This window comes from Streptomyces sp. NPDC051320, from assembly GCF_040682175.1.
Classification (GTDB): Bacteria; Actinomycetota; Actinomycetes; order Streptomycetales; family Streptomycetaceae; genus Streptomyces.
This window is the reverse complement of sequence record NZ_JBFBAL010000017.1, coordinates 55,748-100,787: the sequence shown is the minus strand read 5'-3', so window position 1 is coordinate 100,787 and position 45,040 is coordinate 55,748. Positions and strand designations below refer to the sequence as shown.

General features: G+C 69.8%; 49 protein-coding genes and 2 pseudogenes (1 of these 51 only partly in view). 25 read left to right on the top strand and 26 right to left on the bottom strand.

Annotation, left to right across the window (positions count from 1 at the left end):
- Window positions 1-3,717, bottom strand: a 3,717-nt coding sequence (locus AB0M87_RS29480; RefSeq protein WP_365858284.1) for an amino acid adenylation domain-containing protein, incomplete at its 3' end; no start/stop codon positions are given.
- 252 nt (window positions 3,718-3,969) lie between these two features.
- Entirely contained in the window at window positions 3,970-4,188 is a 219-nt protein-coding gene (locus AB0M87_RS29475) for an MbtH family protein (RefSeq protein ID WP_365858282.1), read from the bottom strand.
- A 585-nt stretch (window positions 4,189-4,773) separates the two neighbouring features.
- Here AB0M87_RS29475 and AB0M87_RS29470 point away from each other — a divergent pair.
- Window positions 4,774-4,956 (top strand): hypothetical protein, encoded by a 183-nt coding sequence (locus tag AB0M87_RS29470; protein ID WP_365858280.1) that lies wholly within the window; start codon window positions 4,774-4,776, stop codon window positions 4,954-4,956.
- A 19-nt stretch (window positions 4,957-4,975) separates the two neighbouring features.
- Here AB0M87_RS29470 and AB0M87_RS29465 read toward each other — a convergent pair whose 3' ends face one another.
- From AB0M87_RS29465 to AB0M87_RS29435, 7 genes and pseudogenes are all read right to left on the bottom strand, one after another.
- Window positions 4,976-5,395, bottom strand: coding sequence for a hypothetical protein (locus tag AB0M87_RS29465; protein ID WP_365858278.1), 420 nt, complete (start codon window positions 5,393-5,395; stop codon window positions 4,976-4,978).
- A gap of 81 nt (window positions 5,396-5,476) precedes the next feature.
- Window positions 5,477-6,325, bottom strand: a complete 849-nt coding sequence (locus tag AB0M87_RS29460) for an RNA polymerase sigma factor SigF (protein WP_365858276.1) — start codon at window positions 6,323-6,325, stop codon at window positions 5,477-5,479.
- A 285-nt stretch (window positions 6,326-6,610) separates the two neighbouring features.
- Window positions 6,611-6,949, bottom strand: a complete 339-nt coding sequence (locus tag AB0M87_RS29455; protein WP_365858304.1) for an STAS domain-containing protein — start codon at window positions 6,947-6,949, stop codon at window positions 6,611-6,613.
- Window positions 6,949-8,265: a SpoIIE family protein phosphatase gene (locus tag AB0M87_RS29450; protein ID WP_365858274.1), complete on the bottom strand. Its 1,317-nt coding sequence runs from the start codon at window positions 8,263-8,265 to the stop codon at window positions 6,949-6,951. The genes AB0M87_RS29455 and AB0M87_RS29450 overlap by 1 nt, the downstream gene beginning before the upstream one ends.
- On the bottom strand, window positions 8,265-9,068 hold the full coding sequence (locus AB0M87_RS29445; RefSeq protein WP_365858272.1) for an alpha/beta hydrolase: 804 nt from the start codon (window positions 9,066-9,068) through the stop codon (window positions 8,265-8,267). The genes AB0M87_RS29450 and AB0M87_RS29445 overlap by 1 nt, the downstream gene beginning before the upstream one ends.
- Window positions 9,069-9,539: 471 nt before the next feature.
- A complete protein-coding gene (locus AB0M87_RS29440; protein WP_365858270.1) occupies window positions 9,540-9,671 on the bottom strand; it encodes a hypothetical protein in 132 nt (43 codons plus the stop codon).
- Window positions 9,672-10,013: 342 nt separating this feature from the next.
- Window positions 10,014-10,444, bottom strand: a pseudogene (locus AB0M87_RS29435) (dienelactone hydrolase family protein); the annotation flags it as partial.
- A 269-nt stretch (window positions 10,445-10,713) separates the two neighbouring features.
- Between AB0M87_RS29435 and AB0M87_RS29430 the strand changes: the two are divergent.
- The 7 genes and pseudogenes from AB0M87_RS29430 to AB0M87_RS29400 form a co-directional block, all read left to right on the top strand.
- Window positions 10,714-10,938 (top strand): annotated as a pseudogene (locus AB0M87_RS29430) (amidase family protein); the annotation flags it as partial.
- A 221-nt stretch (window positions 10,939-11,159) separates the two neighbouring features.
- Window positions 11,160-12,038, top strand: coding sequence for a HipA family kinase (locus AB0M87_RS29425; RefSeq protein WP_365858268.1), 879 nt, complete (start codon window positions 11,160-11,162; stop codon window positions 12,036-12,038).
- Entirely contained in the window at window positions 12,035-12,418 is a 384-nt protein-coding gene (locus tag AB0M87_RS29420) for a DUF3037 domain-containing protein (protein ID WP_365858266.1), read from the top strand. Before AB0M87_RS29425 ends, AB0M87_RS29420 begins: the two co-directional genes overlap by 4 nt.
- Before the next feature lie 148 nt (window positions 12,419-12,566).
- The gene (fabG, locus tag AB0M87_RS29415) at window positions 12,567-13,328 is read left to right on the top strand and encodes a 3-oxoacyl-ACP reductase FabG (RefSeq protein ID WP_365858264.1); all 762 of its coding nucleotides are present in this window, start codon (window positions 12,567-12,569) and stop codon (window positions 13,326-13,328) included.
- A gap of 17 nt (window positions 13,329-13,345) precedes the next feature.
- On the top strand, window positions 13,346-14,101 hold the full coding sequence (locus AB0M87_RS29410; protein WP_365858262.1) for an SDR family oxidoreductase: 756 nt from the start codon (window positions 13,346-13,348) through the stop codon (window positions 14,099-14,101).
- Between the two features lie 137 nt (window positions 14,102-14,238).
- Complete coding sequence (locus tag AB0M87_RS29405; RefSeq protein ID WP_365858260.1) at window positions 14,239-14,922, top strand: uracil-DNA glycosylase; 684 nt, start codon at window positions 14,239-14,241, stop codon at window positions 14,920-14,922.
- Between the two features lie 106 nt (window positions 14,923-15,028).
- Entirely contained in the window at window positions 15,029-15,463 is a 435-nt protein-coding gene (locus AB0M87_RS29400) for a hypothetical protein (RefSeq protein WP_365858302.1), read from the top strand.
- 39 nt (window positions 15,464-15,502) lie between these two features.
- Here the strand turns inward: AB0M87_RS29400 and AB0M87_RS29395 are convergent, their stop codons facing one another.
- From AB0M87_RS29395 to AB0M87_RS29385, 3 genes are all read right to left on the bottom strand, one after another.
- A complete protein-coding gene (locus AB0M87_RS29395) occupies window positions 15,503-15,952 on the bottom strand; it encodes a hypothetical protein (RefSeq protein WP_365858258.1) in 450 nt (149 codons plus the stop codon).
- Window positions 15,953-16,026: 74 nt separating this feature from the next.
- A complete protein-coding gene (locus AB0M87_RS29390) occupies window positions 16,027-16,539 on the bottom strand; it encodes a DinB family protein (RefSeq protein ID WP_365858256.1) in 513 nt (170 codons plus the stop codon).
- Between the two features lie 67 nt (window positions 16,540-16,606).
- On the bottom strand, window positions 16,607-17,209 hold the full coding sequence (locus AB0M87_RS29385) for a TetR/AcrR family transcriptional regulator (protein WP_365858300.1): 603 nt from the start codon (window positions 17,207-17,209) through the stop codon (window positions 16,607-16,609).
- 102 nt (window positions 17,210-17,311) lie between these two features.
- On the opposite strand from AB0M87_RS29385, the gene AB0M87_RS29380 reads away from it, so the two are divergent.
- Both AB0M87_RS29380 and AB0M87_RS29375 read left to right on the top strand, forming a co-directional pair.
- The gene (locus AB0M87_RS29380) at window positions 17,312-18,532 is read left to right on the top strand and encodes an FAD-dependent monooxygenase (protein WP_365858254.1); all 1,221 of its coding nucleotides are present in this window, start codon (window positions 17,312-17,314) and stop codon (window positions 18,530-18,532) included.
- 11 nt (window positions 18,533-18,543) lie between these two features.
- Entirely contained in the window at window positions 18,544-19,449 is a 906-nt protein-coding gene (locus tag AB0M87_RS29375; protein WP_365858252.1) for a Gfo/Idh/MocA family oxidoreductase, read from the top strand.
- On the opposite strand, the gene lnt is transcribed toward AB0M87_RS29375, so the two are convergent.
- The 3 genes from lnt to AB0M87_RS29360 all read right to left on the bottom strand — a co-directional run bounded on the left by lnt (window position 19,373) and on the right by AB0M87_RS29360 (window position 22,982).
- Window positions 19,373-20,962 (bottom strand): apolipoprotein N-acyltransferase, encoded by a 1,590-nt coding sequence (lnt, locus tag AB0M87_RS29370; RefSeq protein ID WP_365858250.1) that lies wholly within the window; start codon window positions 20,960-20,962, stop codon window positions 19,373-19,375. The two genes, AB0M87_RS29375 and lnt, sit on opposite strands and share 77 nt — an antisense overlap.
- Window positions 20,963-21,056: 94 nt before the next feature.
- Window positions 21,057-21,527, bottom strand: a complete 471-nt coding sequence (locus AB0M87_RS29365; protein WP_365858248.1) for a nuclear transport factor 2 family protein — start codon at window positions 21,525-21,527, stop codon at window positions 21,057-21,059.
- Window positions 21,528-21,626: 99 nt separating this feature from the next.
- Window positions 21,627-22,982, bottom strand: a complete 1,356-nt coding sequence (locus tag AB0M87_RS29360) for a hypothetical protein (protein ID WP_365858298.1) — start codon at window positions 22,980-22,982, stop codon at window positions 21,627-21,629.
- Window positions 22,983-23,238: 256 nt separating this feature from the next.
- On the opposite strand from AB0M87_RS29360, the gene AB0M87_RS29355 reads away from it, so the two are divergent.
- Genes AB0M87_RS29355 through AB0M87_RS29345 form a run of 3 tightly spaced genes read left to right on the top strand, consistent with a single transcriptional unit; the run spans window position 23,239 to window position 26,035 of the window.
- The gene (locus tag AB0M87_RS29355) at window positions 23,239-24,570 is read left to right on the top strand and encodes a molybdopterin-dependent oxidoreductase (protein ID WP_365858246.1); all 1,332 of its coding nucleotides are present in this window, start codon (window positions 23,239-23,241) and stop codon (window positions 24,568-24,570) included.
- A 5-nt stretch (window positions 24,571-24,575) separates the two neighbouring features.
- Window positions 24,576-25,049, top strand: a complete 474-nt coding sequence (locus AB0M87_RS29350) for a hypothetical protein (RefSeq protein ID WP_365858296.1) — start codon at window positions 24,576-24,578, stop codon at window positions 25,047-25,049.
- Window positions 25,050-25,099: 50 nt separating this feature from the next.
- On the top strand, window positions 25,100-26,035 hold the full coding sequence (locus AB0M87_RS29345; protein ID WP_365858243.1) for a slipin family protein: 936 nt from the start codon (window positions 25,100-25,102) through the stop codon (window positions 26,033-26,035).
- Between the two features lie 196 nt (window positions 26,036-26,231).
- On the opposite strand, the gene AB0M87_RS29340 is transcribed toward AB0M87_RS29345, so the two are convergent.
- The 5 genes from AB0M87_RS29340 to AB0M87_RS29320 form a co-directional block, all read right to left on the bottom strand.
- Window positions 26,232-27,890, bottom strand: a complete 1,659-nt coding sequence (locus AB0M87_RS29340; RefSeq protein ID WP_365858241.1) for an acyl-CoA dehydrogenase family protein — start codon at window positions 27,888-27,890, stop codon at window positions 26,232-26,234.
- 34 nt (window positions 27,891-27,924) lie between these two features.
- The gene (locus tag AB0M87_RS29335; protein WP_365858239.1) at window positions 27,925-28,545 is read right to left on the bottom strand and encodes a TetR/AcrR family transcriptional regulator; all 621 of its coding nucleotides are present in this window, start codon (window positions 28,543-28,545) and stop codon (window positions 27,925-27,927) included.
- A gap of 473 nt (window positions 28,546-29,018) precedes the next feature.
- Window positions 29,019-29,240, bottom strand: a complete 222-nt coding sequence (locus AB0M87_RS29330) for a hypothetical protein (RefSeq protein ID WP_365858237.1) — start codon at window positions 29,238-29,240, stop codon at window positions 29,019-29,021.
- 22 nt (window positions 29,241-29,262) lie between these two features.
- Complete coding sequence (locus AB0M87_RS29325; protein ID WP_365858235.1) at window positions 29,263-30,138, bottom strand: undecaprenyl-diphosphate phosphatase; 876 nt, start codon at window positions 30,136-30,138, stop codon at window positions 29,263-29,265.
- A gap of 137 nt (window positions 30,139-30,275) precedes the next feature.
- Window positions 30,276-30,980 carry a TVP38/TMEM64 family protein gene (locus tag AB0M87_RS29320; protein WP_365858233.1) on the bottom strand — a complete coding sequence of 235 codons (705 nt, stop codon included), beginning with the start codon at window positions 30,978-30,980 and terminating at the stop codon, window positions 30,276-30,278.
- Between the two features lie 110 nt (window positions 30,981-31,090).
- On the opposite strand from AB0M87_RS29320, the gene AB0M87_RS29315 reads away from it, so the two are divergent.
- The 4 genes from AB0M87_RS29315 (at window position 31,091) to AB0M87_RS29300 (ending at window position 33,889) form a co-directional block, all read left to right on the top strand.
- The gene (locus tag AB0M87_RS29315) at window positions 31,091-31,237 is read left to right on the top strand and encodes a hypothetical protein (RefSeq protein ID WP_365858231.1); all 147 of its coding nucleotides are present in this window, start codon (window positions 31,091-31,093) and stop codon (window positions 31,235-31,237) included.
- Between the two features lie 92 nt (window positions 31,238-31,329).
- Window positions 31,330-32,526: an elongation factor Tu gene (gene tuf, locus AB0M87_RS29310; protein WP_365858229.1), complete on the top strand. Its 1,197-nt coding sequence runs from the start codon at window positions 31,330-31,332 to the stop codon at window positions 32,524-32,526.
- A gap of 105 nt (window positions 32,527-32,631) precedes the next feature.
- A complete protein-coding gene (locus AB0M87_RS29305; protein WP_365858227.1) occupies window positions 32,632-33,003 on the top strand; it encodes a DUF4440 domain-containing protein in 372 nt (123 codons plus the stop codon).
- 40 nt (window positions 33,004-33,043) lie between these two features.
- Entirely contained in the window at window positions 33,044-33,889 is an 846-nt protein-coding gene (locus AB0M87_RS29300) for a fused MFS/spermidine synthase (RefSeq protein ID WP_365858225.1), read from the top strand.
- A 111-nt stretch (window positions 33,890-34,000) separates the two neighbouring features.
- On the opposite strand, the gene AB0M87_RS29295 is transcribed toward AB0M87_RS29300, so the two are convergent.
- Entirely contained in the window at window positions 34,001-35,071 is a 1,071-nt protein-coding gene (locus AB0M87_RS29295; RefSeq protein ID WP_365858223.1) for a hypothetical protein, read from the bottom strand.
- 108 nt (window positions 35,072-35,179) lie between these two features.
- On the opposite strand from AB0M87_RS29295, the gene AB0M87_RS29290 reads away from it, so the two are divergent.
- Window positions 35,180-35,617, top strand: coding sequence for a DUF4442 domain-containing protein (locus AB0M87_RS29290; RefSeq protein ID WP_365858294.1), 438 nt, complete (start codon window positions 35,180-35,182; stop codon window positions 35,615-35,617).
- 168 nt (window positions 35,618-35,785) lie between these two features.
- Window positions 35,786-36,442 carry a DedA family protein gene (locus AB0M87_RS29285; RefSeq protein WP_365858221.1) on the top strand — a complete coding sequence of 219 codons (657 nt, stop codon included), beginning with the start codon at window positions 35,786-35,788 and terminating at the stop codon, window positions 36,440-36,442.
- Window positions 36,443-36,496: 54 nt separating this feature from the next.
- Here AB0M87_RS29285 and AB0M87_RS29280 read toward each other — a convergent pair whose 3' ends face one another.
- The gene (locus AB0M87_RS29280) at window positions 36,497-36,793 is read right to left on the bottom strand and encodes a YciI family protein (protein WP_365858219.1); all 297 of its coding nucleotides are present in this window, start codon (window positions 36,791-36,793) and stop codon (window positions 36,497-36,499) included.
- Window positions 36,794-36,851: 58 nt separating this feature from the next.
- The gene (locus AB0M87_RS29275; RefSeq protein WP_365858217.1) at window positions 36,852-37,382 is read right to left on the bottom strand and encodes a gamma carbonic anhydrase family protein; all 531 of its coding nucleotides are present in this window, start codon (window positions 37,380-37,382) and stop codon (window positions 36,852-36,854) included.
- Window positions 37,383-37,525: 143 nt separating this feature from the next.
- On the opposite strand from AB0M87_RS29275, the gene AB0M87_RS29270 reads away from it, so the two are divergent.
- Window positions 37,526-38,278, top strand: a complete 753-nt coding sequence (locus AB0M87_RS29270; RefSeq protein ID WP_365858215.1) for a DapH/DapD/GlmU-related protein — start codon at window positions 37,526-37,528, stop codon at window positions 38,276-38,278.
- Window positions 38,279-38,311: 33 nt separating this feature from the next.
- Here AB0M87_RS29270 and AB0M87_RS29265 read toward each other — a convergent pair whose 3' ends face one another.
- Window positions 38,312-39,178, bottom strand: a complete 867-nt coding sequence (locus AB0M87_RS29265) for an EamA family transporter (RefSeq protein WP_365858292.1) — start codon at window positions 39,176-39,178, stop codon at window positions 38,312-38,314.
- 92 nt (window positions 39,179-39,270) lie between these two features.
- Between AB0M87_RS29265 and AB0M87_RS29260 the strand changes: the two genes are divergently transcribed.
- Together AB0M87_RS29260 and AB0M87_RS29255 are read left to right on the top strand one after the other, a co-directional pair.
- Entirely contained in the window at window positions 39,271-39,843 is a 573-nt protein-coding gene (locus AB0M87_RS29260) for an XRE family transcriptional regulator (protein ID WP_365858213.1), read from the top strand.
- A gap of 54 nt (window positions 39,844-39,897) precedes the next feature.
- Window positions 39,898-40,452: a YbaK/EbsC family protein gene (locus AB0M87_RS29255; protein WP_365858211.1), complete on the top strand. Its 555-nt coding sequence runs from the start codon at window positions 39,898-39,900 to the stop codon at window positions 40,450-40,452.
- Between the two features lie 40 nt (window positions 40,453-40,492).
- On the opposite strand, the gene AB0M87_RS29250 is transcribed toward AB0M87_RS29255, so the two are convergent.
- Together AB0M87_RS29250 and AB0M87_RS29245 are read right to left on the bottom strand one after the other, a co-directional pair.
- Window positions 40,493-41,011: a hypothetical protein gene (locus AB0M87_RS29250; RefSeq protein ID WP_365858209.1), complete on the bottom strand. Its 519-nt coding sequence runs from the start codon at window positions 41,009-41,011 to the stop codon at window positions 40,493-40,495.
- 141 nt (window positions 41,012-41,152) lie between these two features.
- A complete protein-coding gene (locus AB0M87_RS29245; RefSeq protein WP_365858207.1) occupies window positions 41,153-41,560 on the bottom strand; it encodes a CoA-binding protein in 408 nt (135 codons plus the stop codon).
- A 58-nt stretch (window positions 41,561-41,618) separates the two neighbouring features.
- On the opposite strand from AB0M87_RS29245, the gene AB0M87_RS29240 reads away from it, so the two are divergent.
- From AB0M87_RS29240 to AB0M87_RS29230, 3 genes are all read left to right on the top strand, one after another.
- A complete protein-coding gene (locus AB0M87_RS29240; protein WP_365858205.1) occupies window positions 41,619-42,245 on the top strand; it encodes a YigZ family protein in 627 nt (208 codons plus the stop codon).
- A 61-nt stretch (window positions 42,246-42,306) separates the two neighbouring features.
- Window positions 42,307-43,473, top strand: coding sequence for an exonuclease SbcCD subunit D (locus tag AB0M87_RS29235; protein ID WP_365858203.1), 1,167 nt, complete (start codon window positions 42,307-42,309; stop codon window positions 43,471-43,473).
- A protein-coding gene (locus AB0M87_RS29230; protein ID WP_365858201.1) for an SMC family ATPase crosses the window boundary here: on the top strand, window positions 43,470-45,040 show its 5' portion. It continues 1,441 nt past the right edge of the window; only the first 1,571 of its 3,012 coding nucleotides appear in the window; the start codon lies at window positions 43,470-43,472; its stop codon lies off the right edge, out of view. Before AB0M87_RS29235 ends, AB0M87_RS29230 begins: the two co-directional genes overlap by 4 nt.

The window sequence follows — 45,040 nt, the reverse complement described above, 5'->3', positions numbered from 1 at the left end:
CCCCAGATCCCGGGCGAGCGGTGCCAGCGACCAGCCGTCGGCCGCGATGTGGTGCAGCACCAGCACCAGCACATGCCGCCGGGCGCTCAGTCGCAGCAGCCGCACCCGGACGGCGGCATCCCGCGATAAGTCGAAGACCTCACCCGTTGCACGTCGAATCGTTTCTTCCGACCAGCGCTCGATGTGGTCGAGGTCCGAGCCGGCCGGCGGCGCCTCGATGCTCAGGCCGATCGGACCACGCGACTCCGGCGCGCTGTGTACGTGCTGCAGCGGTACCCCGTCCTCCTCCACGAAGACGGTACGCAGGGTTTCGTGGCGTTCGACGACGTCGGCGAACGCCGCTCGCAGTGCTCGGACATCGAGTGGTCCGTCGAAGTCCAGCACGAGGGGAATGTTGTATGTCGCACTGGGCCCTTCGAGCCGACTGAGGAACCACAGGCGTTGCTGGGCGAAGGACAGCGGAAGGAGCGCCGGGCGCGTCTCCTGAACGAGGCGGGCCCGTGCCTGGTCGGCGACGTGGAGCCGCGCTGCCAGCTCTGCTGGGGTGGGGTGCTCGAAGAGCGTGCGGATCTCCAGTTCGACGCCCAGGGCTGAGCGGACGCGGCTGACCAACCGGGTAGCGAGCAAGGAATGCCCACCGAGAGCGAAGAAGTTGTCATGGACCGAGACCCGGTCCCGACCGAGGACATCGGCGAAGAGTCCGCAGAGGATTTCCTCCTCCGCGCTTCGTGGACCCCGCCCGCCATCACCACCAGCGATGTCCGGAGCAGGTAGCGCGCGGCGGTCCACCTTCCCGTTCGGGGTCAACGGCAGCGCTTCCAGTACGACGAACGCCGACGGAACCATGTACTCCGGAAGTACCCGGGCGATTCCTGTGGCCAGTTCCGTCTGCTCCAGAACCTTGTTGGCCGCCGGCACCACATACGCCACCAGCCGACGGTCACCCGCCAGGTCCTCCCGGACCACCACGCAGGCCGAAGCCACGGAGGGCGCAGCCATGAGTACGCCTTCGACTTCGCCGGGCTCGATGCGATAGCCGCGGAGCTTCACCTGGCCGTCGGCGCGGGCAATATATTCGAGTTCCCCCTGAGTGTTCCACCGGACGAGGTCCCCGGTGCGGTACATGCGCCCACCGGACACGTCGAAAGGATCAGCGAGGAAACGGGTGGACGTCAGGCCCGGCCGCCCCACGTACCCGCGCGCCACACGGCCGGCCACATAGAGCTCACCCACTACGCCCTGAGGCACCAGTCCCAGGCCCGCATCGAGCACATAGACGTGCATGCCATCCAAGGCGCGACCGATAGCAGGCGACCCTGCCGGTCCGTCCGCGGTCACGGTGAACCGGGTGGCGAAAGTTGTCGTTTCGGTCGGTCCGTACACGTGCAGCACATGGGTGTCGGGCAGGAGAGCGGCGACCTGCTGCATTCCCCCGGGCGTCGCCAACTCGCCGCCTGCACAGACCACGCGCACGCCGGTCAGGGCATCGGACCCCGTCTCGGCGATGACGTTGAACAGCGCGGTGGTCATGAACAGCGCGGTAACGCCCTCCGCGGTGACGACCTCCCGCAGCACGTGGGGTTCCAGCTGGCCCCGAGGTGCGACGACGATCCGTCCACCGCCGAGCAGCGGGACCCAGATCTCGAAGGTGGAGGCGTCAAATACGTAGGCCGAGTGCATCAGTACCGCGTCGGCCGTGTCTCGCCAAGCGGAATCGGCGGCCAATGCGACGACGTCGGCATGCGAGACTCCAACGCCCTTGGGCACACCCGTCGACCCCGACGTGAACATCACATACGCCAACCGATCACCGCCCATCGGCGACGGTAGGACGCCCTGCTTCTCCGGGGCACCCGCGATGACCCGGCCCACGGCATCAACGACAACCACGGGGACCCGTCCCCGCATCTCCTCCACCCACGCGTGCCCTGCTCCGCCCTCATCCACCACGAGCGCGCGAAGATCCGTAACAGCCGCCGCCTGTCGCAGTCTTTCGTCCGGCCAACGCCCGTCCAGCGGCACATAAACGCCTCCGGACCGGACGACGGCCAGCGAGGCCGTCACCACACCCGCCGACCGATCCATCAGCACACCGACGCAGCCTTCGCCGCGAACGCCCAAGCCCACCAGACACCGGCCCAGATCAGCCGAGACTTCGTCCAGCGCGCTGTAGGTCAGCCCGGCGCCGCTACCGGATACGGCCACCGCCTCCGGCGTCGCAGCCGCCCACACAGCGAACACATCCTGCAGGCAGGCGGCGTCAGACGATTCAGTGCGAGGCGCAGCCAGGACGGCGCCCCGGCCCCGGTCGAGAATGGACGTAGCGGCCGAATCGTCGAACGCCCGCACAAGTGACAGGGGAGAGTCGAGGTCAGATCGGGCGAACTCCTTGATGAGAGCGGTCATACTCTGCTGGTACGGAAGGGCATCGTCGGAGTGGTAGAGGTCCCGGTTCACGTCGAAACCGATCAGCGGCCCTGTCTGCTCCGAGCGTTCGGAGATGAACACCGAGACGTCGTCGACCGGCCCGATCGACAGGGCTCGTGACATGCCGGAGCTCCCGGCGAAGTCGAGATCGTACTCATAGGGCATGACGTTCACGACAACGTCGGAGAACACCCCGTTCTCACCGGTGATCCTGAGGTCACGGGCGAGTTGTTCTCTGGAATAACGGCGGTGCCGGAGCGCCAGTCGCATCTCCGTCGAGACGGCCCGGAGCAGGTTTTCGACGGTCATGCCCGGAGTGAGCCGGATGCGCAAGAGGAGGATGTTGGCCGTCATGCCGACGGTCCGAAGCAGGCTGCCGCGGCGGCCGTTCGAAGCCAGTCCGATGGTGACGTCGCGAGAGCCGGTGACGCGACCCAGAAAGGCCGCGACCGCGCTGACGAAGACGACCGGCCAGGTGGTCCGTGCCTCGGAGGCCAGCCTGCGGAGGCCGCCCATGACGTGCGGCGGAAGGACCTCGCCACCATGCAGATGGGCGCCGGGAGGCGAAGCCTGCTCACCCGCGCCGGCGATTCGATGCGAAGAACGCCGAGGAATGAAGCCGTCCCCCGGAGTACGCCACGGTGTCGGGTGATCGTCCAGGCCCTGCGTGGCAGGCGAGATGTCGGCGAACTTCTGCATCCAGTACGCCCGGTCGTTCTCGAAGTCCGGCGACTGCCGGTACGCCAGCTCGTCTTCCACCAGCGCACTCAGCGGAGCCGCAGCGGCCGGTACGTGCTCACCACGAACGGCGGCGGTATACATCTGAGCTACCCGGCGGGCGAAGACGGCACCTCCTAGCCCGTCCATGGCTATATGGTGATAGCGAATGTACCAGTAATGCAGGTCAGGGCTTATTTTGAGCAGAGCAAGAGTGTGGCTGGGGGACGTCAGATTATCGACCATGGCCATGTCGCCGGCCATGTAACGCTCCGCAGCGGCGACCGCGTCAGGAGTTCCCGAGAGATCCACAAGACGGCAACGTTCTGCGGATTTACGCACGACTCGTTGGTAGACCACGTCGTCCAGCGTCACGAACTCAGTGTTGAGGCTCTCGCACTCGTTGCTGGCTCGCCGGAGGGCTGCCTCAAAGGCATTTTCGTCCAGCGGCCCATGGATTTCTATGCATTCGCCGATGTTGTACTGAGGATTCTGCTGGTCCAGTGTTTGCCCATACCACACGCCTTGTTGCGCGGCCGTTAACGGGAGAAGGCGGGCGTCATTTTTCGGCATGGCAATTCCACTCTTCCAGGAGAATGTCAGTTAAAAGTTCAAGGGTCTGTGGATGCGTACGGCGACGCTCGTGGAAAGTCGTGCCGAAAGGATCTCGCCGAACGGGCTGCCCTCAGAAAGCCCTGCTGGCCATGCACTCGTCGGCCGCGGTGATGCCGCGCCCGGAGTGAGTGTCGACGGCGCGACAACTACAGCGATGCAGTCCCGGGCGGGGGTTTCCTTGTCGTGCCCCGCCCCTGCCGGTGGGTGGTCCTACTTACCTTCCGCCTCCATGGCCGCGGCAAGGCTGGCCGGCCGCATGTCGACCCAGGAGCTCTCGATGAAATCCAGGCACTCCTGTCGGGAACCTTCCGGTCGGGCCGTCTGCCAACCACCCGGCACCTCCGAGGTGGCAGGCCAGAGCGAGTACTGACGCTCCTCGTTGACCAGAACCACAAATCGAGCGGAATCATCATCGAAAGGATTAGCCACGATTTCCCCCTGCTCTCCACTTGATTACCTGTGAGTCGGCAGGCAATGAGGCTCCCCCCGCCCCCTTTGCCCGCGTCGGATCTTCGTCGGAACTACGTCAAGTAGTCAACCGAACACGAGTACGTTACACCGTTGGCTCTGCGCGTCAAACCATCAGCCGCACTCGCGTACCCGGCGACTGGATTCCCACACGCGGGAACCATGTACCCCTTCAGCGGCGCTCGCTCAGCTGAATGTGCGGCCTACTGGCTGGTGCGCAGGCAGACCGACTCTGCGCTGCGGTTTCTGAACCTGGAAGAGCAAACCAGACACCGAGAACAGGCCAATAGTTGTCTGATACCTGATGATTTCCTGGCGAAGTGCTATGAGCGTTTCCTGGCGCCGGGGGGCGCATTCAGGGACCGCCTGCCTGCCTTTCCGCTGGGCTCTACTCCCACGCGCCCCCTTTGCGCCCCCCGGCTTTAGTCAGTGCAGTTCGGCCACCGCGGACCGGCCCTTCTTCTGTGCGGCCGGCCCTTGTCACGTTCGACTGGACGGCCTGGAGACCCGTCTCTGCGGCGGCAGCGGTCGTTCAACCGCCGCACCATGGCGCACGATGAGGAAGTCATGCTCGGCGTCCTGGACGAGACCGCCACCGCCACGCTCGACCGGGGCCATGACACCGGTTTCGAACGCAGCATGACCAGCGACGGGGACCGTCGGGTGCGGCGGGCGGCCGTACAGCGTCCACGGGAGGCGGCGGGCGCCCCCGTCACAGGCTTCCCGTAAGACACTGGTGCTGAAGGGGTCAGGACGGGGAACCCAGGGACCAGCCGGAAATGTCGCTGACCCGGCCGCGCCACACCGGAGCGGTGGGGGCCGCCGGGGCGGACATGAAGGTGACATCCACCAGATGGATGAAGGACTGCCGACCATCCGGTTCGCCCCCCAACTGCCGCAAGGCGTCCTGGACCGTGTGAGGCAACTGGGCCATCAGCTCGGACCGTTGCTGCCGGGCCGTTGCCTCGGTCACCACCTCCTCCCAACGGTCTGCCCAGGTCAAGGGGCTGACCAGCTGACCGCCGATGATGCCGCCGGGTGTCGTCAGGCAGATCGCCATCCTGGCGTCCGGCTGCGACGCCACCAGCTGGAGGAGGACCTCGAGGTGGGCGTCGACCGCCGGGCTGCCGGAGGTGCCGGCGGTCTGGGCCTCGGGGTGTGCGCTCATACAGCGGTGTCCTTTCGTGCCGTGCACGGCAGCAGGCGGTTCGGGCCCGATGCCCGAACCGCCCGCGAGCTGTTCTGTGATTCAGCGAGTGGTGAGCATGCTTTCACGCAGATGCTTCAGGGTGCGCGAGAGCAGACGGGACACATGCATCTGGGAGCAGCCCAGATGTTCAGCGATCTGGGACTGGGTGAGTTCTTCGACGAACCGCATGTGGATGATCTGCCGGTCGCGTGCGTCCAGGCCGGCGATGAGCGGGGCCAGGGCGTGGAAGTCCTCCACGAGTTCCATGGCGGGGTCCTCACTGCCGACGAAGTCGGCCAGGGCCGCCTCGCCGTTCTCGTCGCCGTTCAGAGCGGCGTCCAGGGAGGAGGAGTTGTAGCCGTTGGCGGCCAGGCGTGCCTCGATGACCTCTTCCTCGGTGAGGTTCATCAGTTCGGCCAGTTCCTTGACCGTGGGGCTACGGCCCAGGCGGCTGCCCAGTTCTTCGCTCGCCTTGGCGAGTTCCACCCGTGCCTCCTGCAGTCGGCGAGGCACGTGGACCGCCCAAGAGGTGTCCCGGAAGAAGCGTTTGATCTCACCGACGATGTAGGGGATGGCGAAGCTGCTGAACTCGACCTCGCGTGACAGCTCGAAGCGGTCGATCGCCTTGATCAAGCCGATCACGCCGACCTGGACGATGTCCTCCATGTCGTCGCCGCGCCCCCGGAAACGCCCCGCTGCATAGCGGACCAGGGAGATGTTCATCTCGATGAGAGTGTTGCGCGCGTACTGGTACTCGGGCGTGCCCTCCTCCAGCACCGTCAGCTGCTCGAAGAACAGCTTGGACAGTGCCCGCGCGTCTTTCGGCGCGACGTGCCGGGGATCGGTCACCTCCGGTAGTTCAACGACTCGTGTGTCAGTACCCGCCTGCGATATCGCTGCTACCGTCATCCCTCTCCCCTTCATCACTGCTGGCCCCGGCCTCTGCCTTTGATGGGCCGACGACTCGTCGTTTACCCCCATACTCGGGGAGCATGCCGACGCGGTGGTCTCTTGACCATGGAAGAGCAGCGAGCATGAGATGCCGGTAGCGGCGTCTGCCGTGCGCAGGCCCTCTCGAAGGGGAGCATCGGCCCAGCTACATCCCCGAGTTGGCTGCGGCGCAGGATGAGAACCGTCCAAGCCGTGTGCTGTGTCCATCCGTGTGCTGGGTGCCGAGGTAGCCGCGCTTCGGGGTCAGACGCCGGTCGCTGTGGCGGTATCCGGATGGAAGGTGAAGACCTGGTCGAGGCCGACGATGGCCATGACGCGCAGGGTGTTGGCGGGGACAGCGACCAGGGCGAGGTCGGCTTCGGCGGCGACGGCGTGCCGGCGGGCGGCGATAAGGACGGCGATGCCGCTGGAGTCGCAGAACTCCATACCGGACAGGTCGATGACAAGGCGCTGACCCCGGCGCAGGGTGAGGCGCTCGATCTGCTGGTGCAGGGCGTTGGCGTGCTCGAAGTCGAGGTTGCCGGTCACTTCCAGTACCGGACCGGTGGCGGCGTCTTTGGCCGTGATATTCAGCGGGATCATCATGGGTTCTTCGTAGCCGGGCGGGGGTGCGGGCGGGTGGCGGGAGCGCCGAGGACGAGCAGTGCGGTGTCGTCGTCCAGTCCGTCGCCGAAGCTGTCGAGCAAGCCGCTCAACGCGGTGATCACCTGATGGCACGAGGCGCCGGCGTGGGATGCGGCGAAGGTGCGCAGTGCCTCGTCGCCGTACAGGGCGGTGCGGTCGGGTCCGGTGCGCGCTTCGGTGAGGCCGTCGGTGTAGAGCAGGAGGTTGTCGCCCGGGGTGAGGGTGGCGGTGACGGTGGTGAAGGAAGCGTCGGGCAGTGCTCCGACGAGCATGCCGCCGGGAGTGGGCAGGAAGTCGGTGTGCCCGTCGGCGCGCAGGACCAGGGCCGAGGGATGGCCGCCGGAGGCGAGGCGGACGGTCGTGCGGCCGCTTTCGGTATCGATGTCGAGGATGCCGAAGACGGCGGTGCAGTAGCGGGGATCGCCGCTGTGGGTGTAGCGCTCATGGAGGACGGCGTTCAGCGTGGCCAGCGCCGTGGCGGGCTCGGGGTCGTGGAGAGCGGCGGCGCGCAGGGTGTAGCGGGTCAGCGAGGTGACGGCTGCGGCGCGGGGGCCCTTGCCCGAGACGTCGCCGAGGAAGAACGCGCACCGTGTGCCGCTGAGGGGGAACAGGTCGTAGAAGTCGCCGCCGAGCTGATCGACGGAGGCGGTGTGGTAATAGGAGGCCGCCTCAAGACCCGGCACCGTGGGCAGAGAAGGGGGCAGCAGTGCCTGCTGGAGGACGGTGAGCGCATCGGTCAGGCGGGCCCGGTCGGCCTCCGCCTGCCGACGCGCCTCCTCTGCCTCCTCACGGGCCTGCTCGGCATCCTGGCGGCGGCGCAGGAGCTCTTCTTCGTAGGCACGCCGGTCTGAGGCGTCGAAGACGGTGGTGCGGATCAGCAGTGGCTCGCCCCCGTCACTGTGTTTGACGACGGAGGAGACCAGTACCGGAATACGGGCGCCGGCAGCGGTCTTCATCTCCAGGGCGATGCCGCTGATGTCACCCTGCATGCGCAGCAGCGGGGCGAAGTGGGTCTCGTGGTAGAGCTTGCCGCCGACGGTGAGCAGATCCGCGAAGCGCATACGGCCCACCACGGCCGCGCTCGTCAGGCCCAGCCAACCCAGCAGGGTCGAGTTGATCCTGGCAATGGTGCCGTCCATCAGCGTCGACAGATATCCGCACGGAGCGGATTCGTACAGCTCCTCGGCGCTGTCCTCCAGTAGCGCGGTGAACGCTGCGTCCGTGCCGGCACCGTCACCGGTCTCCGAGTCCCGGCCCTGCCCAGCACGGCACATCACTCCAAGCTCCCCAGGAACTCGGTGATCGCCTGGGCGGTGGCTTCGGGAGCGCTCAGTTGCGGGCAGTGGCCGGTCGCGTCCAAGGTGACCAGGCGGGAAGAGGGAATCGCGGCGTGGACATAGGCGCCGACCTCGCGGGGGGCGATGACATCCTGTGTACACTCCAGCACCAGCGTCGGGACGCTCACGCTCTTCAGATCCTGGCGGGTGTCGGACAGGAACGTGGTACGGGCGAAGACCCGCGCGATGTCGGGATCGGTGGCGCAGAAGCTTTGCGTCAACTCCTGTCCCAGCTCGGGCCGCTCCGGATTGCCCATGATCACCGGAGCCATCGCGGAGGACCAGCCCAGGTAGTTCGACTCCAGCGAGGCCAGCAGCTCGTCAATGTCCTGCGCGCTGAAACCACCCCGATAGTCTCCGTTATCGATGTAGCACGGCGAGGGGCCGACCATCACCAGCGACCCGATCCGCTCCGGCTCGGCCTGCGCGGCCAAAACGCCCACCATGGCGCTGACCGAATGCCCCACGAACGCCACCCGCTCAAGGCTCAGCTCCTGGCAGACCTCGATGACATCGAGGGCGTACCCATCCAACGACGCGTAACGCTCCTGGCTCCACGCTGACAGGTCCGAACCGCCGGAGCCGACGTAGTCGAACAACACCACCTGGTAGTGCTCGGCCAGGGCCGGCACGACAAGGCGCCACATGTTCTGATCACAACCGAACCCGTGCGCCAACACCACCGTCGGCCCGTCCTGGCGGCCCACGATCCGTACGTTGTTCCTGTCTCGGATGTCCATGCCCGTCATCCTCTCACCAGCCAGGACACCGCCCGATGGGCGACCCCCCGCCCCGACCAGTGGTTCCTTCGACGTCGTGAAGGCGGGGTACCGACACCGGAGCAACCGGAAGTCGAGCCCGTCATCGACGGTATCGGGGCGCCCCATTTCCTCTCGAAACGTCTGCGGTACGGCTGCTGGGTGGCTGCAGCGCAGGCCATGTCCGGACTTCATCCCCGCCCCCAGGAACTGCTTGCTCTCACTGTCCTTCTCGCCTACCCGCTGTACGTTTTGGTCGATGCGGTCGTGGAGGGCCTCCCGTTGCGCCCAGCTGAGGTGGTCCCGACCGAGGCCGGCCTGCAGAGCGTCCCGCTGGTCCTGCGCAGCCTTGTAGGAGTGGTTCTGACTGTTCTCGTTGGCTGCAAGAGTGGACCTGTGGGCCTCTGTGACCGCATCGATGTCGGCCTTGCCCAGGTCCTTGAAGGAGGGGAACTACTCGATGAGCTTGAGCCGCACCTCGGTGGCCATCTGGGGCATCGCTGCCGCGAACTTGAGCACCTTCTCCTTGGAGAGGTTCCGCGAGTCCGGGATACCCAACTTCCGCTTGACCGCTGCTTCGTTCACGTAGCCTATTCCCTGACTCCGTTCGTCGTCCCGTGAGGCACCCTGGACAGTAGCGGTGCCCACCGACAAGCCCCTCGTCCTCGGCCTGCTCGCCATATGACTCTGTGAGCCGTATTCGGGGGTCAGGTCTACCCACTGCGCGTCAGTCAACGGCACGACCCCGACCAAAGCCGGGATGGAGATCTGCGGGTTCGACCTGCGGCCGGCCCCGGTACTCGGCCTTGACCGGCCTTCGAAGATCGCCCGTTGCACGGCCAGCTCCGCCATGCCCGTCCGCCCGCAGTGGCAGTGGAGCCCAGGCATCGCGGCGGTCAGCGGGCGCCCGAGCTTGGACTGATCAGATCACTCCGTCACGGGCAGGTACTCGGCGAGCAGGTCGACGACATCGCGCCAGGCTCGCTGTGCGTGCCGTGGGTGGTAGCCGACGCCGGGGACCACGGGGTGGTCGACCGACGGGTGGTGGAAGGCGTGCCAGGCGCCGCCATGACCACGAGGCGCCAGTCGACGTCCGCGGCCTGCATCTCGGCGGTGAACGCGTCCCGCTGCGCGGGCGGCATGATCGGGTCTTCCGATCCGACCCCGGCCCAGACCGGGCAGCGAATGCGCGCCGCCTTGCCGGGTCCGCCCGTGATAATCGCGTTGACTGTCCCGATCGCGCGCAGGTTGACGCCGTCGCGCCCGGGTTCCAGCCCGATGGCGCCCCCGGTTCCGTAGCCGACGGCGGCGATCCGGTCGGGGTCGGTCCGCAGTTCGGCGCGCAACACGTCGAGCGCCGGAGGCCACCGGCTCGAACACGGCCGGCTCGGCCCGCAGCATGGCGACATCCGCCAGGCAGTCCCCGCCCAGCGCGACCGCCAGGGCCACATCCAGCAGGACCTTGCCCAGCTTCGCCTATTACCGGTGGGCTCGTCTCCAGGTGAGCGGGCGCGCCAGGTCACACTCGCATGCCCAGGTTGAGGGCGGTGGTCGGGCGGGCGGCGCGGGGCGGTCAGTTAGCCGCCCTGTATGCGCCGAGGTGGGAGCGGTGCCGGTCTACGATTCCCTCAACCTGTCGCCGTTCACCATGCCGTTCAACGTGGCGGGCACACCCGCCATGTCCGTACCCGTGACGGCTGACGCCGGGACGGGGATCCCGGTCGGTATGCAGTTCGCTGCTGGATATGGCCTTGAAAGCCGGCTCTTCCGCCTCGCCGGACAGCTCGAACAGGCAAGTCCGTGGTCAGGCCGAACCCCCGCGGTATGGGCTGGGGACCACCCGGGCCGCTGAAGAACGCTCCTGGCACGCTGCAGAGAGACATCGAAGGTTCATGCCGGAGGCCGGCAGCAGGGGGCGGGGTACCATCGACGGACTGCTTGGGGAGCGGGGAGAGCGGCACGCCAGTCGAAACTCTCCAGATTCTCCCAGCATCGTTGACCGCCGATTCTCGTCCCTACGCCTCGGGAGCCGTCCGTGGATTGCAAGGCTGTAGAGATAGGTGGCCTGGGAAAATGTTGGAAGAGGTCGTAGCGACCCGCTATGTCACGCCTTTGCGTGAGGGTGGCTCGCTCCCAGGGATCGTCGAGGCCGACAACCTGGGCACGTACGTCATGAAATTCACCGGCGCGGGGCAGGGCCGCAAAACACTCGTCGCCGAGGTGGTGTGCGGTCGGCTCGGCCAGCGGCTGGGTCTGCGCGTCCCCGAGCTGGTGCAGATGCAGCTCGATCCGGTCATCGGACTCTCCGAGCCGGACCAGGAGGTGCAGGAGCTGCTGAAGGCCAGCGGGGGGCTGAATCTGGGTATGGATTACCTGCCGGGATCGCTCGGTTTCGACCCGCTGGCCTATCAGGTGGACACCGTGGAGGCGGGGCGGATCGTGTGGTTCGACGCCGTGATCAACAACGTCGACCGTTCGTGGCGCAACCCCAACATGCTGGTGTGGCACGGAAATATCTGGCTCATCGACCACGGCGCCACCATGATCTGGCACCACAACTGGCCCTCGGCCATGAACTACGGCACCAAGCCGTACGACGCGTCCGACCACGTGCTGGCACCCTTCGAACCGGATGTGGCGGCGGCTGCCGCCGAGCTGGCCCCGCTGGTCACCGAGGAGTTGCTCACCGAGGTCGCGGCGGACGTCCCTGATGCCTGGCTGCGCGGCGAGGCGGGTTTCGACACCACCGACGCACTGCGCCGCGCCTACGTGGGGGTGTTGCTGGAGCGGGCCGCCACCGTCCACAGTGGAATCGTCTTCGGGCCGCAGAGTGCGACCAAACCCTCGCAGGCCCCCGGCTGGCTCACCGGCCAGGACACTCCCTGGCCGCACCCGGTCAAGCAGACCGCCGAGCAGACCGCCGAGACGTCGGACGGGGGTGGCGTCCGATGAATGACCGGGATGTCTTCGAGTACGCACTGGTGCGTGTGATGCCCCGGGTGGAGCGTGGCGAGGTGTTCAATGCGGGGGTGATGGTCTACTGCCGCGCCAAGTCGTTCGTTGCGGCCCGGACGCATCTCGACGAGGCGAAGCTGACGCTGCTGGATCCGCACGCCGATGTCGTTGGGGTACGGGCCGCGCTGCGTGCCGTCGAAGGGATCTGCCACGGCGGCAGCGCCGCGGGGCAGGCCGCTCCGGACGATGCCGGACGGCGCTTCCGGTGGCTCATCGCGCCGCGCTCCACGGTCGTTCAACCCGGGCCGGTGCATACCGGACTGACCGCGGATCCGGCGGCTGAGGTCGAGCGGCTGCTCGACCTGCTGGTGCGCTGATCGGGTCGGCGACCGGGGTGTGACGTTCACCGTTGACGCGGTGTGGCGTTGACACCGGGTGCCAGGCCTTCTAGCGTCTCGTCTGCTGAAGGTACTAAGCGGTCGCTCAGTGATCGAGCGCCGCGATCCGAGGGCGAGGAGATCCAGCATGTCCACCACCGAGCAGCGCGTTGCCATCGTGACCGGGGCAGCGCGCGGTATTGGCGCAGCCACCGCGGTACGTCTGGCGGCGGAAGGCCGCGCCGTCGCCGTACTCGACCTCGACGAGGCCGCCTGCAAGGACACCGTCGAGAAGATCACTTCCGCCGGTGGCAAGGCCATCGCGGTGAGCTGTGACGTCTCCGACAGCGCTCAGGTCGAAGCCGCGGTGGCGCGGGTCGCCGCCGAGCTCGGTGCTCCGACGATCCTCGTCAACAACGCCGGCGTGCTGCGCGACAACCTGCTTTTCAAGATGAGCGAGTCCGACTGGGACATGGTCATGAACGTGCACCTCAAGGGCGCGTTCCTGATGGCCAAGGCCGTGCAGAAGCACATGGTCGACGCCAAGTTCGGCCGGATCGTCAGCCTGTCGTCCAGCTCCGCCCTCGGCAACCGCGGCCAGGCGAACTACTCCGCCGTCAAGGCGGGTCTGCAGGGCTTCACGAAGACGCTCGCCAAGGAGCTCGGCAAGTTCGGTGTCACCGCCAACGCCGTCGCTCCGGGCTTCATCGTCACCGAGATGACCGCCCAGACCGCTGCTCGCGTCGGGATGGGCTTCGAGGAGTTCCAGGCGGCCGCGGCAACCCAGATCCCGGTGCAGCGCGTCGGCCGGCCCGAGGACATCGCCAACGCCATCGCCTTCTTCACCGGCGAGGACGCGGGGTTCGTCTCGGGCCAGGTCATGTATGTCGCCGGCGGCCCCCTCAACTGAACAGGTAAACAACAGACATGACTGCACAGGACAGTGGGAAGGCAGCACTCGTCACGGGTGCCAGCCGCGGGATCGGATACGGCATCGCCGAGGCGCTCGTCGCCCGCGGGGACCGGGTCTGTATCACCGGCCGCAACGAGGACGCGCTCAAGGCGGCGGTGGAGAAGCTCGGCTCCGACCGGGTGATCGGTGTCGCCGGAAAGGCGCACGACGAGGCGCACCAGGCGGTGGCGGTCGAATGCGCCATGGAGGCCTTCGGCCGCGTCGACTTCCTCGTCAACAACGCCGGTACCAACCCGGTGTTCGGCCCGATGGCGGAACTCGACCTGAGTGTCGCCCGCAAGGTCTACGAGACCAATGTCATCTCGGCGCTCGGCTTCGCCCAGCAGACCTGGAAGGCCTGGCAGCGGGAGAACGGCGGTGCGATCGTCAACATCGCCTCGGTCGCCGGTGTCTCCGCTTCACCGTTCATCGGTGCGTACGGCATGAGCAAGGCGGCGATGGTCAATCTGACCCTCCAGCTGGCCCATGAGTTCGCCCCGGTCGTCCGGGTCAACGCCATCGCCCCCGCCGTGGTGAAGACCAAGTTCGCCGAGGCACTGTACGAGGGCCGCGAGGCGGAAGCAGCGGCCGCCTATCCGCTCGGACGGCTCGGTGTGCCCGAGGACATCGGAGGCGCTGCCGCTTTCCTCACCTCCGACCAGTCGGGCTGGGTCACCGGTCAGACACTGGTCGTCGACGGCGGCATCTTCCTCAACGCGGGCGTCGCCTGACCGCGGCCGCTCGCCGTCGGCACACTCACCGCGCGACCCCGGGCCACCGCCCGGGGTCGCTGCCTCCGGGTATCGATGTCAGTGGTCGCCGGTAGGTTCTGTGATCAGAACGCATCGCACACCGGAGGTTTGTGGACGTGACCGGAATCGACATGCTGCCCGAGTCCTGGGGCGGCGTCCTGGGCGAAGAGCTGCAGAAGCCCTACTTCAAGGAGCTCACCGAATTCGTCGAGGAGGAGCGGGCCAAGGGGCCCGTCTATCCGCCGCGTGAAGAGGTCTTCGCCGCTCTGGACGCCACGCCGTACGACCGGGTGAAGGTGCTGATCCTCGGTCAGGACCCGTACCACGGCGAGGGCCAGGGGCACGGGCTGTGTTTCTCGGTGCGCCCGGGCGTCAGGACACCTCCGTCGCTCCGGAACATCTACAAGGAGATGAGGGATGATCTCGGCCATCCCATTCCGGACAACGGATATCTGATGCCATGGGCCGAGCAGGGCGTGCTGCTGCTCAACGCGGTGCTGACGGTGCGGGCTTCGGAGGCAAATTCCCACAAGGGCAAGGGCTGGGAGACGTTCACGGACGCGGTGATCCGCGCCGTCGCCGCGAGGCCGGATCCCGCGGTCTTCGTTCTCTGGGGGAATTACGCGCAGAAGAAGCTCCCGCTGATAGACGAGGAGCGGCATACGGTGGTGAAGGGCGCCCACCCCTCCCCGCTCTCCGCGAAGCGGTTCTTCGGCTCCCGGCCGTTCAGCCGGATCAACGAAGCGGTTGCCGCACAGGGGCACGACCCCATCGACTGGCGTATCCCCGACCTGGGCTGACCGGGGGCGCTCGAGAGAGGCAGCAGCGCGGAGCGACCGTATTCGTGCACGGGCAGAGGAGGCGGCAGTGGCGCAGTCGCAGCAGGACGGGCCGGAGGACGCCGTCATGACCAGGATCGGCCAGGTGATCATGCTGCTGCACGGCGGGGACCGGGAGGAGGCCCGTAACCGGTTCGGGGCACTGTGGACGGAGATCGCGGAGACGGGTGACGCCCTGCACCGCTGCACCCTCGCGCACTACATGGCGGACACCCAGGACGACCCCGAGGACGAGTTGCTCTGGGATCTGCGGGCGCTGGCGGCTGCGGACACACTCGACGACAAGCGGGTCGCCAGGCACGACTCCGCTGTCGCCGTCCGCGGTTTCTATCCGTCGCTGCACCTCAATCTCGCCGCCGACTACCTGAAGCTGCGGCGCAGCGAGGCTGCGCGTGACCACCTGGCCCGTGCTCGGTCCGCGACGGACGCACTGGCCGACGACGGGTATGGCAACGGCATCCGCGCGGCGATCGACCGTCTCGAGTGGCGGCTGGCGGAGTGATGCCCGGCGCGGGGGGGGGCGGGGGGGCACCGGCCGGGTTCAGTTCCCGTAGGTCCGGCGGCAGATCTTCGCCTGCGGGCTGTCCGGTCGCCAGCCGCCGTACGTCTTGCCGAGCGCACAGACGTCGACGGTGGCTGCGGGCCGGGGGGCGGCGCGCGGCAGTCGTAGCCGGGGCGCGCGGTGCTCGGAGTGCGGGGGCTGCGGACGGACCCGCTGGGCGGGGCCGTCGCCCCCCGCCGCTCCGGACCGCGCTGCCGCGGTCCGCGGCGCGGCCGGAGTGGGCCGACGGGTGCGTGAAGGCGCCGGGGCCACGGTCTCCAGCGCCGCTGTCCCGGGCCCCTGCACGATCTGCGGCTTCACCTCCGGGGTGTGAGGGTCCGTTCGCGGGGACGGTACGGGAGAGGGGGCCGCGGGGACGGCGACACAGCCGGTGACGGCCCAGACCGCGGCACCCAGCAGGGCGATAGCGATGATCTTCGTTCGGTGCACTCGCCCACTTTGCGGCGTGCGCCACCGGTTCGGCGGGCCGGTGGGGAGAATTTGGCCCGCATGAGTGACAGGGGCTAATCGCCGGTGACGCCGTCGATCCGTTCGCGCAGGAGGTCGGCGTGCCCGTTGTGGCGGGCGTACTCCTCGATCATGTGCGTGTAGATCCAGCGCAGACTGAACTGCTCACCGCTGCGGTGCCGGCCCGTGGACAGGTCGTCGAGCGAACGACCGGCGACCAGTCGGCGGGCGTGGGCGATCTCCGCCTGCCAGGTGGCGTGCGCCTCGTCCCAGGCGTCCGCCTCGGAGAGATGGAACTCCCCGTCCGGGTCCTCGTCGCTGCAGTAGAGCGTCGGAGTCTCCTCATCGGCCAGTACCCGGCGGAACCAGCCGCGCTCCACCTCGGCCATATGACGTACGAGACCGAGCAGGGACAGCTCGGAAGGGGGGACGGACGCGGTACGAAGCTGCTTGTCATCAAGCCCCGCGCATTTCATCGCCAAGGTGTCCCGGTGGTACTCCAGCCAGCCGTCGAGCATGGTGCGTTCATCGGCGGTCACGGGCGGTTCGCTGCGTTGCGGCTCAGTCATGCGGATCATCTTCGCGCACCGGTCGGCTCGGCCGCCAGGGTGGATGACCGCGGGGGACCTGCGCCGTTCAGCCCGCCAGCATCCCGTGCAGCAGTTCACCGAAGCCGCGGCGGAGCTCCTCTCGGCTGGGAACGTCATCGTGGTACGAGCCGGCCGCGCAGGAGAACATCAGCCCCTCGCACCAGGCCACCAGCGACAAGGCGTGCCGCTCCGGCTCAGGGGACCCCGCCCCCCTCATCAGGGCCACCAGTGGCTCACGGAACTGCCGCCCCGCCCTGTCGTAGAACTCCCGCAGTTCGGGGCGTCTGGTGGCCTCGAGGGCCAGTTCGTAGCGGGAGACGAGCAGTTCGGGGTGGCGGGTCAGATACCGGTGCAGGGCGGTGGCAAGCGATGCGGCCAGATTGTCCCTGCCGTGTGCGGCGACATCAGCGGGAACCGGCATCGCGTCCGGCGTGAGCACCGCGGCCTCGCGCTCCGCCTGCCGCCGCACAGCGACCTCGAGCAGGGCCTGCCGGGTGCGTGCGTAGTTCGACGTCGAGCCCTGGGGGAGGCCGGCGAACTCGTCGACTGCCCGGTGGGTGAGGCCGCGCATGCCGCGCCCGGCGAGCAGCTCGAGGGCGGAGTCGGCGATGAGTTCGGCACGGGGCGCGCCCATGCGGGATGCGGCCATCATGCCGTCAATCTACCGGAGGCACTACGCCTGTAGTACGGTGGTTGCTACTACACCTGTAGTAGAGCGTCCGGCTCGGAGCCGGGCGGATGAGGAGGCGTCATGCACGACGAGGAGTTCACCTCACGCGCCATTGTGATCGGCGGCGGTATCGGCGGGCTGGCCGCCGCGGCTGCTCTCCACCGGCGCGGCTGGCGGGTGAGTGTGCTGGAGCGCTCGCCCTCCCTCGAACCGGTGGGATCGGGAATCTCCCTTGCGCCCAATGCCCTGCGCGCCCTCGATGTCATCGGGCTCGGTGACGAGATCCGCGGGCTCTCCGCCTGGCAGGGCGATGGTGGGATGCGCACCCCCGGTGGCCGCTGGCTCTCCCGTACGAATGCGGAAGCCGCCGCGAAGGCCTTCGGCGGCTCACTGGTGCTGCTCCATCGCGCCATGCTGGTGGAGCGCCTGGCCTCGTTGCTGCCGGCCGGGTGTGTCCGTGTGGGCGCACCGGCCGAGCTGTCGGATCCCGGTTCTGCCGACCGCCCTGCCGTGGTCCGCACCCAGGAGGAGGAGATCGAGGCAGGCCTCGTCGTGGCCGCCGACGGCATCAACTCCGGTGTGCGCCGGGTGCTCTTTCCCGGTCACCCGGGCCCGGTGTACGCGGGGTTCACCACCTGGCGGGTCATCGTGCCCGCGCCGGAGCGCCCCTTCCCGCCGCACGAAACCTGGGGGCGCGGCAGACTGTGGGGCAGCCAGCCGCTCAAGGACGGCCGCATCTACGCGTACGCGGCGGCCGCGGTCCCCGAGGGCGGCCACGCGCCCGACGACGAGAAGTCCGAACTGCGGCGGCGCTTCGGCGGCTGGCACCATCCGATCCCCGCGGTCATCGCAGCCGCCGAGCCCGGGCAGGTGCTTCGCCACGACGTCCGTCATCTGGCCGAGGCGCTGCCGGCCCACCACCACGGCCGGGTCGTCCTGGTCGGTGACGCCGCCCATGCCATGACACCGAGCCTCGGACAGGGCGGCAATCAGGCTATCGAAGACGCGATCGTGCTGGCTCACCATGCCCTGCCCGGGCCCGGCCCCGGCCCGGCGCTCGCCGCCTATACGGCCGAGCGGCTGCCGCGCACCACTGCCATCGCCCGCCGCGCGGCCAGAACCGGGAGGCTGACCACCCTGCGCAGCGCCCCGGCGGTGGCCCTGCGCAACACCGTCATCGCCGCCGTCTCCCGGCTCGGGCCCGGCCTGGTGCTCCGCACCTTCGCGGACATCGCGAACTGGCAGCCGCCGCAGCGCACGTATGCTGCGCAGGCACAGAACCAGGACGGGACAAAGCGATAAGGGAGGCCCCTGTGAAGGTCGGCTGCATCGGGCTCGGGGACATCGCGCAGAAGGCGTACCTGCCGGTGCTGACCACCACGCCGGGCATCCAACTGCATCTGCAGACCCGGACACCCGCCACCCTCAGCCGTACCGCAGCGACCTACCGGATCCCGGCCGACCGGTGCCACGCAGACCTCGACGGGCTGCTCGCCGAGGGTCTCGACGCCGCATTCGTGCACGCACCGACCGCCGCCCACCCGGATATCGTCGCCCGGCTGCTGGAAGGCGGTGTGGCGACCTATGTCGACAAGCCGCTCGCCTATCAACTCGCCGATTCCGAGCGTCTTGTGCGCCTCGCCGAGCAGCGGGGCATCAGTCTGGCGGTCGGCTTCAACCGGCGGTTCGCCCCCGGATACGCCCAGTGCGCCGACCATCCGCGCGAATTGATCCTCATGCAGAAGAACCGCGTCGGGCTCCCCGAGGACCCGCGCACCCTGGTTCTCGACGACTTCATCCACGTCGTGGACACGCTGCGCTTCCTGGCACCGGGCCCTGTCGAGCGGATGGATGTGCAGGCGCGGATCCGCGGGGGCCTGATGCACCATGTGGTGCTGCACCTCTCCGGCGACGGCTTCTCGGCCATCGGCACCATGAACCGGATGAACGGTTCCACCGAGGAGATCCTCGAGGTCTCCGGCCAGGAATCCAAGCGGCAGGTGTGCAACCTCGGCGAGATCGTGGATCACAAGGGCCAGCCGAGCGTACGCCGGCGCGGCGACTGGGTACCGGTGGCCCGCCAGCGTGGCATCGAGCAGTGCGTCACGGCGTTCCTCGACGCGGTCAGGGCGGGCGAGTTGCTCAGCGCCCAGGAGGCTCTGCGGACTCACGATCTGTGTGAGCGTGTGGTGCTGCGGGCTCTGGAACAGGCCGCCTGAGCGCCCGGAGGCCCTCGACCGCGCCCAGCAGGACGAGTACGGCCAGCGCACCCGGGACCGGCCAGTCGCCGAATCGCACGTAGAGCGTCGTCCCCTCGCCAAGCGGAACGTCGTACACCGCGGCAGCGCTGCGGTCGGTGCCGAGCCAGGAACCGACGCGCCGGCCGTCCGGCCCGTACACCGCGCTCACCCCGGTGAGCGTGGCATGCACCATCGGCCGTCCGGTCTCCGCTGCCCGCAGCGCCGCCAGTGAAGCGTGCTGTTCGGGCGCCCAGCTGTGCTGGAAGGACGAGGTCGCCGACTGCGCGACGAGCACCTGGGTGCCGTCCCGCGTCAATTGCCGGCTCATGTCGGGGAAAGCGGTCTCGAAGCAGACCAGCGGCCCGACCCGCAGACCGTCCGGCAGGGTCATGACGACCTGACGGGTGCCGCGCTTGCGGTCCTCGCCGGCGGCCCTGCCCACCGAGGTCGCCCAGCCGAGCACCGACCGGGCCGGGATGTACTCGCCGAACGGAACGAGACGCATCTTGTCGTAACGGTCACCGGTGAGTCCGGCCGGGCCGACCAGCACGGAGCTCTTGTAGATGCCGGTTTCGTCGGACCGCCTGGCATCCACATTCACCAGGATATCGGCGCCGGTCAGCCGGGAGAGCGCGGCGATCCGGCGGGCCAGATCCGGCCGGGTCGCGAGGTCGTGGCCGACGCTGCTCTCCCCCCATACCACCAGGTCGACGTGGTGCCCGGCCAGTTCGCGGGTGAGCGCCTCGCTGCGGGCGAAGCGCGCGTCGGCATCTTCGACGATGCCCGGCTGAACCACGGCGATGCGGGTGCGGCCGTTCTCCGCGGGCCGCGGTGCCCACAGCGAGGCGGCCCCGGTGACGACGACGCAGGCCACCACTCCGGTCGCGGCTGTCGTCCGCGCCGAGTCGACCACGAGCAGCGCCACCACCGCGGTATTGACCGCCACCACCAGGAGGCTGACCAGCCAGACACCGCCCACGGCGGCGAGCCGCAGGGCAGGCCCCACCTGCCACTGGCTGGAGCCGAGCAACCCCCATGGACCGCCGAGCCCCTGCCAGGATCTGACCAGTTCGACCATCAGCCAGCCGGAGGGCACCACGAGCAGCGCGGCGGCGACCCGCGAAGCGGCCACCACTCCGCCCAGCATCCGGCGCACCAGCCAGCCCCACGGAGCCCACAGCAGCCCGAGCAGCGCGGCCAGGACCACGATGAACACATTCAGGCTCGGCAGTAGCCAGTGGTGCACGGCGATCATGAAACCGGTGCCGCCCAGCCAGCCGTCGAGTGCGGCCCGCCGGGGGGTGGGGGCCGCACGTACGAGGAGCATCCAGGGAACCAGCGACACATAGGCGAACCACCACAGGGACGGCGCGGGGAACGCGAGCGAGGGCAGCGCGCCGGCCGACAGCGCCGCCGTGCCGCGCCACCGGCACGAGTCCTGCCACCGGGGCGGGAGGACCTGCCTCCACGGCCGGCCGAGCCGGATCCGCATCAGCGCCTCCTCGCACTCGGCCCCGCGTGCAGTCTTCCCTCAGTGTGCGGGAGTACGCGGGGCCGGGCCGCGCGAAAAAGCCGGAAGCGGTGTGTCAGGCTGCGCCGGGCGCCTCGGGTACCTGCCGCCACTTTTCCCGGACGACGACATCGCGCAGTCGCCAGCCGCCGTCGGTGCGCACCAGGCCGAACGCGTAGCGGCCACCGGACAGGAAGACGGCGTCGTCGAGCCCGGTGGTGGCCGGCCGCATCGGATTCAGGTAGTCGGCCTGCACTTCGGCCCGGTCGCCGGGGTAACCGCCCAGGTCCTGGATGTGCAGCCGGCGGTTGACGATCAGATGCTGGCGTACCGGGAAGAGACGCAGGGTCTCCGCGAGCCAGTCGGCGACCTCGGCGGCCGGCCCTTCCACCCCGCCGGCCGCGCGGTAGTCGGCTCGGCCGTCCGCGCTGAAGAGGGCGCGGTAGTCGGCCCACTCGCCGTCGTCCACGGCCACCGCGTAACCGGTGATCAGTTCGTCGATGTCCAGCCGGTCCATCACGGTAGCGAGTTCCACGCGCTGAGTCATCGGCTCAGTCTCCCGTAGGGGCGGCCCCCGGCCAAGGGGTAGGCATGATCGTGGTGTCCGGAGTCGATCGCTTGACGGGGAGGACCGAGCGGCAGGTCGTCACCACCCGGTGAGCAGCAGATGGTTGACGAGCAGGGCGAGGACGCCCTGCAGGGTGAGCCAGCGGCGCGCGTCGCGGGACGGGAGCAGCGCCGCCGCGGGCAGCAGCCAGACGGCGAAGGGGATCCAGATGCGCTCGGTCTCCGCCTTGCTCATGCCTGACAGGTCGGCGATGAGCAGCGCCACCAGCGCGGCGAGCACCAGCACCACAAGGCGGTCGTCGGCAGTGGTCCGGCGGCTGTGAAGTCTCCGTACGGCGCCGGGGGCGCAGGCCAGCGCCCGTCGCAGACCGGCCACCGACGCGAGCCCGGTGATGATCACCGCGTTGGCGAGGTTGCCCCAGATCCAGTAGCTCTGCGGCCGGATGCCGCCCGAGCCCTGGTAGTAGCGCTCCACCAGCAGCTGGTAAGCCTCCCACCAGTTGAACCCCGCGAGGGTGAAAGGCAGCGCCACGAGCGCCACCCCTGCCAGTACCGGCGCCACCGGGCGCAGCGTACGGGTGAGCAGCAGGACAGCGGCGGCGGGCACGGCGACCAGAGTCAGCCCGTAGGAGACGTAGAGCGTCCAGCCGAAGAGCAGACCGGACGCCAGCGACAGGAGAACGGGGTGGCGGGCCGTCCGGGAGGCGGCGACGGAGAGCAGGGCCAGGGCCCAGGCGGCGACGGCAGCGAAGTAGCCGTCCGCCGATGTACCCATCCAGACGGCGGCCGGAGCAAGTACCAGAAACGGTGCGGCGCGCCGGGCGGTCTTCTCGTCGGTGAGAGCCCGCAGGCCGACCAGGACTGCGGCCGCCGCCGAACTGCCGACGGTGATGCACCAGACGCCCGCCCATCCGCCGCCGCCCAGGCCGATCCGGTCCAGCCACACGAAGGTGAGGGTGGCACCGGGCGGGTGGCCTGCCACGTGTGCGGGCCAGTTGTGTGGGGTGCCGATCAGGATGTGGTGGGTGAAGTCCCGCAGCGCCGGCCCGATGGCGGCGAAATCACCGATGACACGCAGATATTCGTTTCTGGTGGTGAGCTGCTCGGCGACGCCGCGATACCACCCGTCGATCAGCGCCAGCGACCAGATCCAGGCCATCGCGACGCCCCAGCAGCCCAGCACGAGTGTGCGCCACCGAAGCCGGCTCGCCAACCCGGGGGCGTAGCCGATGACCGCGGCTGCGACGCCGATCGCGCCGGGGGTGCCGGGGCCCACATGCGGAAGCCAGTCGGCCAGCAGTGGGGGCCATCCGACCCGCAGGGTGCCGTCAGCATGTTCGATGGCGGTGCCGACGACGACGGCCGCCACCACGAGAAGGGCTCCGCCCAGGGCGGCCAGTACGTCCGGGCGGCGCCCGTCACGTCCGGCTCGCACGGGCGCGGCCTGGTCCTGAGAGGCGGGGGCTGGTGCGGGGACAGTCACGGCCCCACGCTAGGGCCCCGACCTGCCCGTACGACGGCGCCGCCGCCGCACGTCACCGAACCGTCAGATCTCGCTGCCGGTGCTTCTGCGGCAATCACCATGACGTCAGCGTTTCGTCATGGGTCGCAGCCGTCCGCCGACCCGTGCCCCGGCTTAGCGTCGGAGCACGGCGGTGCACGACCGCCACCGGGACCGCCGAGGAAGTGCCATGGGCGTCAAAAAGAGGGCCACCATCGGACGGAAGTCCGCCGTCCGGCAACGGGTCGCGCGGATTCCGTCCCCCACCGGGCCGGAATTCTGGCGCAGCCCGCTGCGCGGGCCGTGGCTGACGGCGCTGCTCGGCGTGGTGCTGCTGGCCGGGATCACGGTACTGATCGTGACCGGGCTGCTGTCGTACGCCGCGTACAACCCGAATCTTGCACCGGTCAACGACAAGACACCGGACAAGGGGCTGCTCGGCTTCTACCTCTTCTCCTGGCCCACCCATCCACACTGGCTCTACCGCCTCACCCAGGGGGTGCACGTCACCCTCGGCGTGGTGTTGGTCCCGGTGCTGCTGGCCAAGTTGTGGTCCGTCATCCCGAAGCTGTTCGCGCTGCCCCCGGCGAGATCGGTGGCGCATGCGATCGAGCGGATCTCCCTGCTGTTGCTGGTCGGCGGGGTGCTCTTCGAATTCGCCACCGGCGTGCTCAACGTCCAGCTCGACTACCTCTTCCCGGGATCGTTCTACCCGCTGCACTTCTACGGCGCCTGGGTGTTCATCGGAGCGTTCGTCGCTCATGTGGTGCTGCGATTCCCGCTGGCCATGCGGGTGCTGCGGGAACGCGGGCTGCGCGCTCCGCTGCGCGAACCCGCAGCCTCGCAGCAGGAACCGCCGGACGCCTTCGGTCTGGTGGCACCGCGCCCGGAAGCGCCCACGCTCTCGCGGCGCGGGCTGCTCGGTCTGGTGGGAGGCGGATCGCTGCTGCTGTTCGTGGTGACGGCCGGACAGAGTATCGGCGGCCCCCTGCGCAGACTGGCGCTGCTGGCCCCGCACGGCGGTCCGGAGCCTGCTGCCGGCCCCCACGGCTTCCAGATCAACAAGACCGCGCACGGCGTCGGTATCAGGGCCACGGACACCGGCGACGACTGGCGCCTGACGGTGCGCGGGCCCGATGGCCGCACGGTGCGGCTCAGCCGGGACGATCTGTTGCGTCTTCCCCAGCACGGCGCACGGCTTCCGATCGCCTGCGTGGAGGGCTGGTCGACGCCCGACCAGGGCTGGTCCGGCGTACGACTGCGGGACCTGGCCGCCCTGGTGGGGGCAGGCGACCGGCCGCCGGGGGCGCTCGTGCGCTCACTGCAGTTGCGCGGCTCCTTCCGGGTGGCGGCCCTGCGGGCCAACCAGGTACGCGACCCCAGGTCGCTGCTGGCGCTGCGGGTCAATGGGGCCGAACTCTCGCTCGACCACGGCCATCCGGCGCGGATCATCGTCCCGGCGGCGCCCGGGGTGCTCAACACGAAATGGGTGGCGTCGGTGACCTTCGGAGGGCTGTCGTGAAGCGAATGAGGCGCTGGTACGGCGAGGGCCCGCTGCACTTCGTGATCCTGGCGGTGTCCCTGGCGGTGGCCGGGTACGCAGGCGTGCGGCTGCTGGACGGCGACTGGTTCGCGATCACCGTATGGTTCGTCGGCGCGGCCGTCCTGCACGACCTGCTCCTGGTGCCGCTGTACGGGCTGGCCGACCGGGCGCTGCGCAGGGTGCCGGGAATCCGCCGCAGGAGCTTGACCAACACCCTGCGCGTGCCGACGGCACTCTCCGGGCTGCTGCTGCTCGTGTGGTTCCCACTGATCCTTGGCCCCGACCCCCGTTACGAGCGGGCCACCGCACTGCCCGGTGGAGTGTTCCTGCTGCGGTGGCTCGTGATCAGCGCGCTGCTGTTCGCGATCTCGGCGCTGTGGCGGCTGACCCGTCCGCTGAGGAGGCGGCGCAGCACGGCGGACGCTCGGCTGACCGATGCTTCCTCGACCCGAGGATGATATGAGGCCTATCGTGTAAATGAGAGGAAATCTGGACAGGTGGTCACGTTATGGTCGCAGATCTGGTGACGGCACTGGTGGTGGTCGTGTGTCTCGGAGCCCTGTACGCGGCTTCGGCAGCCCGAGTCGTCAAACAGTACGAGCGCGGTGTGGTCTTCCGGCTGGGACGGCTGTCGGATGCCGTGCGGGGACCGGGTTTCACCACGGTGGTGCCCTTCGTCGACCGGCTGCACAAGGTGAACCTGCAGATCGTCACCATGCCCGTTCCCGCACAGGAGGGCATCACCCGCGACAATGTGACCGTACGTGTCGACGCGGTGGTCTACTTCAAAGTGGTCGACGCGGCGGACGCGGTCATCAAGGTCGAGGACTACCGTTTCGCGGTGTCCCAGATGGCGCAGACCTCGCTGCGTTCGATCATCGGTAAGAGCGATCTCGATGATCTCCTGTCCAATCGCGAAAAGCTGAACCAGGGCCTGGAGCTGATGATCGACAGTCCGGCCATCGGGTGGGGCGTGCAGGTCGACCGGGTGGAGATCAAGGATGTGTCGCTGCCGGAGACGATGAAGCGGTCGATGGCCCGGCAGGCCGAGGCGGACCGTGAGCGGCGGGCCCGGGTGATCAACGCGGACGCCGAACTGCAGGCGTCGAAGAAGCTGGCCGAGGCGGCCGGCGTGATGTCGGACCAGCCGGCCGCTCTGCAACTGCGGCTGCTGCAGACCGTGGTGGAGGTCGCATCCGAGAAGAACTCCACGCTGGTGCTGCCCTTCCCGGTCGAACTGCTGCGCTTCCTCGAGCGGGCCCAGCAGCAGCTCCCCGGCCGGCCGGGGAGCGACCAGCCGGAGTCCGACCAGTCGGCGTCCGGGCAGCCCGAACCGTCCGATCCGGCCGGGTCGCCCGTGCGGTTCGAGCCTGTGCCGCCCGCTGAGGGGGTGAACCCCGCGACCGACGACGGGCGTCCTCCGGAGATCGGTGGCAGCACCTGACCGGGCAACCTCCCTGCTGTCCCACCACAGTTCGCGCGCCGCCCGCTTTGCCTTGCGCGAACCCGCCGGCGCGGATGGCCGTCTCACTTACCGGGTCAGCCCTGCTGATCGGTCCGCCGCCCGCGGCAGCCGAACCCGCGCCGTTAGCCGCGGTCGACTCCGCTCCGCCGAATGCCGCGATGGCCGGCGGCCGCGATCAGACGGGCAGCCGGTCCAGCAGCCCCGCGAAGTCCGCGCCCGGCGGCAGGGTCCCGAAGGCGAGCCCCCGGTCCCCGGCGAGGCGGGACGCGCAGAACGCGTCGGCGACGGCCGCCGGCGCATGGCGGACCAGGAGCGAACCCTGCAACACGAGCGCCGAGCGCTCGATGAGACGACGGGCGCGCAGCGGAGCGTCCTCGGTGAGAACGAGTTCGCCGCGCAGTTCCCGCCAGGCACCGTCCAGGCGCCGATCGGCGCCGGTGGCTGCCTCGACCTCGGCACGGAGGGCCTCGAAGGACTCGGGCTCGCGCGCGAGGGCGCGCAACATGTCCAGGGCGTTGACGTTGCCCGAGCCCTCCCAGATGCCGTTGAGCGGGGCCTCGCGGTAGAGGCGCGGCATGCCTGATGCCTCGTCGTATCCGTTGCCGCCGAGGCATTCCAGCGCCTCGGCGACCGCGGGGGGCTGCCGCTTGCACACCCAGTACTTGCCCACGGCCGTGGCGACCCGCAGGAAGGCGCGCTCCCGGGCGTCGCCGCGCTGGGCCCGGTCGGCAGCCCCGGCCAGGCGCAGCGCGAGTGTGGTGGCGGCCTCGGACTCCAGTCCGAGGTCGGCGATCACGTTGCGCATCAGGGGCTGGTCGATCAGCTTGGCGCCGAACACCGCGCGGTGGCGTGCATGGTGGGTGGCCTGCGCGAGGGCGGCCCGGGTGCCGGCGGCGGAGCCGAGAACGCAGTCGAGGCGGGTCATGGTCACCATGTCGATGATGGTGCGTACGCCCTTCCCCTCGACGCCGACCAGCCAGGCCACCGTGTCGTCGAACTCGGGTTCGCTGCTGGCATTGGAGCGGTTGCCGAGCTTGTCCTTGAGCCGCTGGATGCGGAACGTGTTACGGCTGCCGTCCGGCAGGACGCGCGGCACGAGGAAGCAGGAAAGGCCGCCGGGCGCCTGGGCGAGCACCAGGAAGAGATCGTTCATCGGAGCGCTGGTGAACCACTTGTGACCGCGCAACCGCCAGGTCCCATCGTCCTGTTCGGCGGCGGAGGTGGTGTTGGCGCGTACGTCGGTGCCGCCCTGCTTCTCCGTCATGCCCATCCCGGCGAGCAGGCCGCGCTTGTCGGCGGGGCGGCGCAGGCCGGGGTCGTAGACGCGGCTAATGAGCAGCGGCTCGTACGTCTTGGCGAGGTCGGGGGAGTGGCGCAGCGCCGGGACCACCGCGTACGTCATGGAGACCGGGCACAGGTGCCCCGGCTCCAGCGTCGTCATCAGCATGAAACTCGCGGCGCGTGCGACGTGGGCCCCAGGACGCTCGACGGCCCAGGCCGCACCGGTGAGGCCGGCGCCCACCGAGACGTCCATCAGGGAGTGGTAGGCAGGGTGGAACTCGACCTCGTCGACGCGGTGGCCGTAGCGGTCGTGCGTGCGCAGCACAGGTTCGTGTCGGTTGGCCTGGTCCGCCCAGCCCTGCGCCTCCTCGCTGCCGACGAGGCGGCCGAGGCGGTGGAGATCGTCCAGGTGCCACTGCGCGCCCTCACGGCGCACGCCCTCGAGCAGCACCGCGTCGTCCGCGGTGTCGTGGCCGGTCAACGGCGGGGGCTGGTTGATCACTTCGTGGGTCGCGGCGGTGGGGTGGCTGCGAGGTGCGGTGGGCGTGGGCATGGATCTCCTCCGGGATGCGGTGGCGCGGATCGGGTCAGGGCCGGTGCGCGGCGGTCGGGGCGCCCGCGCAGCGCAACGCCATGGCGGTGAGTTCGGCGAGGAGCTCCCCGGTGGCCTTCTCGTCCGGGGCGGCGAGCGGGTCGACCAGCACCTCGCCGATCGCCCCGGTGAGCGCGGCCGCGGTGATCTCACTGTTCTGGGCCGGCAGCAGACCTTCCGCCGCGCCCTCCTGTACTACCTCGGCGAAGAGGGTCCGGTAGCGGCGACGGAAGTCGAGCCGCTCGGCACCGACCGCGGGTTCGGCCGGGGCGACCAGCAGGGCGTACGCCAGACCCCGGTTCTCCAGGGCGCGGCGGGCGAAGACCTCGACGCCGCGCCGGAGACGTTCGACCGGTGTTCCCGGGCCCTGCAGCACCTCGCCCAGCACGTCGACCTCGCGTCCGGCGGCGCGCCGGAACACCTCGACGGCGAGCGCCGCCTTGGACGGGAAGTGCTGGTAGACCGAGCCGGCCGCGATCCCCGCCGCATCGGCGACGGCGGTCACGGACGTCTGCGACCAGCCCACTTCCGCGACCACCGACGTGGCGCAGCTGATGAGGCGCTCTCTGGCGGCTTCGAGCCGATTGATTTCGGCTGGGGTCTTGCGGTAGGCCATGGAAGAAGTGAACCACCATTCAGAGTTTCCTGCCAGGGCCCGGTCCCGCCGGCTGCGCTCGTCAGGAGAACTTGAATGCACCCCAGTGCCCTGCTGGACGGCGCGGTTCGTTCCGCAGGCGACCAGGAAGCAGTGGTCAGTCGCGAACGGCGATGGCGACACCGCGAGTTCGCCGCCGCGGCCCGGCGCGCGGCGACCGAGCGGCGGGAGGGCGGGCTGCGGGAGGGCGACCGCCCGGCCGTGATGACGTACAACATCCTGCGACCCTGCTCGCGGCGTTCGGCGTTCGGCACCCGGGCGCCACGCTCGTGCCGGTCAACCACGCTGCCTCGGAGGGCGGGGACGTGCGCCGGCTCGTCAGTCACGCGGACGCCGGCGCGGACCGACTTCCGCCGATGCCTTCGAGGCCCTGGTCGGCGCGGGCGAACCGTGGATCGAAAGCCCGGCGATCGTGGACCGGAGGAAGGAGGCGATCAGCGCCGGCGGCGAGAACTCTCCTCGCAGGAGGTGGCGGGTGCGCTGGGCAGCCGCCCCGACGTCCTCGGCGTCGCCGTCGTCGGGCGCCCGCGCCCACGGTGGTCCCTGGTCTGATGGTCCACCAGCGCGTCGATGCCCCAGCCGCCGGCGATCCAGGTGTCGACGCCCGCGGCGGGAAGTACGGCGAGTACGGAGTGCACACCTGCTGCGGTCATCATGAAGGGGCTCCATGACCTGGTGTCAGCCGCCGGCCGGCCCCGCATCCGGGGCGAGGGCGCCGGTACCGACGAGGAAGAAGAGCGCGGCGCCGAGCAAAATCCGGTAGACCACGAACGGCATGAAGCTCTTGGTCGTGATGAATTTCATGAACCAGGCGATGACCGCGTACCCGACGGCGAAGGCGACCACGGTGGCGAGGAGGGTCGGGCCCCAGGCCACCCGGCCGTCACCGCCCGCGTCCTTGAGCTCGAATACGCCCGAGGCCAGCACCGCGGGGATGGCGAGCAGGAACGAGTAGCGGGCAGCCGCCTCGCGGGTGTAGCCCATCAGAAGTCCGCCGCTGATCGTGGCACCGGAGCGGGAGACGCCGGGGACCAGGGCCATCGCCTGGCACACACCGTAGACGAGGCCGTCCCTGACACTCAGCTCCCGGAGCGACTTGCGCTCCTTCGCCGCCCGGTGCCGGCCGCCCGTCTCGTCGAGGGAGGCCCGACGGTCGGCCAGGCCGAGCACCAGACCCATCGCGATCAGTGTGAACGCGATGACGCGCAGGTCGCGGAAGGTGGTGTCGATCTGGTCCTTCAGCACCAGGCCGAGCACTCCGATCGGGACGGACCCGACGATCACGAGCCATCCCATCTGTGCGTGGTGGTCGCTGCGCAGTGAACGATCGGTGAGGGAGCGGAACCACGCCGAGACGATCCGCGCGATGTCCCTGCGGAAGTAGATGACGACGGCCGTCTCGGTCCCGAGCTGCGTGACGGCTGTGAAGGCCGCTCCCGCATCGGGCCAGCCGGCGAATGCCGACGTCAGACGCAGATGAGCGCTCGATGACACAGGCAGGAATTCCGTCAGCCCCTGTACGAGCCCGAGGACGATCGATTCGAACCAAGACATGGGCGTGGGCCGTCCAAGGGATCAAGGGAGTCGGCTCAAGGGGCCGTTAGGCGGGGGAGCGTAACGACCGCAGGTGTACGTACGGTGACGCCCAGCCCTACGGTCGGCCAACCAGCCACCTCGTGCGGCCTTCGGACTCAGGCCCCGCTCAGCCGGTGGCGCTTGCGCCAGGCCACCACCGCGGCTCCCAGCCCCGACAGCGCGATGAAACCCATCGCGATCAGAAAAGTGGGGGAGGTCGGGGAGGACGCCTCGCTGCCCGCCACCACATAGGCCGCCGTGTTCGGAATCGAACCGAGCCCCGTGGCCACCAGGAACGGCAGCCACCCCATCCGGGAGACCGCGGCGCAGTAGTTGGCGGCGGCGAACGGTACGCCAGGGAAAAGCCGGATGGCGAGCATCGAGCGGAACCCGTGCCGGCTCAACTGCCCGTCGGCCGCCTTGAGCCAGCGTCCGCGCAGCAGCGGGCGCAGCGCGCTCTGGCCGAGCCCACGGCCGAGACCGAAGGCGATCCCCGCACCGAGCACCGTCCCGGCGATGGCCGCGCCGAGCCCGGCCTGGCTGCCGAAGAGGGCGCCCGCCGCCAGGTTGAGCAACGGCCGCGGTACGAAAGCCGCTGTGCAGCCGCCGTACGCAGCGGCGAAGAGGACGACGGCGGAGACGCCACTGAGCTGTGGCGGCCAGCCGGCGGCGATCAGATGCTGCGGCTGCAGAAGCAGCATCGTGGTCGCGGCGGCCAGTAGCACCACCACCAGCAGCGAAAGCCGCGACCACGGGGAAACGAGGGTCCTGGCGCAGCGCGCGGCAAGGCGGGCGGCGGGTGGGGCAGCGGACTCCAGCATCCGGGGAGACTAACCGAAACCTGCATATGATCGTCGTAACCGGGCTCATCCGGCTCGCTCGCCGGAAAACCCGTCGACGTGCCCGGCGCCGGGCAGGCATGATCGACGGCATGTTCCGGTACGCCTTCCTCGCAGCGCCGTCCGCAGTCGCGGGCGGGCCGAAGGTTGCCGGTTTCCCGGATTCCGCGATGACCGCAGCGGCCTGCACGGCAGTCGCACCCGCAGCGGCCGCGCACATCGGCGGCGCTCGAAGCTGACCCTTCCCGGATCGTCCGGCGGACCCCGCAGGGGGAGGGTCGGCCAGGCCCGGGGGTCCCGTCACGTTTCGACATTTCCGAGGAAGAAAGCCATGTCCAAGACGGCATACGTGCGCACCAAGCCCCACCTCAACATCGGCACCATGGGCCACGTCGACCACGGCAAGACCACGCTGACCGCCGCCATCACCAAAGTCCTCAGCGACCGGGCCGGGAGCGGTACCTCCTTCGTGTCCTTCGACCGGATCGACCGGGCGCCGGAGGAGGCACAGCGCGGCATCACCATCAACATCGCGCACGTGGAGTACGAGACCGACACCCGCCACTACGCGCATGTCGACATGCCGGGACACGCGGACTACATCAAGAACATGGTCACCGGCGCGGCCCAGCTCGACGGGGCGATCCTGGTGGTCTCCGCGCTCGACGGGATCATGCCGCAGACCGCCGAGCACGTGCTGCTGGCCCGTCAGGTCGGCGTGGACCACATCGTGGTCGCGCTGAACAAGGCGGACGCCGGTGACGAGGAGCTGGCCGACCTGGTCGAACTGGAGGTCCGTGAGCTGCTCGACGCGCACGGGTACGGCGGTGACGCGGCGCCCGTGGTCCGGGTGTCGGGGCTCAAGGCGCTGGAGGGCGAGCCGCGTTGGACCGCGTCGATCGAGGCGCTGCTCGACGCGGTCGACACCTATGTGCCGGTTCCGGTCCGCTACACGGACGCACCGTTCCTGCTCCCGGTGGAGAACGTGCTCACCATCACCGGTCGCGGCACGGTCGTCACCGGCGCCGTGGAGCGAGGCACCGTGCGGGTCGGTGACCGGGTCCAGGTGCTGGGCGCCGACCTCGACGCGGCCACCACCGTCGTCACCGGTCTGGAGACCTTCGGCAAGCCGATGACGGAGGCCCAGGCGGGAGACAACGTGGCGCTGCTGCTGCGTGGTGTGCCGCGCGACGCGGTGCGCCGCGGGCACGTGGTGGCAGAGCCGGGCAGCGTGGTGCCACGCCGCCGCTTCACCGCCCAGGTGTACGTACTGTCGACGCGCGAGGGAGGCCGCAGCACCCCGGTCTCCACGGGTTACCGGCCGCAGTTCTACATCCGTACCGCGGACGTCGTGGGGGACGTGGACCTCGGTGACACGGCGGTCGCCCGCCCGGGCGACACGGTCACCATGACCGTCGAACTGGGACGCGAGGTACCGCTGGAGCCCGGCCTCGGTTTCGCGATCCGCGAGGGCGGACGCACGGTCGGGGCCGGCACGGTGACCGACGTCGACCGGACTGTCTCCTAGCGGGCACGACGGTCCGGCCGCCGGGGGAAGAACCTGGGCGGCCGGACCGTCAGTGTTCCGGCGGCTCGCTTCCCGCCCGTGCGGGACATCCGTAGCCTGCGAGGCATGGATCACGAAGACGCCCGGGCCGTGCGCGCGGCCATCGACGGCGAGTTGAGACTTCTCGACCCCGTGGTCCGTGCCTCGGAGGCTCTCGTCACCGAGTTGCTGGATCCCGCGTTCACCGAGATCGGAGCATCCGGCCGGCTCTGGGACGCGACATCGATCCTCACCGTGACCGTCTCCGGATCGGTGGACCCCGAGTCTCCGGTCGAGGTCAGCGAGATGTCGGGAACCGTGCCGGCACCGGGCATCGTTCACCTGACCTACCTGGCGGACGACCGGGTCCGCCGGGTCCGCCGCAGCTCGCTGTGGCGTCGCACGTCCAGGGGCTGGCGGATGTACTTCCATCAGGGGACCCCGGCGGGCGAGGCGTAGCGGAGCGGCCCCGGTCGCGGGCGGGCGGCACAATGGAGCGGTGAACGATCCGATAGCGGTGATCAGGGACGTGGACTGCGGGACCGCCAGACTGATGCCGGATGTCGACCGGGCCCGGGCCTGGCTGCTCACGGTCGACGGAGCACCACAGTCGTACGTCGATCTGGACGACCCGGCCCATCTGGAGTTCGAGTACGCCCGCAGGCTCGGCCATGTCGTGGACTGCGCCGCGGAAGAGAACCGACCGCTCGACCTGATCCATCTCGGCGGTGGCGCACTCACCCTGCCCCGCTACGCCGCGGTGGTCCGGCCCGGGTCCCGGCAGCAGGTGGTGGAGGCGGACCGGGAGCTGATCGAGCTGGTCAGCGAGTATCTGCCGCTGCCGGCAGGGCAGTCCATCAGCGTGCACGCCGGGGACGCCCGCAGCTGGCTGGCCGGCGCACCGGAGGACTCGGCGGACGTCCTGATCGCCGATGTATTCGGTGGTTCACGGGTCCCCGCGCATCTCACCTCCGTCGCGTACGCACGGGTCGCCGCGCGGGTGCTGCGCAACGACGGCGTGTACGCGGCCAATCTCGCCGACGGCGCGCCGTTCACTTTTCTCCGTTCCCAGCTGGCCACGTTCGCCGCGGTCTTCGCGGAAACCGCGCTGATCGCCGAGCCGTCCGTGCTGCGCGGCCGACGGTTCGGCAACGCCGTGCTGCTCGCTTCGCACACGGAGCTCGATACGGCTCGGCTGGCGCGTAGGACGGCGTCGGACGTCTTTCCCGCCCGCGTCGTGTACGGCGCTGCGCTGGCCCGGTTCACCGGCGATGCGAAGGCGGTACGGGATTCGGCAGCGGTCGCGTCGCCCGAGCCGCCCGAAGGGGCCTTCAGCATCGGCTGACCCGCATGGGGTGGCGGGGGCGGTGCAGGGGCGGCGGTGGCGGGAGAACCCGAAGGTGCTCGCCACCCCGCCACCCATGAACCGGCCCGGTGAACGGCGGACTTCCGCTGATCAGCCGGCGTCCGAGCCCGTCGGGTCACCGGCAAGCCGGACGGTGCTGAGGATCTTGTCGATGGTTCCCTGCTCGAGGGCGCCCTTGACGCCCGTGCTGTTGTACAGCGAGAAGGCCACGAAGTCGCCGGTGGAGTTCTTGAAGCCGAAGGTGATGGCCTGTCCGTCGGTGCTGCACTTGCTCTTCTTGGGCACACCCGTCGCCCAGGCCCGCGCCAGGCTTCCCGTGACCCCGGCCTTGGTGGTGTAGGGCTTCGACTTGGAGGTCTTCACCAGCTTCTTGTTGGGCTGGGTGTACGCGCCGTAGACCCACCAGGGCACCTGGTTCTCGGCCACTTCCTGAGTGTTCTTCGCCCCGTCCGCGCCTTTGGTGCCCGCTCCGCCGAGCCCGGTGTCCTCCGAGTTCCCGTCCTTGTCCGCGTCGTCCGTGCACCACTTGGACTTGTAGAACGCGGGCGCCGACTGGATGATCACCGGCTTGCCCTTGTCGTCCTCGAACCCTGATGCCATCCCGGACTTGGCGACTTCCCAGTCGGGCGGTACGTCGAACGCGGTGCCCCACTTCGGGTTGACGACGACCTTCCAGCCGGCGATGACCGGCTTGACCGCGCCGCCGGTCCGCGGGTTGGCGCTCGGTGACGTCGCGGTGGTCGGTTGGTCGGACGCTGCGGGCGACGACTTCTTCTTGTTGTCGGCCTGAACCGTCTTGCCGTTGCCGCCGTCGCCCCGGAACACGACCACGCCGGTGATCACCGCGGTGGCCACCACGGCCGTCGCCGCGACGATGGCGATGATCGTGGTCCTGCGTTTGCCGTCACCCGGCGGCCGCGGCGCGCCGGGCGGCGTCGCCGCGGCGTACTGCGGCACCGTCGGCTGCTGGTACGGATTGGGCTGCTGGTACGGATTCGGCTGGTCGTTCCCCGGCTGCTGGTAGCCCGGTTGAGGAGAGCCGGGCTGCTGGAACCCCGGTTGCTGGTATCCCGGCTGTGGAGAGCCAGGCTGCTGATAGGGATTCGGGTTCTGGTCCTGCGGGTTCTGCTCGCCCCCGGGCGGCTGCTGTCCTGGCCACATGGCGAGTAACGATAGAGGGGCGGCCGGGGCCTTGCTACGTCCGCCCCTGTGGAGGGATGGCCAAGATTGCCTACTCGCGGGTAACATCTTCTCATGAGCGCAGATCAGATGACCGCAGGCGAGTTGCTCGCTGCCACCGTTCCGATGGTCGGGACCCTCGGCCTGGAGTTCCTGGAGACGACGGCGGAGCGCGCCGTCGTCCGGTTGCCGGACCAGGCCGCCTACCACAACCACATCGGCGGGCCGCACGCCGGAGCCATGTTCACCCTCGCGGAATCGGCGAGCGGTGCGGTCGTGATCGCTGCGTTCGGTGACCAGCTCAACCGGGCCGTGCCGCTCGCAGTCCGGGCCGAGATCGACTACAAGAAGCTCGCGATGGGCGGGGTGACCGCGACCGCGACCCTGGGCCGACCGGCGGCCGACGTGGTGGCCGAGCTCGACGCGGGCGAACGTCCCGAATTTCCCGTCCTCATCTCCATCCGGCGTGCGGACGAGGCGGTGACCGGTGAGATGAAGGTCATCTGGACGCTGCGGCCCAACGCCTGACCGCACCGGCCCCGCCGTACGCATCTCGCGGAAACCGGAAGGCGCCCCCTTGGGTGGGGCCCCTTCCCGCCGTCCGAACTCCTTGCCGGGCCAGCAGGTAGGCTTCCCCGCAGGCGGCGCGGGGGCGCTCCTGCCGGGCACGGGCACTTCGAAGGGTAGGGGCCGGCGTTGCATATCCAGGCGTGGCTGGAGACGGTTCCGGCGATCAGTATTTACCTCCTGGTGGGGGCGGTCATCGGGGTGGAGAGCCTCGGGATCCCGCTGCCGGGGGAGATCGTGCTGGTCAGCGCGGCCCTGTTGGCCTCCCAGGAGGGGCACATCGACCCGGTGGTGCTGGGTGCCTGCGCCTCGGCGGGAGCGATCATCGGCGACTCGATCGGCTACGCCATCGGCCGTAAGGGCGGGCGACCCCTGATCGCCTGGCTCGGCCGGAAGTTCCCGGGGCACTTCAGCGGGCCGAACATCGCGATGGCGGAGCGGTCGTTCGAGAAGTGGGGCATGTGGGCGGTGTTCTTCGGCCGCTTCATCGCACTGCTCCGGATTTTCGCCGGGCCGCTGGCCGGCGTCCTGCACATGCCGTACTGGAAGTTCCTCATCGCCAACATGCTCGGCGGCATCCTGTGGGCGGGCGGCACGACCGCCGCGGTCTACTACGTGGGCGTCGTCGCGGAGTCCTGGTTCAAGAACTTCTCCTACGCCGGTCTGGCGCTCGCGGCCCTCGTCGGGGTCGGCTCGATGCTCGTCCTGAGAAACCGTGCGAAAAAGGCCCATGCCCGCGCCGAGTCGGCGGCCGAACCCCCATCGGAGTCCGTGACCGCCGACTGATATGCGTTCCCCGCGCACGGGCCCCCGCGCGGCGGGCGAGCGTGGCCCCGCGCGTCAGGGAAGCTGCTGGCGGTACGGGGCAAGGGCGGGCGCGGTCGTCGTCGCGAAGAACTCGATGATCCGGTAGGTGCAGGCTCCACCGATCAGGAGGGGGTCGGTGGCCGTGAGCTTCTCGATCTCTGCCCGGTCGTCCCCGACAGCCAGAATCACCCCACCGACCCGCGGGTTCTGGCGGCCGGACGCGATGAAGACGCCGGCCTCGTACCCCGCGTTGAGCCAGGCGACATGCTCGTCCAGCAGTTCGTCGACGCGCTCGAGGGGCCCCGGGTAAGTCAGTTCCAATATGAACATGCACGCCAGACTAGCCGTCGCGCTCCGCCGGCCGTGCGCCGTCGAACCTGAGGGGCGGTCAGCTTCCGTCCGCCTCTCGATGCGCCTTCACCAGGTCCAGATAGACCGTCGCGTTCAGCTTGATGCCCTCGCGCTCCTCATCGGTGAGCTCGCGCCTGACCTTCGCGGGGACACCCGCGACCAGCGACCCGGGCGGCACCCGCATGCCCTGGGGGACCAGCGCCTGGGCGGCGACCAGCGATCCCGCCCCGATGTGCGCGCCGTTGAGCACGGTCGCGCCCATCCCCACCAGCACGTCGTCCTCGACCGTGCAGCCGTGCAGGACGGCATTGTGGCCGACGGAGACCCGCTCACCGATGGTCACGGGGAAACCCGGGTCCACATGGACGGTGGAGTTGTCCTGGATGTTGGTCTCGGCGCCGATCACGATCGGACCGCAGTCGGCGCGCAGCACCGTGTGATACCAGACGCTGGAGCCGGCGGCGAGGGTCACATCGCCCAGGACGACGGACGTCGGTGCCGTGAAGGCGGCCGGGTCGATGCGCGGCCGCCTTCCGCCCACGCCGCTGATCAATGCCTGCTCCGCCATCGCTGTCTCCCTTGGTCCCGCAATTCCGCACCGTCGCGCGCTCGGACTCTCGCAGCCGCGCACCACGCACCGTAAGCGAAGCTGGGTCGAAGATCACAGCTGGGCGTCCGATCGGCACCGGGCGGGCTGAGTACGGTAGGCAGGTGCTCAGGAGAAGAAACACGTTCTCATCGCTGACCTCCCGTGTGCTGCACACCGGCTGGCGTTGGGTCCAGCGGGCGGGGGCGGTGACGGCGGAGCGTCCGGGGCGGCTGCGCTTCGGGCGTATCGGGACGGGCACCCGGCTCGCTTTCCCCCAGGGGACGGTGTTCGGGGAGCCCTGGATCGAGCTCGGTGACCACTGCGTCATCGGCGAGCAGGTCACGCTGACCGCGGGGATGATGCCCGACCTGAACCTCGGTCCCGAGCCGGTGCTCACCCTGGGCAACGGCGTGGTGCTGGGGCGCGGCAGCCATGTCATCGCCGACACCACGGTCACCGTCGGATCGGACACGTACTGCGGCCCGTACGTCTACATCACCACGACCAATCACAGCTACGACGATCCGCACGAGCCCATCGGCAAGCAGTGGCCGAGGATGGAACCTGTCACGATCGGGACGGGTTGCTGGCTGGGTACCGGAGCGGTCATCCTGCCGGGCGCCCGGCTCGGCCGCAATGTGGTGGTGGCGGCCGGGGCCGTCGTACGGGGCGAGGTGCCCGACCACGCCGTGGTGGCCGGTGCGCCGGCCCGGGTGGTGCGGCGCTGGGACGCGGAGCAGGGCTGGCAGCCACCGCTGCGTACCCCCGCGCCCGTACCGATTCCGGCCGGGATCACGCCGGAACAGCTGCTGGCCCTCGGAGATCTGGAGCTCGGCGGCCCGGAGCTCGGCGACGTCGAGCCGGGAACCTCATAGGCGCAGCCCGAGTGGCCACCGGCGCCGGCCGGATCAGCCGGTTGCCAGCAGCACGGTGCCCACCAGGGCGAGCCCCGCCCCGGCCGCCTGGACGGCCCGGAGCCGCTCCTTGAGCAGCCCGCGCGCGGCCAATGCGGTGATCACCGGGTAGAGCGAGGCGAGCACCGCGGCCACGGTGACCGGACCCGCGTGGGCGGCGAGCGAGTAGGTGCCGTTCGCCGCCACGTCGGCCAGTCCGACGAAGGCCAGCGCGGGCAGCGCGCGCCCGATCAGTCGCAGGCCGCCGTCCTCGGGGAGCGCCGGTGTACCACGCCTGACCGAGACGAAGAGGGCGGTGCCACCCACCACCACATTGGCCACCCGCTGGACGAACAGGGCAAGAAAGAGGCCGGTGAGCGTGGACGACGCCTCGGCGATCAGGGACATCACCGCTCCGAATCCGACGGCCGCGACCAGCGTGAGGGCGACCGCCCTGCGCTGGACCGCTGCCCCGCGCAGTTCGGGACCTCCGGCCAACACCACACCGGCCACCGCCACGGCGATCCCGGCGAACTGCAGGACACCGGGCCGCTCGCCGAGCACCACGCCGACGCCGACGGGGACGGCGACGCCGAGTGAACCGAGCGGTGACACGACACCCATCGGCCCCAGGGCCAGCGCCTTGTAGAAGCTGAGCATGGCGACCGGCCCCACCACGCCGGCGGCCACCGCGAACCACAGCTGCGGTCCGCGTTCGCTCCACCCGCCGGTGGCCAGCACGGTCGCCCCCAGGACCAGCACGGCCACCGACTGTGAGACGACCACCACGGTCAGCGCGGGCACCCGCCGGGTCAGCAGGCCGCCGCCGAAGTCGGCCAGCCCCCAGAGCAGGCTGGTGGCCAGGGCGAACAGGGCTGTCATCAAGGCCTCGCAGTACAGTGTGGTGAATCAACGGGTACACCACACGGTAGTGCAAGATACTGAACTCTGTCATCCAAAATACTGGACGGAATGTGTCGGACCTCGACCAGCTCACGCAGTCGCTCGCCCGCAACCTCAAGCGCTGGCGGGGCGAACGGGGCTTCACCCTCGACGCCCTCGCCGCGCGCTCCGGGGTCAGCCGGGGCATGATCATCCAGATCGAACAGGCCCGCACCAACCCCAGTGTGGGCACCACGGTGAAACTCGCCGACGCACTGGGTGTCAGCATCACCACCCTGCTCGACTACGAGCAGGGGCCCCAGGTCAGGATCGTGCCCGAGGAGCAAGCGGTCCGCATGTGGTGGACAGAAGCGGGCAGCCACACCACGCTGCTCGTCGGTACCGAGACCCGGGGGCCGCTCGAGCTGTGGTCCTGGCGTCTGATGCCCGGCGATGGCAGCGCGTCCGACGCCCACCCGCCGGGCACCGTGGAGCTACTGCATGTCGACGCCGGAGAACTGACGCTGGTCGTCGACGGAGTGGCGCACGCGGTGCCTGCGGGTACTTCGGCGACCTTCGAGGCCAATGTGCCGCACGCCTACCGCAACGAAGGCGCGGAGACGGTCGAGATGACGATGGCCGTCTCCATTCCGCCCGTCGGCTGAGACCCGGGGGCGACCGGCCGGACGGCCCGGGCCACGGCTGTTAGCGTGAGCCGTATGCGCGCCCCCATCGGTACGTTCGACGATGTCCGCTCTGCTCCCGACTGCCTCGAGCTGCTCCCCCCGCCGGTGGCCGACGCCGTACGGAACGGGCGGGGAGATGTGCCGGCGGAGGAACTGGTGTACGTGGACAGCGACCCGGAGGTCGCTGACACCGCCGCCTTCGTGGAGCGCTACGGCCGGGAACTGCTCGGTGTTTCGGCGAACTGTGTCGTGGTCGCGGGGAAGCGCGGCGGGGAGGTGTCGCTCGCTGCCTGCTTGCTGCTCTCCACGACCCGGCTCGACGTCAATGGCGCTGTTCGCAGGCAACTCGGCGTCCGCAAGGCATCCTTCGCTCCGATGGACACCGCCACCGGCCGGACCGGCATGGAGTACGGCGGGATCACCCCGATCGGACTGCCCGGCGACTGGCCGCTGTTGGTTGACCCGGCCGTCGTCGATCTGGAGTGGGTGCTGGTGGGCAGCGGACGCCGCAGGGGCAAGCTCATCGTGCCAGGAAAGGCCTTCGCCTCGCTGCCCGGTTCGGTCGTCGTGGAGGGACTCGGCTACTGACCGGCCGACCGGCTGTGCGGAACCGGACGGTGCGCACAGGTCAGGCGGCCATCACCAGCGGTCCGGTCGCCGCCCCGCCGACGGGTTCCACCGTAGTGGCGCCGCTGCGGGCGAAGACCACCGCCCGCAGCACGACGAACCGGCCGACGCCCGCCAGCGCGGACGCCGCGAGGTACACGGCCTGCTCGGTGAGGGCGGAAGGGCCGGGCCGCACCGCGTACAGTCCGAGCAACGCGACCGTGGTGAAGCCGTAGCTCACGGCCACCGTCAGCCCGGACTGCAGATGGACCGCCCAGCCGCTCCAGCCGCTCCGGCCGCGTGCCGTACCCCGTGCGGTGTGTTCGTCGCGGAAGGAGATCCGGCCGTGCAGTTCCGTCGCGACGACCGTGGACACCACCGTGATCAGAGCATTGGCGACCACCAGCGGCATCCGCCCGTGCAGCAGCAACAGCACACCACTGGAGGCGAGTCCGACCCCGCCGCCACAGACGACGAAACGCACGAACGCCCCGACGAGCGGGTGTGCCGGGCGCTTCTGACGCTGCGCTTGCGTGGTCACGAGAGGCCTCCGTAAGGGGAATTGAACCGTTGCCCTGATTCCACTCCTCAACCTAGGGACGGGGCATCGTCCGAACGATCGGGCCTGCCCCCGACTTTGCTGGGGGTTACCCCCAGAAGAACGTAGGGGTCGGCTCAGAGGTCAGGGCAGCGACGGGATCTCGATGGCGGGGCACCGGTCCATCACCATGTCGAGACCCGCCGCACGCGTCCGCTCGTACGCCGCCTCGTCGATCACTCGGAGCTGGAACCACACGGCGCGAGCCCCGATGGCCACCGCTTCGTCGGCGACCGGCCCCGCGAGGTCGCTGTTGACGAAGACATCCACCACATCGACCGGAAAGGGGATGTCGCGGAGCGAGGCGTAGCCCGGCTCGCCGTGGACCGTCTCCGCCTTGGGATGCACGGGCACGACGCGCTTGCCGAAACGCTGGAGCACCCGGGCCACGCCGTAGGCGGCCCGCTCCGTGTTGTTCGAAAGGCCGACCACCGCCCAGGTGTCGCCGGTCGAGGTCAGGATCCTTCGGATCGTCTCCGTGTCTGCGTACATGTCCGGTCAACCGAGTGCTCCCGGAGGGCATTCCCGTGGCGCCGCATAGGCTGGCCCGATGCAGGAGCAGTACCGCACGGTTCCCCACGAGGGCGTCCACGAGACCGAGATCAACCGATCACGCTTCATCTGCACGCTCGCGCCGGCGGCGACCGAGCAGGAGGCCCAGGCATGCGTCGCGCGCATCCGCAGGGAGCACCCCACCGCCGGCCACAACTGCTTCGCGTACGTCATCGGCGCCGACGCGTCCGTGCAGAAGGCGAGCGACGACGGCGAGCCCGGCGGGACGGCGGGCGTACCGATCCTGCAGATGCTGTTGCGGCGCGAGATGCGCTACGTCGTCGCGGTCGTCACCCGCTACTACGGCGGGGTCAAGCTGGGCGCCGGCGGATTGATCAGGGCGTACGGCGGAGCGGTCGGCGAGGCGCTGGACGAGCTGGGCACCCAGGTCAGGCAGCGTTTCCGGCTTGTCACCGTGACCGTCGACCACCAGCGGGCGGGAAAGCTCGAGAACGAGCTGCGAGCGACGGGCCGCGCGGTGCGCGACGTTCGGTACGGGGACGCGGTGACGATCGAGGTCGCACTGCCCGACGGGGAGGTGGCGGCCTTCCGGACCTGGCTCGCGGACACCACGGCGGGCGCCGCGGCACTCGAGCTCGGCACAGAGGTGTACGGAGACGCCTGAACGGGACGGATAGGGGAGTATCCGCCCGTGCTGTCGGACCCCCCGGATAACCTCAGGGATCATGAGGCTGCTGCACACATCCGACTGGCACCTGGGACGCTCCTTCCACCGGGTCGGGCTGCTCGACGCCCAGGCCGCGTACCTGGACCACCTGGTGGCCACGGTCCGCGAGCGTGATGTGGACGCCGTGCTGGTCTCCGGGGACGTCTACGACCGGGCGGTACCCCCGCTCGCCGCCGTCGAGCTCTTCGACCGGGCGCTGCACCGCCTCGCCGACGCCGGAGTACCGACCGTCATGATCTCCGGGAATCACGATTCGGCGCGCAGGCTCGGCGTCGCGGCAGGCCTCATCCAGCGCGCCGGGATACATCTGCGCACCGACCCTGCGGGCTGCGCCACCCCGGTGCTCCTCCCCGACCCCCACGGTGAAGTCGCGATCTACGGACTGCCGTATCTGGAGCCGGCCCTGGTGCGCGACGAATTGAAGGCGGCGAGGGCAGGCCACGAAGCCGTGCTCGCCGCCGCCATGGACAAGGTGCGGACGGATCTCGCCCAGCGAGCCGCCGGCACCCGGTCGGTGGTCCTCGCCCACGCCTTCGTCGCCGGTGGTGAGCCCAGCGACAGCGAACGGGACATCACCGTCGGCGGCGTGGCCGCCGTACCCGCCGGCGTCTTCGACGGGGTCGACTACGTGGCACTCGGCCATCTGCACGGCAGCCAGATCGTTTCGGAGCGGGTGCGGTACTCGGGCTCCCCGCTGGCCTACTCCTTCTCGGAAGCCACCCACCGCAAGACCATGTGGCTGATCGACCTCGGCCCCGGTGGGGAGATCGGCGCGGAGCGGATCGACTGCCCCGTGCCACGACCGCTCGCCCGGATCCGTGGCCGACTCGACGCGCTGCTGGACGACGCGGCGCTGGAGCGGCACCGCGATTCCTGGGTCGAGGCGACGCTCACCGACCCGGTGCGGCCCGCCGAGCCGATGGCCAGGCTGGCCGGACGCTTCCCGCACACGCTCAGCCTCGTCTTCGACCCCGAGCGAGGCCCCGATGACCCGCTCGCCTCGTATGCACAGCGGCTCAGAGGCCGGACCGACGAGCAGATCGCGGAGGACTTCATCGCCCATGTACGCAGCGGAGCCGGGCCGGACGAAGAAGAACGCGGAGTGCTGTCCGGCGCCATCGATCACGTCCGCGTGCAGGACGGCGTGCGCGAGGTGACCCGGTGAGGCTGCACGCGCTGCGCGTCACCGCCTTCGGGCCCTTCGCAGGCACCCACGAGGTCGACTTCGACTCGCTTTCGGCCGCCGGACTGTTCCTGCTCCACGGACCGACCGGTGCCGGCAAGACCTCCATCCTGGACGCCGTCTGCTACGCCCTGTACGGCGCGGTACCGGGAGCCAGACAGGGGCCCGGTACCGTGCTGCGCAGCGACCACGCGCCGGTGACCGACCTGACCGAGGTATGTCTGGACCTCACGGTCGGCGGACGCCGGCTGGAGATCAGCCGGCAGCCGGCCCAGACACGCCCCAAGAAGCGCGGTACCGGCTTCGTCACGGAGAAGGCGCAGAGCCGACTGCGGGAATACGACCCGCGGGCCGGCAACTGGCAGGCGCTGAGCCGTTCGCACCAGGAGATCGGTGAAGAGATCACCCAGCTCCTCGGGATGAGCCGGGAGCAGTTCTGTCAGGTAGTGCTGCTGCCCCAGGGCGACTTCGCCCGCTTTCTGCGGGCCGATGCCGAGGCGCGGGGGAAGCTGCTGGGGAGGCTGTTCGACACCCGGCGCTTCGCGGCCGTGGAGGAGCGGCTGGCGGATCTGCGCCGGTCCGCGGAAGCGGAGGTGCTCGCCGCGGACAGCCGGTTGCTGACCCTCGCCCACCGGATGGCGGAAGCAGCGGGTGACGCGGCCGGCGACTGGCCGCTGCCCGATCACCGGCCGGGCGATCCCGGGCTCGCCGGATCGGTGCTGGTCTGGGCCGCGGTCGCCCGTAGCGGAGCGAGTGAGCGGCTGGACATAGCGTATTCGGCCGTATCGGCGGCGGAGAGCAGACAGGCAGCAGCCAGGCACGCGCTGGCCGACGAGCGGGAACTCGCCAGACTGCAGCAGCGGTTCGAAGAGACCCGGCGCCGGGCCGATGCACTCACGGCCCGCGCCGGCGAGCGGGACCGGCTGCGCGAACGGCTGGACCGGGCACGCAAGGCGGAGCGGATCGCCGAGCCGCTCGCCCAGCGGGAGCGGGCCGAGCGGGCCCACGCAGCAGCCGTCCGTGCCGGGGAGAGCATCCGAGGACAGCTCCCCGACGAAGCGGCCGACGCGGGGGCGGAACAGCTCGCCGCGTTGGAGCGCAGGCTCCGCCAGGATCTCGGCGGCCTCGAGGCGGCTCAGCGGGCCGAGCGCCGCAGCGCCGACATCACGCAGGAGCGGACAGCGCTGGAGCGGCAGTCCCGCGCCGACGAGGAACTCATCCGGGACGCGGCCGACTGGCTCGCGGGCTGGGAGGACGAGCGTCGCCGCGGCCAGGCCCGTATCGACGCGGCGCTGGAGGCGGCGACCCGGGCGGAACAACTGGCCGGTCAGCTCGAACCGGCCCGTCGGAGGCTCGAAGCGGCGCGGCTTCTCGACCGTCGCACAGCCGAGGCGGCCGAGGCCGACGCGCGACTGCGCACCGCCCGCGAGCTGGCGAACACCGCACACGAGAGCTGGCTCGACCTCCGCGAGCGCCGACTGCGCGGTATCGCGGCCGAGTTGGCGGCCGGTCTGCGGCAGGGCGAGGCCTGCGCGGTCTGCGGTGCGAC

Coding starts and splice junctions, on each gene's coding strand:
- AB0M87_RS29425 (WP_365858268.1), top strand. CDS start 11,160: ATGTTGGAAGAGGTCGTAGCGACCCGCTATGTCACGCCTTTGCGTGAG.
- fabG (WP_365858264.1), top strand. CDS start 12,567: ATGTCCACCACCGAGCAGCGCGTTGCCATCGTGACCGGGGCAGCGCGC.
- AB0M87_RS29345 (WP_365858243.1), top strand. CDS start 25,100: ATGGTCGCAGATCTGGTGACGGCACTGGTGGTGGTCGTGTGTCTCGGA.
- AB0M87_RS29290 (WP_365858294.1), top strand. CDS start 35,180: ATGACCGCAGGCGAGTTGCTCGCTGCCACCGTTCCGATGGTCGGGACC.
- AB0M87_RS29330 (WP_365858237.1), bottom strand. CDS start 29,240: ATGATGACCGCAGCAGGTGTGCACTCCGTACTCGCCGTACTTCCCGCC.
- AB0M87_RS29380 (WP_365858254.1), top strand. CDS start 17,312: ATGCACGACGAGGAGTTCACCTCACGCGCCATTGTGATCGGCGGCGGT.
- AB0M87_RS29265 (WP_365858292.1), bottom strand. CDS start 39,178: ATGACAGCCCTGTTCGCCCTGGCCACCAGCCTGCTCTGGGGGCTGGCC.
- tuf (WP_365858229.1), top strand. CDS start 31,330: ATGTCCAAGACGGCATACGTGCGCACCAAGCCCCACCTCAACATCGGC.
- AB0M87_RS29385 (WP_365858300.1), bottom strand. CDS start 17,209: ATGGCCGCATCCCGCATGGGCGCGCCCCGTGCCGAACTCATCGCCGAC.
- AB0M87_RS29255 (WP_365858211.1), top strand. CDS start 39,898: ATGCGCGCCCCCATCGGTACGTTCGACGATGTCCGCTCTGCTCCCGAC.
- AB0M87_RS29410 (WP_365858262.1), top strand. CDS start 13,346: ATGACTGCACAGGACAGTGGGAAGGCAGCACTCGTCACGGGTGCCAGC.
- AB0M87_RS29465 (WP_365858278.1), bottom strand. CDS start 5,395: ATGAGCGCACACCCCGAGGCCCAGACCGCCGGCACCTCCGGCAGCCCG.
- AB0M87_RS29460 (WP_365858276.1), bottom strand. CDS start 6,325: ATGACGGTAGCAGCGATATCGCAGGCGGGTACTGACACACGAGTCGTT.
- AB0M87_RS29450 (WP_365858274.1), bottom strand. CDS start 8,265: ATGTGCCGTGCTGGGCAGGGCCGGGACTCGGAGACCGGTGACGGTGCC.
- AB0M87_RS29305 (WP_365858227.1), top strand. CDS start 32,632: ATGGATCACGAAGACGCCCGGGCCGTGCGCGCGGCCATCGACGGCGAG.
- AB0M87_RS29340 (WP_365858241.1), bottom strand. CDS start 27,890: ATGCCCACGCCCACCGCACCTCGCAGCCACCCCACCGCCGCGACCCAC.
- AB0M87_RS29320 (WP_365858233.1), bottom strand. CDS start 30,980: ATGCTGGAGTCCGCTGCCCCACCCGCCGCCCGCCTTGCCGCGCGCTGC.
- AB0M87_RS29420 (WP_365858266.1), top strand. CDS start 12,035: ATGAATGACCGGGATGTCTTCGAGTACGCACTGGTGCGTGTGATGCCC.
- AB0M87_RS29400 (WP_365858302.1), top strand. CDS start 15,029: ATGACCAGGATCGGCCAGGTGATCATGCTGCTGCACGGCGGGGACCGG.
- AB0M87_RS29355 (WP_365858246.1), top strand. CDS start 23,239: ATGGGCGTCAAAAAGAGGGCCACCATCGGACGGAAGTCCGCCGTCCGG.
- AB0M87_RS29240 (WP_365858205.1), top strand. CDS start 41,619: ATGCAGGAGCAGTACCGCACGGTTCCCCACGAGGGCGTCCACGAGACC.
- AB0M87_RS29315 (WP_365858231.1), top strand. CDS start 31,091: ATGTTCCGGTACGCCTTCCTCGCAGCGCCGTCCGCAGTCGCGGGCGGG.
- AB0M87_RS29275 (WP_365858217.1), bottom strand. CDS start 37,382: ATGGCGGAGCAGGCATTGATCAGCGGCGTGGGCGGAAGGCGGCCGCGC.
- AB0M87_RS29245 (WP_365858207.1), bottom strand. CDS start 41,560: ATGTACGCAGACACGGAGACGATCCGAAGGATCCTGACCTCGACCGGC.
- AB0M87_RS29280 (WP_365858219.1), bottom strand. CDS start 36,793: ATGTTCATATTGGAACTGACTTACCCGGGGCCCCTCGAGCGCGTCGAC.
- AB0M87_RS29325 (WP_365858235.1), bottom strand. CDS start 30,138: ATGTCTTGGTTCGAATCGATCGTCCTCGGGCTCGTACAGGGGCTGACG.
- AB0M87_RS29235 (WP_365858203.1), top strand. CDS start 42,307: ATGAGGCTGCTGCACACATCCGACTGGCACCTGGGACGCTCCTTCCAC.
- AB0M87_RS29350 (WP_365858296.1), top strand. CDS start 24,576: ATGAGGCGCTGGTACGGCGAGGGCCCGCTGCACTTCGTGATCCTGGCG.
- AB0M87_RS29470 (WP_365858280.1), top strand. CDS start 4,774: ATGGCGCACGATGAGGAAGTCATGCTCGGCGTCCTGGACGAGACCGCC.
- AB0M87_RS29335 (WP_365858239.1), bottom strand. CDS start 28,545: ATGGCCTACCGCAAGACCCCAGCCGAAATCAATCGGCTCGAAGCCGCC.
- AB0M87_RS29445 (WP_365858272.1), bottom strand. CDS start 9,068: ATGGACATCCGAGACAGGAACAACGTACGGATCGTGGGCCGCCAGGAC.
- lnt (WP_365858250.1), bottom strand. CDS start 20,962: ATGCGGATCCGGCTCGGCCGGCCGTGGAGGCAGGTCCTCCCGCCCCGG.
- AB0M87_RS29295 (WP_365858223.1), bottom strand. CDS start 35,071: ATGTGGCCAGGACAGCAGCCGCCCGGGGGCGAGCAGAACCCGCAGGAC.
- AB0M87_RS29455 (WP_365858304.1), bottom strand. CDS start 6,949: ATGATCCCGCTGAATATCACGGCCAAAGACGCCGCCACCGGTCCGGTA.
- AB0M87_RS29365 (WP_365858248.1), bottom strand. CDS start 21,527: ATGACTCAGCGCGTGGAACTCGCTACCGTGATGGACCGGCTGGACATC.
- AB0M87_RS29390 (WP_365858256.1), bottom strand. CDS start 16,539: ATGACTGAGCCGCAACGCAGCGAACCGCCCGTGACCGCCGATGAACGC.